61 protein-coding genes, 1 tRNA gene and 1 other RNA gene (2 of these 63 cut by a window edge) are annotated in these 52,382 nt (G+C 73.3%); 26 read left to right on the top strand and 37 right to left on the bottom strand.

Going from position 1 to position 52,382, the window contains the following annotated elements:
• Positions 1–98, bottom strand: partial view of a hypothetical protein gene (locus HGB54_RS04560; RefSeq protein ID WP_228545951.1) — the 5' portion only. 358 nt of this gene lie to the left of the window's left edge; 98 of the gene's 456 nt are visible here — the first part of the coding sequence; it begins with the start codon at positions 96–98; its stop codon lies off the left edge, out of view.
• A 132-nt stretch (positions 99–230) separates the two neighbouring features.
• Here HGB54_RS04560 and HGB54_RS04555 point away from each other — a divergent pair, with 132 nt between their 5' ends.
• A complete protein-coding gene (locus HGB54_RS04555; protein WP_168915392.1) occupies positions 231–2,348 on the top strand; it encodes a S9 family peptidase in 2,118 nt (705 codons plus the stop codon).
• 78 nt (positions 2,349–2,426) lie between these two features.
• Here the strand turns inward: HGB54_RS04555 and HGB54_RS04550 are convergent, their stop codons facing one another.
• Positions 2,427–2,801 carry a YccF domain-containing protein gene (locus HGB54_RS04550; protein ID WP_168915391.1) on the bottom strand — a complete coding sequence of 125 codons (375 nt, stop codon included), beginning with the start codon at positions 2,799–2,801 and terminating at the stop codon, positions 2,427–2,429.
• 108 nt (positions 2,802–2,909) lie between these two features.
• Positions 2,910–3,280: a transfer-messenger RNA gene (ssrA, locus tag HGB54_RS04545) on the bottom strand.
• Positions 3,281–3,475: 195 nt separating this feature from the next.
• On the opposite strand from ssrA, the gene HGB54_RS04540 reads away from it, so the two are divergent.
• Both HGB54_RS04540 and HGB54_RS04535 read left to right on the top strand, forming a co-directional pair.
• Complete coding sequence (locus HGB54_RS04540) at positions 3,476–4,147, top strand: SIMPL domain-containing protein (protein WP_168915390.1); 672 nt, start codon at positions 3,476–3,478, stop codon at positions 4,145–4,147.
• 23 nt (positions 4,148–4,170) lie between these two features.
• A complete protein-coding gene (locus HGB54_RS04535) occupies positions 4,171–4,479 on the top strand; it encodes a YjbH domain-containing protein (RefSeq protein ID WP_168915389.1) in 309 nt (102 codons plus the stop codon).
• Between the two features lie 42 nt (positions 4,480–4,521).
• Here HGB54_RS04535 and HGB54_RS04530 read toward each other — a convergent pair whose 3' ends face one another.
• The 6 genes from HGB54_RS04530 to prfB all read right to left on the bottom strand — a co-directional run bounded on the left by HGB54_RS04530 (position 4,522) and on the right by prfB (position 10,079).
• The gene (locus HGB54_RS04530; protein WP_323740683.1) at positions 4,522–6,048 is read right to left on the bottom strand and encodes an MFS transporter; all 1,527 of its coding nucleotides are present in this window, start codon (positions 6,046–6,048) and stop codon (positions 4,522–4,524) included.
• 56 nt (positions 6,049–6,104) lie between these two features.
• Positions 6,105–6,581: an SsrA-binding protein SmpB gene (gene smpB / locus HGB54_RS04525; RefSeq protein ID WP_168915388.1), complete on the bottom strand. Its 477-nt coding sequence runs from the start codon at positions 6,579–6,581 to the stop codon at positions 6,105–6,107.
• Positions 6,582–6,682: 101 nt separating this feature from the next.
• A complete protein-coding gene (ftsX, locus tag HGB54_RS04520; RefSeq protein ID WP_168915387.1) occupies positions 6,683–7,597 on the bottom strand; it encodes a permease-like cell division protein FtsX in 915 nt (304 codons plus the stop codon).
• Positions 7,594–8,421 carry a cell division ATP-binding protein FtsE gene (ftsE, locus tag HGB54_RS04515; protein ID WP_168915386.1) on the bottom strand — a complete coding sequence of 276 codons (828 nt, stop codon included), beginning with the start codon at positions 8,419–8,421 and terminating at the stop codon, positions 7,594–7,596. Before ftsE ends, ftsX begins: the two co-directional genes overlap by 4 nt.
• Before the next feature lie 115 nt (positions 8,422–8,536).
• The gene (locus HGB54_RS04510; RefSeq protein ID WP_168915385.1) at positions 8,537–8,914 is read right to left on the bottom strand and encodes a VOC family protein; all 378 of its coding nucleotides are present in this window, start codon (positions 8,912–8,914) and stop codon (positions 8,537–8,539) included.
• A 55-nt stretch (positions 8,915–8,969) separates the two neighbouring features.
• Positions 8,970–10,079, bottom strand: a complete 1,110-nt coding sequence (gene prfB / locus HGB54_RS04505; RefSeq protein WP_168915384.1) for a peptide chain release factor 2 — start codon at positions 10,077–10,079, stop codon at positions 8,970–8,972.
• Positions 10,080–10,138: 59 nt separating this feature from the next.
• On the opposite strand from prfB, the gene HGB54_RS04500 reads away from it, so the two are divergent.
• Entirely contained in the window at positions 10,139–11,359 is a 1,221-nt protein-coding gene (locus tag HGB54_RS04500; RefSeq protein WP_168915383.1) for an MFS transporter, read from the top strand.
• A gap of 54 nt (positions 11,360–11,413) precedes the next feature.
• On the opposite strand, the gene HGB54_RS12595 is transcribed toward HGB54_RS04500, so the two are convergent.
• The 8 genes from HGB54_RS12595 to HGB54_RS04460 form a co-directional block, all read right to left on the bottom strand.
• Positions 11,414–12,559: an SDR family NAD(P)-dependent oxidoreductase gene (locus HGB54_RS12595; RefSeq protein ID WP_228545950.1), complete on the bottom strand. Its 1,146-nt coding sequence runs from the start codon at positions 12,557–12,559 to the stop codon at positions 11,414–11,416.
• A gap of 119 nt (positions 12,560–12,678) precedes the next feature.
• Entirely contained in the window at positions 12,679–13,122 is a 444-nt protein-coding gene (locus tag HGB54_RS04490) for a pilus assembly protein TadG-related protein (protein WP_168916813.1), read from the bottom strand.
• Positions 13,123–13,127: 5 nt separating this feature from the next.
• Complete coding sequence (locus tag HGB54_RS04485) at positions 13,128–13,625, bottom strand: hypothetical protein (protein WP_228545949.1); 498 nt, start codon at positions 13,623–13,625, stop codon at positions 13,128–13,130.
• Positions 13,600–13,992: a TadE/TadG family type IV pilus assembly protein gene (locus HGB54_RS04480; RefSeq protein WP_168915382.1), complete on the bottom strand. Its 393-nt coding sequence runs from the start codon at positions 13,990–13,992 to the stop codon at positions 13,600–13,602. The genes HGB54_RS04485 and HGB54_RS04480 overlap by 26 nt, the downstream gene beginning before the upstream one ends.
• The gene (locus HGB54_RS04475) at positions 13,992–14,168 is read right to left on the bottom strand and encodes a hypothetical protein (RefSeq protein ID WP_168915381.1); all 177 of its coding nucleotides are present in this window, start codon (positions 14,166–14,168) and stop codon (positions 13,992–13,994) included. The genes HGB54_RS04480 and HGB54_RS04475 overlap by 1 nt, the downstream gene beginning before the upstream one ends.
• A gap of 240 nt (positions 14,169–14,408) precedes the next feature.
• Positions 14,409–15,347: a type II secretion system F family protein gene (locus HGB54_RS04470; protein ID WP_168916811.1), complete on the bottom strand. Its 939-nt coding sequence runs from the start codon at positions 15,345–15,347 to the stop codon at positions 14,409–14,411.
• On the bottom strand, positions 15,344–16,201 hold the full coding sequence (locus HGB54_RS04465; RefSeq protein ID WP_168915380.1) for a type II secretion system F family protein: 858 nt from the start codon (positions 16,199–16,201) through the stop codon (positions 15,344–15,346). The genes HGB54_RS04470 and HGB54_RS04465 overlap by 4 nt, the downstream gene beginning before the upstream one ends.
• Positions 16,198–17,424 carry a CpaF family protein gene (locus tag HGB54_RS04460; RefSeq protein ID WP_228545948.1) on the bottom strand — a complete coding sequence of 409 codons (1,227 nt, stop codon included), beginning with the start codon at positions 17,422–17,424 and terminating at the stop codon, positions 16,198–16,200. Before HGB54_RS04460 ends, HGB54_RS04465 begins: the two co-directional genes overlap by 4 nt.
• Before the next feature lie 268 nt (positions 17,425–17,692).
• On the opposite strand from HGB54_RS04460, the gene HGB54_RS04455 reads away from it, so the two are divergent.
• Both HGB54_RS04455 and HGB54_RS04450 read left to right on the top strand, forming a co-directional pair.
• The gene (locus HGB54_RS04455) at positions 17,693–17,938 is read left to right on the top strand and encodes a hypothetical protein (protein WP_168915379.1); all 246 of its coding nucleotides are present in this window, start codon (positions 17,693–17,695) and stop codon (positions 17,936–17,938) included.
• A gap of 44 nt (positions 17,939–17,982) precedes the next feature.
• Positions 17,983–18,615, top strand: coding sequence for a DUF998 domain-containing protein (locus HGB54_RS04450; protein ID WP_168915378.1), 633 nt, complete (start codon positions 17,983–17,985; stop codon positions 18,613–18,615).
• A gap of 113 nt (positions 18,616–18,728) precedes the next feature.
• On the opposite strand, the gene HGB54_RS04445 is transcribed toward HGB54_RS04450, so the two are convergent.
• A complete protein-coding gene (locus HGB54_RS04445; protein WP_168915377.1) occupies positions 18,729–20,189 on the bottom strand; it encodes an NAD-dependent succinate-semialdehyde dehydrogenase in 1,461 nt (486 codons plus the stop codon).
• 61 nt (positions 20,190–20,250) lie between these two features.
• Positions 20,251–21,639, bottom strand: a complete 1,389-nt coding sequence (gene gabT, locus HGB54_RS04440; RefSeq protein ID WP_228545947.1) for a 4-aminobutyrate--2-oxoglutarate transaminase — start codon at positions 21,637–21,639, stop codon at positions 20,251–20,253.
• Positions 21,640–21,772: 133 nt separating this feature from the next.
• Between gabT and HGB54_RS04435 the strand changes: the two genes are divergently transcribed.
• From HGB54_RS04435 to HGB54_RS04420, 4 genes are all read left to right on the top strand, one after another.
• Entirely contained in the window at positions 21,773–23,284 is a 1,512-nt protein-coding gene (locus HGB54_RS04435; protein ID WP_228545946.1) for a PucR family transcriptional regulator, read from the top strand.
• A gap of 48 nt (positions 23,285–23,332) precedes the next feature.
• Positions 23,333–23,411 (top strand) — tRNA-Leu (locus HGB54_RS04430).
• A gap of 514 nt (positions 23,412–23,925) precedes the next feature.
• On the top strand, positions 23,926–24,735 hold the full coding sequence (locus HGB54_RS04425; protein ID WP_168915375.1) for a DedA family protein: 810 nt from the start codon (positions 23,926–23,928) through the stop codon (positions 24,733–24,735).
• A gap of 26 nt (positions 24,736–24,761) precedes the next feature.
• On the top strand, positions 24,762–24,989 hold the full coding sequence (locus tag HGB54_RS04420; RefSeq protein ID WP_168915374.1) for an RNA-binding S4 domain-containing protein: 228 nt from the start codon (positions 24,762–24,764) through the stop codon (positions 24,987–24,989).
• Positions 24,990–25,049: 60 nt separating this feature from the next.
• On the opposite strand, the gene HGB54_RS04415 is transcribed toward HGB54_RS04420, so the two are convergent.
• Genes HGB54_RS04415 through HGB54_RS04405 form a run of 3 tightly spaced genes read right to left on the bottom strand, consistent with a single transcriptional unit; the run spans position 25,050 to position 27,501 of the window.
• A complete protein-coding gene (locus HGB54_RS04415; protein ID WP_228545945.1) occupies positions 25,050–26,063 on the bottom strand; it encodes an LLM class flavin-dependent oxidoreductase in 1,014 nt (337 codons plus the stop codon).
• Positions 26,064–26,101: 38 nt separating this feature from the next.
• Positions 26,102–26,731: a CDP-alcohol phosphatidyltransferase family protein gene (locus HGB54_RS04410; protein WP_168915372.1), complete on the bottom strand. Its 630-nt coding sequence runs from the start codon at positions 26,729–26,731 to the stop codon at positions 26,102–26,104.
• Positions 26,731–27,501 carry a TVP38/TMEM64 family protein gene (locus HGB54_RS04405; RefSeq protein ID WP_168915371.1) on the bottom strand — a complete coding sequence of 257 codons (771 nt, stop codon included), beginning with the start codon at positions 27,499–27,501 and terminating at the stop codon, positions 26,731–26,733. Before HGB54_RS04405 ends, HGB54_RS04410 begins: the two co-directional genes overlap by 1 nt.
• A gap of 111 nt (positions 27,502–27,612) precedes the next feature.
• Between HGB54_RS04405 and HGB54_RS04400 the strand changes: the two genes are divergently transcribed.
• The 4 genes from HGB54_RS04400 to HGB54_RS04385 all read left to right on the top strand — a co-directional run bounded on the left by HGB54_RS04400 (position 27,613) and on the right by HGB54_RS04385 (position 31,784).
• Positions 27,613–28,854 (top strand): ABC transporter substrate-binding protein, encoded by a 1,242-nt coding sequence (locus tag HGB54_RS04400; RefSeq protein WP_168915370.1) that lies wholly within the window; start codon positions 27,613–27,615, stop codon positions 28,852–28,854.
• Between the two features lie 92 nt (positions 28,855–28,946).
• Complete coding sequence (locus HGB54_RS04395) at positions 28,947–29,786, top strand: ABC transporter permease (protein WP_228545944.1); 840 nt, start codon at positions 28,947–28,949, stop codon at positions 29,784–29,786.
• Positions 29,787–29,799: 13 nt separating this feature from the next.
• Positions 29,800–30,711 carry an ABC transporter permease gene (locus tag HGB54_RS04390; RefSeq protein WP_228545943.1) on the top strand — a complete coding sequence of 304 codons (912 nt, stop codon included), beginning with the start codon at positions 29,800–29,802 and terminating at the stop codon, positions 30,709–30,711.
• Positions 30,708–31,784, top strand: coding sequence for an ABC transporter ATP-binding protein (locus HGB54_RS04385; protein ID WP_168915369.1), 1,077 nt, complete (start codon positions 30,708–30,710; stop codon positions 31,782–31,784). Before HGB54_RS04390 ends, HGB54_RS04385 begins: the two co-directional genes overlap by 4 nt.
• Here HGB54_RS04385 and HGB54_RS04380 read toward each other — a convergent pair whose 3' ends face one another.
• The 5 genes from HGB54_RS04380 to HGB54_RS04360 form a co-directional block, all read right to left on the bottom strand.
• Entirely contained in the window at positions 31,785–33,251 is a 1,467-nt protein-coding gene (locus tag HGB54_RS04380; RefSeq protein ID WP_168915368.1) for a radical SAM domain-containing protein, read from the bottom strand.
• A 153-nt stretch (positions 33,252–33,404) separates the two neighbouring features.
• Positions 33,405–34,088, bottom strand: coding sequence for a M23 family metallopeptidase (locus HGB54_RS04375; protein ID WP_168915367.1), 684 nt, complete (start codon positions 34,086–34,088; stop codon positions 33,405–33,407).
• Between the two features lie 257 nt (positions 34,089–34,345).
• The gene (locus HGB54_RS04370; RefSeq protein ID WP_168915366.1) at positions 34,346–35,443 is read right to left on the bottom strand and encodes a VIT1/CCC1 transporter family protein; all 1,098 of its coding nucleotides are present in this window, start codon (positions 35,441–35,443) and stop codon (positions 34,346–34,348) included.
• Between the two features lie 99 nt (positions 35,444–35,542).
• Positions 35,543–36,040: a DUF427 domain-containing protein gene (locus tag HGB54_RS04365; protein WP_168915365.1), complete on the bottom strand. Its 498-nt coding sequence runs from the start codon at positions 36,038–36,040 to the stop codon at positions 35,543–35,545.
• A 10-nt stretch (positions 36,041–36,050) separates the two neighbouring features.
• Positions 36,051–36,662, bottom strand: a complete 612-nt coding sequence (locus HGB54_RS04360; protein WP_168915364.1) for a hypothetical protein — start codon at positions 36,660–36,662, stop codon at positions 36,051–36,053.
• A gap of 279 nt (positions 36,663–36,941) precedes the next feature.
• Between HGB54_RS04360 and cspE the strand changes: the two genes are divergently transcribed.
• Positions 36,942–37,145, top strand: a complete 204-nt coding sequence (gene cspE, locus HGB54_RS04355; protein ID WP_055860048.1) for a transcription antiterminator/RNA stability regulator CspE — start codon at positions 36,942–36,944, stop codon at positions 37,143–37,145.
• Between the two features lie 156 nt (positions 37,146–37,301).
• On the opposite strand, the gene HGB54_RS04350 is transcribed toward cspE, so the two are convergent.
• The gene (locus HGB54_RS04350; protein WP_168915363.1) at positions 37,302–38,138 is read right to left on the bottom strand and encodes a DUF3097 family protein; all 837 of its coding nucleotides are present in this window, start codon (positions 38,136–38,138) and stop codon (positions 37,302–37,304) included.
• A gap of 17 nt (positions 38,139–38,155) precedes the next feature.
• Positions 38,156–39,175: an aldo/keto reductase gene (locus tag HGB54_RS04345; RefSeq protein ID WP_168915362.1), complete on the bottom strand. Its 1,020-nt coding sequence runs from the start codon at positions 39,173–39,175 to the stop codon at positions 38,156–38,158.
• A gap of 80 nt (positions 39,176–39,255) precedes the next feature.
• Between HGB54_RS04345 and HGB54_RS04340 the strand changes: the two genes are divergently transcribed.
• Positions 39,256–40,134: a hypothetical protein gene (locus HGB54_RS04340; RefSeq protein WP_168915361.1), complete on the top strand. Its 879-nt coding sequence runs from the start codon at positions 39,256–39,258 to the stop codon at positions 40,132–40,134.
• Positions 40,135–40,163: 29 nt separating this feature from the next.
• Here HGB54_RS04340 and HGB54_RS04335 read toward each other — a convergent pair whose 3' ends face one another.
• Entirely contained in the window at positions 40,164–41,726 is a 1,563-nt protein-coding gene (locus HGB54_RS04335; RefSeq protein ID WP_228545942.1) for a DUF7059 domain-containing protein, read from the bottom strand.
• A gap of 136 nt (positions 41,727–41,862) precedes the next feature.
• Here HGB54_RS04335 and HGB54_RS04330 point away from each other — a divergent pair, with 136 nt between their 5' ends.
• Positions 41,863–42,420: a YceI family protein gene (locus HGB54_RS04330; protein ID WP_228545941.1), complete on the top strand. Its 558-nt coding sequence runs from the start codon at positions 41,863–41,865 to the stop codon at positions 42,418–42,420.
• Positions 42,421–42,504: 84 nt separating this feature from the next.
• Here HGB54_RS04330 and HGB54_RS04325 read toward each other — a convergent pair whose 3' ends face one another.
• Positions 42,505–42,903 (bottom strand): fasciclin domain-containing protein, encoded by a 399-nt coding sequence (locus tag HGB54_RS04325; protein WP_168915360.1) that lies wholly within the window; start codon positions 42,901–42,903, stop codon positions 42,505–42,507.
• Positions 42,904–43,215: 312 nt separating this feature from the next.
• Here HGB54_RS04325 and HGB54_RS04320 point away from each other — a divergent pair, with 312 nt between their 5' ends.
• The 3 genes from HGB54_RS04320 to HGB54_RS04310 are packed head-to-tail and all read left to right on the top strand — an operon-like array spanning position 43,216 to position 44,569.
• Positions 43,216–43,683: an Asp23/Gls24 family envelope stress response protein gene (locus HGB54_RS04320; protein WP_168915359.1), complete on the top strand. Its 468-nt coding sequence runs from the start codon at positions 43,216–43,218 to the stop codon at positions 43,681–43,683.
• Positions 43,680–44,078, top strand: a complete 399-nt coding sequence (locus HGB54_RS04315) for a hypothetical protein (protein WP_168915358.1) — start codon at positions 43,680–43,682, stop codon at positions 44,076–44,078. Before HGB54_RS04320 ends, HGB54_RS04315 begins: the two co-directional genes overlap by 4 nt.
• On the top strand, positions 44,075–44,569 hold the full coding sequence (locus HGB54_RS04310) for an FBP domain-containing protein (protein ID WP_168915357.1): 495 nt from the start codon (positions 44,075–44,077) through the stop codon (positions 44,567–44,569). The genes HGB54_RS04315 and HGB54_RS04310 overlap by 4 nt, the downstream gene beginning before the upstream one ends.
• Positions 44,570–44,610: 41 nt before the next feature.
• Here HGB54_RS04310 and HGB54_RS04305 read toward each other — a convergent pair whose 3' ends face one another.
• Entirely contained in the window at positions 44,611–44,784 is a 174-nt protein-coding gene (locus HGB54_RS04305) for a hypothetical protein (protein WP_168915356.1), read from the bottom strand.
• 184 nt (positions 44,785–44,968) lie between these two features.
• On the opposite strand from HGB54_RS04305, the gene HGB54_RS04300 reads away from it, so the two are divergent.
• Positions 44,969–45,304: a DUF7882 family protein gene (locus HGB54_RS04300; protein WP_168915355.1), complete on the top strand. Its 336-nt coding sequence runs from the start codon at positions 44,969–44,971 to the stop codon at positions 45,302–45,304.
• A 24-nt stretch (positions 45,305–45,328) separates the two neighbouring features.
• Here HGB54_RS04300 and HGB54_RS04295 read toward each other — a convergent pair whose 3' ends face one another.
• Positions 45,329–45,865, bottom strand: coding sequence for a luciferase domain-containing protein (locus tag HGB54_RS04295; RefSeq protein WP_168915354.1), 537 nt, complete (start codon positions 45,863–45,865; stop codon positions 45,329–45,331).
• 213 nt (positions 45,866–46,078) lie between these two features.
• Here HGB54_RS04295 and HGB54_RS04290 point away from each other — a divergent pair, with 213 nt between their 5' ends.
• Positions 46,079–47,104: an NYN domain-containing protein gene (locus HGB54_RS04290; protein WP_168915353.1), complete on the top strand. Its 1,026-nt coding sequence runs from the start codon at positions 46,079–46,081 to the stop codon at positions 47,102–47,104.
• Positions 47,105–47,149: 45 nt separating this feature from the next.
• Here HGB54_RS04290 and HGB54_RS04285 read toward each other — a convergent pair whose 3' ends face one another.
• The 3 genes from HGB54_RS04285 to HGB54_RS04275 all read right to left on the bottom strand — a co-directional run bounded on the left by HGB54_RS04285 (position 47,150) and on the right by HGB54_RS04275 (position 49,032).
• A complete protein-coding gene (locus tag HGB54_RS04285) occupies positions 47,150–47,698 on the bottom strand; it encodes a hypothetical protein (protein WP_168915352.1) in 549 nt (182 codons plus the stop codon).
• Between the two features lie 126 nt (positions 47,699–47,824).
• A complete protein-coding gene (locus HGB54_RS04280) occupies positions 47,825–48,598 on the bottom strand; it encodes a YidC/Oxa1 family membrane protein insertase (RefSeq protein WP_168915351.1) in 774 nt (257 codons plus the stop codon).
• Positions 48,599–48,723: 125 nt separating this feature from the next.
• On the bottom strand, positions 48,724–49,032 hold the full coding sequence (locus HGB54_RS04275) for a hypothetical protein (RefSeq protein WP_168915350.1): 309 nt from the start codon (positions 49,030–49,032) through the stop codon (positions 48,724–48,726).
• Positions 49,033–49,173: 141 nt separating this feature from the next.
• Between HGB54_RS04275 and HGB54_RS04270 the strand changes: the two genes are divergently transcribed.
• From HGB54_RS04270 to HGB54_RS04260, 3 genes are all read left to right on the top strand, one after another.
• On the top strand, positions 49,174–49,725 hold the full coding sequence (locus HGB54_RS04270; RefSeq protein WP_168915349.1) for a type 1 glutamine amidotransferase domain-containing protein: 552 nt from the start codon (positions 49,174–49,176) through the stop codon (positions 49,723–49,725).
• Between the two features lie 114 nt (positions 49,726–49,839).
• Positions 49,840–50,763, top strand: coding sequence for an SDR family oxidoreductase (locus HGB54_RS04265; RefSeq protein WP_168915348.1), 924 nt, complete (start codon positions 49,840–49,842; stop codon positions 50,761–50,763).
• Between the two features lie 38 nt (positions 50,764–50,801).
• Positions 50,802–51,452 carry a hypothetical protein gene (locus tag HGB54_RS04260; protein WP_168915347.1) on the top strand — a complete coding sequence of 217 codons (651 nt, stop codon included), beginning with the start codon at positions 50,802–50,804 and terminating at the stop codon, positions 51,450–51,452.
• Here HGB54_RS04260 and HGB54_RS04255 read toward each other — a convergent pair.
• On the bottom strand, positions 51,449–52,027 hold the full coding sequence (locus HGB54_RS04255) for a cysteine hydrolase family protein (protein WP_168915346.1): 579 nt from the start codon (positions 52,025–52,027) through the stop codon (positions 51,449–51,451). The genes HGB54_RS04260 and HGB54_RS04255 overlap by 4 nt on opposite strands.
• Before the next feature lie 77 nt (positions 52,028–52,104).
• Between HGB54_RS04255 and HGB54_RS04250 the strand changes: the two genes are divergently transcribed.
• Positions 52,105–52,382, top strand: the start of a protein-coding gene (locus tag HGB54_RS04250) for an MFS transporter (protein WP_456085603.1). 1,117 nt of this gene lie beyond the right edge of the window; the window shows 278 of its 1,395 coding nt (coding positions 1–278); the start codon lies at positions 52,105–52,107; its stop codon lies beyond the right edge, outside the window.

Genomic DNA, 52,382 nt, shown 5'->3' with positions numbered 1-52,382 from the left:
GCGACGTACACGGCGTACGCGATGACTCCCACGATGAGCGCGACCCACGCGCCCTTCTCCTCGAACGCCATGAGGGGCATCCCTTCGTCGATCGGCATGTCAAGAATTCCTGACATGCTGAAGGTAAAGCAGATCGCACACCGTGTCAAGAATCATTGACATTCCGAATCGGGTGGATGCGCGGCGAGCGCTCGGCGACGCCGCCCAGCCCGCGCCGATACGGTCGAGGGATGACCGAATCGACGACCTCGACTCCGTTCCACTCCCTCGAGAACTACATCGCGCTGCCGCGCGTGGAAGGCCTCGCGCTCTCCCCCGACGGCGAGCGCGTCGTGCTCACCGTCGCGACGCTCTCCGCCGACGGCACGCGCTACGAGCGCTCGCTGTGGCAGGTGCCCGCGCGCGGTGAGGGCGCGCCCCGCCGCCTCACCCGCTCGGCGAAGGGCGAGGCCGGCGTCGCCTTCACCCGCGACGGCGACGCGCTCTTCGTCTCCGGCCGCCCCGACGCCGAAGCCGAGAAGGAGCACGACGCGAGCCAGCTCTGGCTGCTGCCCGCCGGCGGCGGCGAGGCCCGCGCGATCACCCGGCTCGGCGGCGGCGTGAGCGGCGTGGCCGCGACCGCGCTCGACGCCGACACCGTCGTGATCGCCGCCGACCTGCTGCCGAGCTCGACCGGCGTCGAGGACGACGCGGCGGCCCGAGCCACCCGCAGCGAGAAGAAGATCGCCGCGATCCTGCACGAGACCTACCCCGTTCGCTACTGGGACCACGACCTCGGCCCCGCCGAGCCGCACCTGCTCGCCCTCGACCTCGAGGGGCTCGCGGATGCGCTGCCCGACCGCGCGCCCGACGCCGCGGACACCGACGGCGACGACGCCGACACGAGCGACGCCGCCCCCACCCCCTACCCCGCGCACCTCCCCGCCCCGCGCGACCTCACCCCGCAGCCCGGCCGCACGGCCGACACGGCCGGCCAGGCCCTCACCCCCGACGCCCGCACCCTCATCGCCGCCTTGCGCGTGCCGAGCCGCGGCCTGCCGCGAATCGAGATCGTCGCGATCGACGTCGCGACGGGCGAGCGCCGCACCCTCTTCGGCGAGGAGGGCGTGCACTTCGAGTACCCGACGATCAGCCGCGACGGCACGGCGCTCGCCTACCTGCGCGCCCCGTTCAGCACCCCCGAGGGCCCCGGCGACCAGGAGCTCTGGATCGCCGACGTCGACGGCTCGAGCCCCCGCCGCCTCGCCGAGGGCTGGGACCGCTGGCCGGCCGAGTTCCGCTTCGCCCCCGACGGCGCCTCGCTCGTCGTCGCGGCCGACCACGACGGCCGCGGCCCGGTGTTCCGCGTGCCGACCGACGGCGGCGCGGTCGAGCAGCTGACCCACGACCACTTCTCGTACACGGGCATTCAGGTGGATGCCCGCACCGGCGACATCGTCGCCCTGCGCTCCTCGTGGCAGGCCCCGGCGCACCCCGTGCGCATCGACGCCGGAACCGGCGAGGTGAGCGTGCTCGCGAGCCCCGCCGCTCCGACGCCCGAGGTCGGCACGATGACCGAGGTCGAGACTCTGGCTGCGGACGGGTCGCGCGTGCGCGCCTGGCTGCTCACCCCCGAGGGGGCCAGTGCCGAGCATCCCGCGCCCCTTCTGCTCTGGATCCACGGCGGCCCGCTCAACAGCTGGAACGCGTGGAGCTGGCGCTGGGCGCCGCAGCTCGCCGTGGCCCGCGGCTACGCCGTGCTGCTGCCCGACCCGGCGCTCTCGACCGGCTACGGCCTGGACTTCATCGCCCGCGGCTGGAACTCCTGGGGCGAGAAGCCCTTCACCGACCTCATGTCGATCACCGACGCCGTCGAGCAGCGGCCCGAGATCGACGAGACCCGCACGGCCGCGATGGGCGGCTCGTTCGGCGGCTACATGGCCAACTGGGTCGCCGGGCACACCGACCGGTTCCGCGCGATCGTCAGCCACGCGAGTCTGTGGGCGCTCGACCAGTTCGGGGGCACGACCGACAACTCCTCGTACTGGACGAGCATCTTCAGCCCCGAGGGCCTCGACGCCAACTCGCCGCACCACGCGGTGGCCGACATCGTGACGCCCATGCTCGTCATCCACGGCGACCGCGACTACCGCGTGCCGATCGGCGAGAGCCTGCGCCTGTGGTCGGAGCTCACCGCGCACCACGGCGAGGAGGACGGCTCGACCGTCCACAAGTTCCTGTACTTCCCGGACGAGAACCACTGGATCCTCAAGCCGCAGCACGCGATCGTCTGGTACGAGACGGTCTTCGCCTACCTCGACCAGCACGTGCTCGGCGCCGAGTGGAAGCGCCCGGCGAACATCGGCTGACCGGGCGAGCGCGCGCCGGGCATCCCTCCCTCTGATCGGGGGTGGATGCTCGGCGCGCGCCGCCGTGCGCGGTCGCGCCTAGCGGCGCTCGACGATCTGCTTGCCGAGCGGCAGCAGCGCGACCGGCACCATCTTGATGTTGGCGATGGCGAAGGGGATGCCGATGATCGTGATGGCGAGCGCGACGGCGGAGACGATGTGGCCGATCGCCAGCCACCAGCCGGCGAGCACCACCCAGACGATGTTGCCGATGAGCGAGAAGCCGCCCGCGGTGGGCTTGTCGACGACGTCGCGGCCGAAGGGCCAGAGCGAGTAGACGGCGATGCGCCACGCCGCGATGCCCCAGGGGATCGTCACGATGAGGATGCACATGATGAGGGCGGCGAGGGCGTAGCCGAGGAACAGCCAGAAGCCCGACAGCACGAGCCAGATGATGTTGAGGAGGGTGCGCATGATCGCGCCAGTCTGACAGGCGCGGTCTGGCAGGCACGACGATGAGCCCGCCGAACGGGAGAGGGCGCAGGTGAGGGCGCGGGGTTCCTCAGTGCGTGACAGCGACCGGGGTGGAGATGGGGGGAATTGAACCCCCGTCCACTGCTGAGAGCCTGTGCCTTCTACGGGCGTAGTCTGCTGAGACGTTCTGCTCGGCTCCGGTGTTTGTTGCAGACCCCTACACCGACGAGCCCAGCCTCAGTGAAAGTCCCGCGTGCTCCTGAGACGCGCACACGCAGCAATCCTCCTTGATGACGCCAGGACCCGGGGCGGAGGCGAACCCGGACTGACGGACTTTCTACTCTGCCTTAGGCGGCGAGAGCGAAGTCGGTGCGCTTGGAATCGGCACCTGTTGTTTTCAGAGATCGTTAACGAGATAACCCTGAATCCTCGACCCGCTTCTCACAGAGTCGCAAGCAATGTCGAAACCGATCATCCCCGCGTGCACCGTCGCCGACTCCCCGCCCGTTCCGCGGACGGAACGATCGAGAGGCACGGCGATGAGTGGGTCGCTGTCACGCACTGTGGAGTTGTGATCGCCGGCCCGGGGTGACCCCGCATCGGCGCTCATGCACTGTTTCGAGTGCAGCCCTACAGTATAGGCCACCGCTGACAACGAGCCGCAGGAGCCCCGCATGCCCGAGACGATCATCACCGTGCAGGGCGCCGCCCGCGGCGAGTACGCCCCCGAGCGCGCCGTGCTGAGCTTCACGATCGCCGGGGACGGCCCTGAGCGCGAGCCCGTCGTCGCCGACGTGGCGGCCGCCCTCGAGCGCGTGACTGCCGCGCTCCGCGAGCACCACGACGCCCAGCGCGGCCCGGTCGCCGCCTGGTCGACCGATCGCCTCGCCGTCACTGCGCAGCGCCCGTGGAGCAGCACGGGCGAGCAGCTGCCCCTCGTGCACCGTGCGAGCGCCGGCGGCACCGCGACCGTCACGGGTCTCGACGCCCTGCCCGCGCTCGTCGACGCCCTCGCGGCCGAGCCGCTCGCCGCGATCGACGGCATCGAGTGGATGCTCGGCGAGGGCCGCCGCACCGCCGTGCTCACCGAGGTGCGCTCGCGCGCCGTGAAGGACGCCGTGACGAAGGCCACCGTCTACGCGCAGAGCATCGGGCTCGGGAGCGTCACCGCACTCGCCCTCGCCGACCCCGGCATGCTCGGCGACCAGGGTCAGGGCGAGGGTGCGAGCCCCCGCATGTCGCGCATCGCCATGATGGGCGGCGACTCCCGCTCCCCCGGCATCTCGCTGAGACCCGAGCTGATCGTCATCGAGGCGGCCGTCGACGCGCGCTTCGCGGCGCGATGACGGGCGGGCAGGCGGGCCGAACGATGGGACCGACGTCGGGCGGCCACGACGCGGTGGAGCGGGTGGCGCGGCTGCTCGCCCGTGCCGACCTCAGCGGGCTCCGGCCCGGGGTCGGGGGCATGCCGACGGACGAGTACCGACCCGAGGCGGAGGATCTCGTGCAGCGCGCGCGGCGGGCGCCGCTGACGGCCGACGACGTGCGGCAGGTCTGGGCGCACTGGTTCGACGACGCCCTGGAGGGGCATCCCGAATCGGAGCTGGCGCAGCTCGCCGCGCGCATCACCGTCACCGCCGCCCTCGACGGCCCGATGAAACGGCCGCAGCAGCCGTAGCGACGCCCTGCAAGGGACGGCGACGACCGCCGTACCGGGCGTTCAGTCCTCGGGCAGGCCCTCGGTGGCGCTCGGCGTGTTCGCGAGGGTTCCGGCCTTGCGGCCGCGCAGGTCGATGACGGCGAGCAGCAGCGCGAGGCCGACGAAGGTCAGGATGACGAAGGCCGCGTTGCGGAAGGCGTCCTGGTAGAGCATGAGCTCGCCGACGCTGCCCTCCTCGGCGTAGATCGTCACGTAGAACGCCGCCGTGGCCGCCGCGATGCCGACGGCGGTGCCGACGCGCTGACCGACCTGGCCGATCGAGCCGGCGACGCCGCCCGAGGTGACCGGCACGTCGGCGAGGGTGAGCGTCTGGTTCGGGGCGATGACGGCGCCGCCGCCCGCTCCGGCGATCGTCATGAAGGCGGCGACGACCCAGGGCGAGATCGCCGCGGGCAGCAGGAAGGCCGAGGCGAGCACCCCGCCGAACCCGATGACGACGCCGACGAGGCCGAGCACGACGATCGAGCGGCCGTAGGTGTTCACGACCTTGCCGCTGTACCAGCTGGTGACCGCCGAGGCGAGGGCGAAGGGGATGGTGACCATGCCCGCGTAGACCGGCTCGAGCCCGAGGCCGAACTGCAGGAACAGCGAGAGCGTCAGGAACGTCGCCGGCATCGCCGCGAAGTAGAACGTCGAGATGAGGATGCCGTTGCGGTAGCCGCCGATGCGGAACAGGGCGAAGTCGACGATCGCGGTGCGACCGCCCGCGGTGTAACGGCGCTCCCAGAGCACGAAGACGGTGGCGAGCCCGGCGAAGGCGGCGAGCCACCACCAGCGCGCCGGGTCGTCGCTCGGGGCGCCGGTCGTGAGCACGAAGGGCAGCATGAGGCTCAGCACCGTCGCGCCGAGGAGGGCGGTGCCGATGAGGTCGAGATCCTTCGCGGCCCCCGTCGTCGGCTGCGTGCGCGGCAGCAGCTTGTAGGCGAAGGGGAACAGCAGCAGCACGAGCGGCACGTTCATCCAGAAGATGAGCCGCCAGCCGTCCTCGGGGCCGCCGATGCCGATGAGAAGGCCGCCGAGGGTCGGTCCGAACGCCGTCGCGAGGCCGATGACGGCGCCGAAGACGCCGAAGGCCCGGCCGCGCGCGGCGCCGGTGAAGAGCTGCTGGATGAGCCCGAGCACCTGCGGCATGAGCAGACCCGCCGACACGCCCTGCAGGATGCGCGAGGCCGCGAGCAGCTCGACGGTCGGGGCTATGGCGCAGAACAGGCTCGCGAGCAGGAACACGACGAGCCCGATGAGGAACAGTCGACGGCGCGAGCTGAGGTCGCCCAGGCGCCCGGCCGGCACGAGCACGATGCCGAAGGCGAGCACGTAGCCGGCGACGATGAGCTGGATCTCGGTCGGCCCAGCCCCGAAGGCGAGCTCGATGGCCGGGATGCCGACGTTGACCTTCGAGAGGTCGAGGATCGTGAGCGAGGCGACGGCGACCGCCACCGCGAAGGCCTGCCAGCGGGTGCGGTCGGTGTAGCCGTCCTCCCCGATCGCGTCGTTCTCCGTGGCGGCGGTGTCGGCTCGTTGGGTCACGAACGGTGAGCCTACGCTCGACCCGCTGACCGGCCGCTCAGCGTCGCAGCCGGCGCTCAGTCGCCGAGGCGGTTGCGCCCGCGCATGGCCCGCTCGGCCTCGCGCTTGTCCTGCTTCTCGCGCAGCGTCTGCCGCTTGTCGTACTCGCGCTTGCCCTTGGCGACGGCGAGCTCGACCTTGGCGCGCCCGTCGACGAAGTAGATGCGAAGGGGCACGAGCGTGTAGCCGCCCTCCTTCGTCTTCTGGCTGATCTTGATGATCTGGGCCTTGTGCAGCAGCATCTTCCGCTTGCGCCGGGGCGGGTGGTTCGTCCACGTCGCCTGCGTGTACTCGGGGATGTGCACGGCGTCGAGCCAGGCCTCCCCGCCGTCGATGTAGCCGTAGCCGTCGACGAGGCTCGCGCGGCCCATGCGCAGCGACTTCACCTCGGAGCCGCTCAGCACGAGCCCGGCCTCGTAGGTGTCCTCGATGGCGTAGTCGTGCCGCGCCTTGCGGTTGGTCGCGACGACCTTCTCGCCGGTCTCCTTGGGCACGGTTCACCTCCGCCGAAATCGAATGGATGCTCGCCGCGGGCCGCGGCAGCCCTCCAGCATATCCGACCGGCGCCGAGCTGGCTGGGCGCGATCGGGTCGGATCAGACGCGCAGGTAGCGCGTGATCGCGACGTTCGCCGAGACGGCCGCGAGCACCGCGCCCGCACCCAGCAGCACGGGCACCACGAGCAGGGCATCCTGCAGCGTCACGAAGCTCGTCGTCGGCAACGTCTGCGACAGGTAGCCCTGCACGAAGAAGTGCACGATCGCGACGACGGCGCCGCCCGCCATGATCGATCCCAGGAGCGCGGCGACCACCCCCTCGATGATGAAGGGGGTCTGGATGAAGCGGTTCGAGGCGCCGACGAGGCGCATGATGCCGAGCTCTCGCCGCCTCGAGAAGGCGCTGAGCCGGATGGTCGTCGAGATGAGCAGCGCGGCCGCGACGAGCATGAGCGAGGCGATGCCGATGGCGGTGAAGCTCGAGGCGTTGAGGATGTCGAAGATGCCCTCGAGGTAGCTGCGCTGGTCGACGACGCTCTCGAGGCCCGCGATGCCGGTGAGGGCGTCCTGCAGGATCTCGGTCTGGGTCGGGTCGGAGAGGTTCACCCAGAACGCCTCGGGCAGCAGCTCGGGCGTGACGAGGTCGGCGATCGCGTTGCCCTCGAACTGCTCCTGGAAGTTCGCGAAGGCGAGCTCGCGATCCTCGAAGTAGAAGTCGTCGATGAAGGGCGCGAGGGTCTCGGATTCGAGCTGCGCCTCGACCTGCGCGATCTGGTCGGGCGTCGCGGCCTGGGTGTCGCAGCCGCCGGCCGTCGAGAACTCGGTGCACATGTAGACGGCGACCTGCGCGCGGTCGTACCAGTACGACTTCATCTGGTTGATCTGCGCCTGCAGCAGGATGGCCGTGCCGACGAAGGTCAGCGAGATGAAGGTCACGAGCACGACGGAGATGACCATCGAGAGGTTGCGGCGCAGGCCCTGACCAACCTCCGACATGACGAAGCCGAGCCTCATCGGGTGCCCTCCGGGGTCCAGTACGAGGGGGCCGGCTGCTCGGCCGGGCGCTCGTAGGGCGAGGCCGGGGCGGCCTGCGGGTCGAGGTGGATGGAGGGCGAGGAGCCGGAGGGGGCATCCTGCCGGATCGTCGGCACCGCCTGCGTGACGTAGGTGCCGCCGCGCTCGTCGCGGATGACGCGCCCGCCGACGAGCTCGATGACGCGGCGCTGCAGCCGGTCGACGATGCCGGCGTCGTGCGTGGCCATGACGACGGTGGTGCCGTTCTGGTTGATGCGCTCGAGCAGGGTCATGATGCCGAGGCTCGTCGTGGGGTCGAGGTTGCCGGTGGGCTCGTCCGCGAGCAGGATGGCCGGCTTGTTGACGACCGCGCGGGCGATGGCGACGCGCTGCTGCTCGCCGCCCGAGAGCTCGTGCGGGTAGCGCCCGCCCTTGCCCTCGAGGCCGACCATGGCGAGCACGTCGGGCACGACCTCGCTGATGAAGCCCTTGCTCTTGCCGAGGACCTGCAGCGTGAAGGCGACGTTGTCGGTGACGGTCTTGTTCGGCAGCAGGCGGAAGTCCTGGAAGACGACGCCGATGTTGCGGCGGAAGTACGGCACCTTGCGGGTCGAGATGCGCCCGAGATCCTGCCCGAGCACGTGGATCTGCCCGTTGTTGGGCCGATCCTCCTTGAGCACGAGCCGCAGGAACGAGCTCTTGCCCGAGCCCGAGGCGCCCACGAGGAACACGAACTCGCCGCTGAGCACCTCGATGCTCACGCCGTTGAGCGCGGGCTTGGAGTTGCCGCGGTAGACCTTGGTGACCTCATCGAATCGAATCATCGCCGGTCAGCCTAGGTGCGGGTTCGGGATGCCCGCGCAGCGACACCCGGAACGCCGAGTCCTCACATCTCGCGCCGCGCGGGCCCGCCGCCGCTGCGCGGGGCGCGCCGGCGGCTCAGGCCGCGGGCGTCTCGAGCTGCACGATGCCGACGACCGTGCCCTCGGGATCGCTGAACTCGGCGAAGCGCCCCCACGTCGGCATGTCGGCCGGCTCGGCCACGAGCTGGGCACCGGACTCGAGCGCGCGCGCGAGCACGGCATCCACGTCGTCGACCCGCAGGAAGACCCGCACGCCGAGGCCGCTCGGCCGGTAGCCGTCGCCCTGGCAGAGCGCGACCGCTCCCCCGGATTCGCCCGGCTCGTCGGGGAAGAAGGCCATCGTCAGCCCGCCGATGGTCTCGATGACGAGGTCGACGTCGAACACGGCGGAGTAGAAGGCGGCGGCCTGCACGAGGTCGGCCACGGGGATCTCGACGATCTCGGAGCGCGTCATGGCGCCACCCTAGGGGCGGGCGGCACGGCCGTAAAGGGCGGGGCGGGGCTCGGGGCTAGTCGTCCTGCGGGCGCTTGCGCCACTTGATGCCGGCGGCGATGAAGCCGTCGAGGTCGCCGTCGAAGACCGCGGTGGGGTTGTTGACCTCGTGCTCGGTGCGCAGATCCTTCACCATCTGGTACGGCGCGAGCACGTAGGAGCGCATCTGGTCGCCCCAGCTCGCGGTGATGGTGCCGGCGAGCTCCTTCTTCGTCGCGGCCTCCTGCTCCTTCTGGATGAGCAGCAGGCGCGACTGCAGCACGCGCATGGCGGCGGCGCGGTTCTGGATCTGGCTCTTCTCGTTCTGCATCGACACCACGGTGCCGGTCGGCAGGTGGGTGATGCGCACGGCGGAGTCGGTGGTGTTGACGCTCTGGCCGCCGGGGCCGGAGGAGCGGAAGACGTCGACGCGGATGTCGTTCTCGGGGATGTCGACCTCGAGCGTCTCGGGCATGAGCGGGATGACCTCGACGGCGGCGAAGCTCGTCTGGCGCTTGCCGGCGGCGCCGAAGGGGCTCATCCGCACGAGGCGGTGGGTGCCGGCCTCGACGCTGAGCGTGCCGAAGGCGTAGGGCGCGTCGATCTGGAAGGTCGCGCTCTTGATGCCGGCCTCCTCCGCGTAGGAGGTGTCCATGACGGTCGAGCCGTAGCCGTGCTTCTCGGCCCAGCGCAGGTACATGCGGAACAGCATGTCGGCGAAGTCGGCCGCGTCGACGCCGCCGGCGCCCGCGCGGATGGTGACGACGGCGGGGCGGTCGTCGTACTCGCCGTCGAGGAGGGTCTGCACCTCCATGTCGCCGAGGGTCTTCTCGATGGCCTCGAGCTCGGAGAGCACCTCGGCCGCGGCGTCCTCGTCGTCGGCCTCGCGGGCCATCTCGATGAGCACGTCGAGGTCGTCGAGGCGCTGGTCGAGCTCGACGATGCGGCGCAGCTCGGTCTGCCGGTGGCTCAGCGCGCTCGTCACCTTCTGCGCCTTGTCGGTGTCGTCCCAGAGGTCGGGCGCGCTGGCCTGCTCGCTCAGATCCTCGACGTCGGCGCGGAGGGCGTCGACGTCGACGACGGACTGGATGTCGCGGAAGGTGGAGCGGGCGGCGGCGATGCGCTCGGAGAAGTCCAGATCGATCATGTCGCGCCCAGCCTACCCGCGGGTTCGCGGGCTCACCCGGGCGTAGCATCGCCAGCGCCATGCCGATCGATGACCGTCCGTTCCGGTGGCGGTCGATCGCCGCCCCCGCGTTCGGCCCCACCCTGCTGTTCACGATCGGTGAGGGCGCGATCATGCCGCTCATCCCGGCGCTCGCGCTGCGGGTCGGCAGCGACCTCGCGGGTGCGGGCGTCGTCGCCGCGATGCTGCTCGTCGGCGTGCTGCTGGGCGACATCCCCGCCGGCTTCATCGTGGGCCGCATCGGCGAGCGCACCGCGATGCTCGGCGCCTCGGCGGTGGCGGGGCTCGGCATCGGCATCGCCCTGCTCGCGCCGAACGCCGTCGTGCTCGGCCTCGGCATGACCGTGCTCGGCATCGCGGCGGCGGTCTTCGGACTCGCCCGGCACGCGCTGCTGACGAGCGTCGTGCCGGTCGCCTACCGGGCCCGGGCGCTGTCGACGCTCGGCGGCGTGTTCCGGCTCGGCCTCTTCCTCGGGCCGTTCGCGGCCGCCGCGCTCGTCGCCGCGACGGGCGAGGTGGTGAGCATCCTGTGGTTCGCCCTGCTCATGTGCGGGCTCGTCGCCCTCAGCCTCGTCGCGCTGCCCGACCCGGAGCGGATCCTGCACCACCGCTCCACCCCCACCGGCGGCGGCGTGAGCCCCGCCGGAGTGTTCCGCACGATCGCCGACCGCCGCAGCGTGCTCGCCCGCCTCGGCGCCGCCGCGCTCGTCGTCTCGGCGCTGCGGGCGGTGCGCCAGGTGATCCTGCCGCTGTGGGCGGTGAGCATCGGGCTCGGCGAGGCCGAGACGGCGCTCATCATCGGCATCGCGGGCGGTGTCGACGTGGCGCTGTTCTACCTGGGCGGCTGGCTCATGGATCGCTTCGGCCGCCTCTACACCGCCGTGCCCTCGATGATCGGGCTGGGCCTCGGCCTCATCGGCCTGGCGCTCTCGGCCCTCGCCGCCGACCCGGTGCCGTGGTTCGTCGCCGTGGCGATCTGGCTGTCGCTCGCGAACGGCATCGGCGCGGGGATCCTCATGACCATGGGCAGCGACCTCGCGGGCCGCACGAACCCGGCGCCGTTCCTCGGCGCGTGGCGCTTCGTCATGGACTCCGGCTCGGCCGGCGCCCCGCTCGCCCTCGCCGGGCTCACCGCGCTCGGCGGCATCGCCGTCGGGGCGGGCGTCTTCGGCGTGGTCGGCCTCATCGGGGCCGGGATGCTCGCCTACTACATCCCCCGCCAGCTGCCCCGCGGGGAGTAGGCGCGGGCGTCGCGCTCAGCGCGCTCGCGCCGAGGGGTTGCTCGCCCGCGCGGGTCAGTCGCGGTGCTGATCGGCGCTCGGCGGGGCGATGTACTGCTGGTCGCCGTCGTGCCGGGGCTGCTCGGGCTGCTCGCCTTCTGGCCGGGGCTGCTCGCCGTCGCGCTGCTCCGGCTGCTCCTGCTGCTCCTGCTCGGCCTCGATGTGCTCGGCGCGCTCTGCCGGGGCGGGCTCGCCGTCCGCGGTCGGCGCGCTGGAGGCGCTCGCGCCGCTCGGCACCGACGGGCTGCTCGCGTCGGAGTCGGCGCTGCCCGCCGAGGCGGGGCTGTCGGCCGAGGCGGGGCTGCCCGCGCTGCCCGCCGAGGCGGGGCTCGACGCCGCGGCGTCCGTGGGGGCGCTGGCGGAGACCTCGAGCGGCATCTCGGCGGCCATGCGCACGGCCGGGTGAGCGTCGGGGTCGGCGGCGACGGGCTCGGCGGCGACCATGGGGGCCTCCGGGTGCGGGATCTCGGTGAAGGCCGAGGAGGGCAGATCCTTCTCGTCGTTCACGATGCCGGCGACGATGCGGGCGGCGACGCCGGCGGGGTCGTAGCCGGTGGGGAACTTCGGCGTCTCGCCCGCGATCGGGTGGCGGGAGAGCTCGGTCTCGGTGTGCCCGGGGCGAGCATCCATGACGCGGATGCCCTGCCGACGCAGCTCGCGGGCGGCGACCGAGTGGAACGCGGCGACGGCGGTCTTGACGGCGGAGTACGCGCCGAGTCCGGCGGTCGGGTTCTCGCTGACGACGCCGCTGAGGGTGACGATGAAGGGGGTGCCGCCGTCCTGCTTCGCGTGCTCGAGCGCGGGCACGGCCGCGCGGAGGACGCGCATGGGGGCGAGGGCGTTGACCGTCCAGAGCTGGTCGAGGGTGGCGTCGCTCGTGTCGGCGACGGGCCCGAAGGCGACGACGCCGGCGGCGTTGATGACGCCGTCGAGGCGGCCGTGCGCCATGACGGCGAGGGCGACGAGGGTCTCGGGCAGCTCGGGGTCGCTGAGGTCGCCGGCGATGTGGGTGCCGGCGATGCCGAGCTCGTCGAGGGCCTGCTGCGAGCGGGCGGTGAGCGTGAGGTTCGCGCCGGCGTCGGCGAGCTGCCGGGCGATGTGCCGACCGAGCCCTCCGGTCGCGCCGATGATGAGGATCGAGGACCCAGCCAGTTCAGCCATGGCGTCACACTATCCACATCCTGCTGGAACTCTTGGCGCGCGGTCAGGCTTCCTCCCAGCCGCCGTCTGCGGCCGAGCCGGCTCGCGATCGACCGCGGCGTGCCGTCGCCGCGCGCGGCTCAGCCGATGACGCTGCGGCCGACCGTCGTCACGTCGAGGCGGATGCCCTCGGGCACGAAGAGCGTCACGACCGGCGGGCGCCAGAAGCTCGATAGCTGCACCGTCGCGCTCGTGCCGTCGTCGCTCGCGGCGCGCTCGAGCTGCAGCCCCTCGAAGCCCTGGATCGGCGCCTCGGTGAGGTACCGCTCGACGGCGTCGCGCACCGCGGCGTCGTCGAGCGGCGGGCGCGCGACCTCGCCGTTCGGCGCGAGGGTCAGGTCGCTGAGCTCGTACGCCTCCGCTCCGGCGAGCGCCGCGCCGTCGGCGAGGGTGAGCAGGCGCTTGCGCTCGAGGTACAGGCTCGTGGCGGCGGTGACGAGCAGCACGACGAGGAGCGCGAGCGCGCCGTACCCGGCGACGAGCGGCAGGATCGAGCCCTCGTCGTCGCGGCCGCGGCGCAGCATCCCGATCACGGGCTCGCCCCCCAGAAGCGCGAGACCTGCTGCGTCGCCGTCGCCTCGATCGGCACGGAGAGCGGCACGCGCAGCTCGAGCACCGGCGGCACGAGCGGCAGCGGCACGTCGACCGCGACGTCGACGGTCACCCAGCCGCTGCGGGTGTGGCAGACATCGGGGCGGGGCGCGCACCGGATGCTCAGCGCGGGCCGCCCGTCGACGCCGTGGTCGTCGAGCGCCAGGTCGAGGGCCCGCGCGGCCGCGGCCCGGCCCGCCTCATCGCTCGGCGCCTGCACGTAGACGCGCGCCGCCTGACGAGCCGCCCCCTCCGTCGCGAGCGAGGCGGACTGGATGGCGGAGAGGGTGAGCACGAGGTAGACGAGCGGCACGAGCAGCAGCAGCCCCGTGGTGATGAACTCGAGCGAGGCCGAGCCCTCGTCGGCGCGGGCGGCACCGGCCAGGCGCGCGGCACGGGCTCGCGCGGCCTCAGCGCAGCGGCTCGAGTGCGGCACGGCCCGAGACCTCCAGGGTTCCGTCGAGGCCGGCGAGCCCGACGAGCGGCAGCGGCGAGCGCACGGAGACGGTGACGATCGGGATCTCGCCGCTCTCGTCGAGCGCCACGGAGACGTCCCGCGCGTAGCCGGGGCCGAGCGCGGTCTGGATGAGCTCGCGGCTGCGCTCGACCCCCTCGGCGAGCGAGCTGTCGGCGAGCGCCGCGTACCGTGCGCCCTCGGCCGCCGCGTCGATGAGGGTGGAGCGCACGTGCAGGGCGAGCGCGACCTGCAGCACCGAGAGCGTCACCACCGTCAGCAGCACCCCGACGAGCGTGAACTCGACCGGAGCCGAGCCGCGATCATCGGCGAGCGACCACCGGCGCATCAGAACCCGGTGACCCGCTCGATCGCCTGCTCGAAGACCCCGCTGAGCGCCGGGCCGGCGAGCGCCCAGATCACGATGACGAGGCCGGCCGTCATGAGGGTGATGAGCACCCAGCCGGGCACATCCCCGCGATCCTCGGTCGACAAGCGGTCCATGATCCTGCTCGAGCGCGACATGACGCATCCTTCCGTTCCGGGTGACAGAGGGATGATGGAGGCGGGGCAGGAGCGGAGGCGGTCGCTCTCCACAGCGCCGGACGCACAGGATGTCCGTCCTGCACGGTCGACGGACCGACGCGCCGGCGCGCTCCGTCCGCGGTCGGCGTGTCGCCGCGGCGACCGCGCCACGCGGACACCGGCTCAGCGCACCCGGCTCCCTGCAGGCAGGTCCCGCGCCCTGGGACGGTCTCGACCGCGTCAGAAGCCGAGCTGCAGCACCATGAGCCCGGGGAAGACCGCGAAGAGCACCGTGACCGGCAGGATGAGGAACACGAGCGGCACGAGCATGGCGACCTCGCGCGTTCCCGCGGCTTCGAGCAGCAGGCGCTTCGACTCGTCGCGGGCGTCGAGCGCGTGAGCGCGCAGCACTTCGGCGAGCGGCGTGCCGCGATCGAGCGCGGCGAGCACCTGGTCGATGAGCCGCGACACCGCGGGGATCTGCAGGTCGTCGCGCATCTCGGCGAGGCTCGCCGTCAGCGCCTGCCCGGCGGCCGTGCGCTGCTCCACCCGCGACAGCTCCCCCGCGAGCTCGCCCGATCCGGTCGAGGCCGCGCGACGGATCGCATCGTGGATGCTCTCCCCCGCCGCGACGCTGAGGGCGAGGAACTCGACCACCGTCGGGAACTCCTGGGCGATGCGCGCCACTCGTCGGCGGGCGGTGCGCGCGAGCAGGGCATCCGTCAGCGCCACGCCGGCGATGAGCCCGCCCACCGCCCCCGCGATGCCCGCCGGGATCATGGCGAGCCCCTGGCGGCCCGCGACGAGCCCGACGGCGAGACCCGCCGCCGCGCCGAGCACCGCGCCCACGAGCTGCCGGGTGCGATGGCTGCCGACGGCCGCGAGCGAGCCGCTCTGGCGCAGCCGGGTGCGGATGACCGCCTCGCCGCCGAAGACCGTCTCGATGGTGCGGAGCGCCCCGTCGACGAGCGGGGAGGTCATCGCGCCGAGCACGGGCAGCGGGTCGACGCGGCGATCGCGCAGCAGCTCCCGCGCCTCGGCGGACATGTCGACGAGGTAGGGCGCGAGCCGGGCGGTGAGCCGGGGTCGGCCGAATCGAGGGACCAGCGAGACGAGCATCCACAGGCCGAGCCCCAGGGACGCGCCCGCTGCGAGGGCGAGGGCCATCGACGTCGTCATCGGAACCACCGCCCCTCCTCGGGCAGTCGCCCGAGCGCGAGCATGAGCCGGTAGGCGATGAGCGTCGCGCCGAGGCCGCCGACGATGAGCGCGGCGCCCGTGGGCGAGTTGTAGGCCGCGGCCGCCTCGGGGCGGGTGCCGAGCAGCAGCAGCACGATCCAGGGTGCGGCGACGCCGAGCCGGGCCGCGTTGCGCACCCACGACTGGCGCGCGTCGACCTCGGCCCGCACGGCGGCATCCGACCGCAGGTACTGGGCGAGCGAGCGCAGCACGCCGGGCAGCTCGGTGCCGCCGACCTCGCGCGCCATGCGCAGCGTCTCGATGATGCGATCGGCGACCGGATCGGCCAGCGCCGTCTTGAGCGCGTCGAGCGAGTCGCCGAAGCGCGCGGTCGACGTCCACTCGCGACGGAACTGCCGGAACGGCCCGCGGACCGCATCAGGGGCCGTCTCGCCGAGCGCTCCGATCGCCTCGGGCAGTCCGAGCCCCGCCCGGATGCCCGACACGAGGTGATCGACGACGTCGGGCCACACCCCGCGGAGCGCCCGGCGCCGCGCGGCCGCCCGAGCCCGCAGGCCCACGATGGGCAGCACCCCCGCCACGATCGCCGCGACCGGCACGAGCGGCAGCACCGGCACGATGACGAGCACTGCCCCGGCGGCGACGAGGGCGAGCACGAGCATCACGACGACGAGGACGACGGGCGAGACCGTCGACAGCCCCGCCCGGGCCAGGAGGTCGGCGAGCGCGCCGGCCCCGCGCCGTTCGCGCGGCGGATCGGCCCGCGGCCAGAGCCACGGCGAGGCGATGAGCAGCGTGCCGGCGGCCATGAGGAGCGCGGCGATCACGGTCATGCCGCCGCCCCCGCACCGCGGTCGGCGAGCCCGACGGCGGCGAACTTCTCGGCGCGGGGCGGTGCCGCGCCCGTCGCCGTGAGGACGCCGTCGACGAGCCGGAACAGCGTCTCGGCCTCGACGATGCCGTCGGCGTGACGCCCGGTCGGGGCCACGATCTCGGCGACGCGCCGGCGCCCTCCGGCCACGAGCTCGCAGTGCACGACGACGTCGATCGCGCTCGCGACCGTCGGCACGACGAAGGAGGCGTCGATGTTGCGGCCGGCCAGCAGGGGCAGCGTCGAGAGCTTCGTGAGGGCATCCCGCGCGCTGTTGGCGTGGAGCGAGCACATGCCCGGCAGTCCGCTGTTCAGTGCGATGAGCAGGTCGAGGGATTCCGCCTCGCGCACCTCGCCGACGATGAGGCGGTCGGGGCGCATGCGCAGGGCCTCCTTGATGAGGCGCCGCAGGCTGATCTCGCCGGTGCCCTCGAGGTTGGGGCTGCGGCACTGCATGGCGACGCAGTCCGCCGCCGTGAGGTCGAGCTCGAAGGTCTCCTCGACCGTGACGACGCGCTCCTCGGGCCGGGCGCTCGACAGGAGCGATCCGAGCATCGTCGTCTTGCCCGACTGGGTCGCGCCCGAGACGAGGATGTTGCAGCCGGCGAGCACGGCGGAGCGCAGGAAGGCCGCGGCGGGCGGCGTGAGCGAGCCAAGCTCGACGAGGCGCTCGAGCGAGCGGATGCGCTGCGAGAACTTGCGCACGTTGACGGCCCAGTGGCTGCGCGTGACGTCGGGGATGACGACGTGCAGGCGCGAGCCGTCGGGGAGCGAGGCGTCGACGAACGGGGAGGAGAGGTCGACGCGGCGCCCGGTGGCCTGCAGCATGCGCTCGACGAGCGTGCGCACCTCGTCGTCGGTGAGCCGCAGCGGCAGCTGCTCGCTCACCCCCGCTCGGGCGATGAAGATCGCGTCGGGCCGGTTGATCCAGATCTCCTCGACGGTCGGATCGTCGAAGTAGGGCTGCAAGGGGCCGTAGCCGGTGAGGCCGGCGAGCACCTGGCCGAAGGCGGCCGCCTCGTCGGGGATGCGCGGCAGGCTGCCCGAGAGGGAGCGCTCGGCGTAGCGCAGCAGCTCCTCGCGGATGAGGCGCTCAGCGCCCTCCGGGTCGCGCCGCAGATCGAGCCGTTCGGCTCGCACCCGCTCGCGGACCCGGTCGGTGATGGCGGAGACGGCGGTCGACATGCGCGACATCATGCGCAATCGGCGGGCGGGCATCCACCGCTCTGTCCACAGCGCACGGCGGCCGCGCTCGGGCAACCCCCGAACCTGGTGGATCGATTCCTGGACGACGGGTTTCGGATATGTGACACTCTGAAACGAGTTCGCACGAAACCCGTGCGTTCCACCCCGGAATGTGGTTTCCTCATTCCAGTCCACCCGAGGACCACCCCCGCGACGCGACGATGCGCGCACCCGTCCGCCCCCTCGCTCGCACCCCGAACGGCCGCCCGTGAACCCGATGATCCTGCGCCTGCAGCTCGACGCTCAGCCCGCGCTGAACCTCGACTGGCTCGTCACGCCGCTCATCATCATCATCGGCATCGGCACCATCGTCGTCGTCGCCTGGCTCTGGCGGCTCGGGCACGGACTGCACGACGTCACCGAGCACCACGCTGAGGAGCCCGTGCGCCTGCGGCTGCGGCCCCGCCGCGACCACCGGCCCGCGCGCCGCCCGCGCACGCGTAGCCGCCGGTAGCGCCGCGCGGCGCGGGCACAGCACGACCCTGCCAGGCTGAGCCCGTGACCCGAACCCCCGCACTCGCGCCCTCCCGTGCCCGCGCCGTGCATCCTGCCGCCGTCGTCTCGGCCTCGCTCGCCCCCGTGTTCTTCATCGGCGGCACGATCGTCGCCGAGCTCGCCTGGCCGGGCTTCGATCCGGTGAACCAGACCATCAGCGAGCTGGCGGCCGGGGATGCCCCCACGCGGGTCTTCATGACCGCGATGTTCGTGCTCACCGGCCTCTGCCACCTCGTCACCGCCGTGCTCGTGCCCGCCATCGGGCTGATCGGGCGCCTCTCGCTGGGCCTCGCCGGCGTCGCACTGTGGGCCGTCGCCGCGTTCCCGCTGCCGACCGTCGAGACCACCTCGGCCGCGCACTACTACTCGGCGATGGTCGGGTTCATCGCGCTCGCCGCCTGGCCGTTCCTCGGCATGCGGCGCGCTCCCGACGCTCCGTGGCTGCTGCGCCCGCTCGGCGCCACCCTCGGCACGCTGCTGCTCGGCGGGCTCTGCATCGGCTTCGCGCAGCTCGAGGCGATGGACGGGCCGTTCATCGGGCTCTCGGAGCGGGTGGCCGCGAACACCGAGTCGGTGTGGCCGCTGCTCGTCGTGCTCGCGCTGCTCGCGCGCGGGCGGCGCGCGTCCCGCAGCTGAGCGCGCTCAGCGCGTCCCGCCCGAGTGCACCGCACGCGACCGCGCGCCGAGGAGTATCCGCCGCCGGGCGGCCACCACAGCGCCCGGCGGCGGACGTGCGTCCGCTGGAATCCCTAGGCGTGCGGGATCAGCGTGTACTTGGTGACGAGGTACTCGTCGATGCCCTCGAGGCCGCCCTCGCGGCCGATGCCCGACTGCTTGACGCCGCCGAACGGCGCCGCGGCGTTCGAGACGACGCCCGCGTTGAGGCCCATCATGCCGGTGTCGAGGCGGTCGATCATGCGCATGCCGCGGCGCAGATCCTCAGTGAAGACGTAGCTCACGAGGCCGTACTCGGTGGCGTTGGCGAGCTCGACCGCCTCGTCCTCCGTGTCGAAGGGCACGATCGCGAGCACGGGGCCGAAGATCTCCTCCGTCAGCAGGCGGCTGCCGCGCGGCACGTCGGTGAGCACGGTGGGCGGGTAGAACGAGCCCGCGCCCTCGGGCAGCGCGCCGCCCGTCGCCAGCGAGGCGCCCCGGTCCACAGCATCCCGAACCAGCTCGTGCGAGCCGTCGACGGCCGCGTCGTTGACGAGCGGGCCGATCGTGACGCCCTCCTCGGTGCCGCGGCCCATGCGCATGGCCTGCACGCGCTCGGTGACGCGGCGGCCGAACTCCTCGACGACGCCGCGCTGCACGAGGAACCGGTTCGCCGCCGTGCAGGCCTGGCCGATGTTGCGGAACTTCGCGAGCATCGCGCCGTCGACCGCCTTGTCGAGGTCGGCGTCGTCGAAGACGACGAAGGGCGCGTTGCCGCCGAGCTCCATCGAGGTGCGCAGGATGCCGTCGGCGGCCTGCTTCATCAGCTGGCGGCCGACGCCGGTCGAGCCGGTGAACGAGAGCTTGCGCAGGCGCGGGTCGGCGATGATCTCGGCCGAGAGCTTCGAGCTGCTGGACGTCGTGACGACGTTGACGACGCCCTTCGGCAGGCCGGCCTCCTCCAGCAGCTTCACGAAGTAGAGGGTCGTGAGCGGCGTGAGCGCGGCGGGCTTGACCACCGAGGTGCAGCCGGCGGCGATCGCGGGCGCGATCTTGCGCGTCGCCATCGCGAGCGGGAAGTTCCACGGCGTGATGAGGAACGCCGGGCCCACGGGCTTGCGCGAGACGACCATCGTGCCGGTGCCCTCGGGGTTCTGGCCGTAGCGGCCCGAGATGCGCACGGCCTCCTCGCTGAACCAGCGCAGGAACTCGCCGCCGTAGCCGACCTCGCCGCGCGCCTCGGCGAGCGGCTTGCCCATCTCGAGGGTCATGAGCAGGGCGAACTCGTCGGCGCGCTCCTGCATGAGGTCGAACGCGCGGCGGAGGATCTCGCCGCGCACGCGGGGGGCCGTGGCAGCCCACTCCGCCTGCACCTCGGCAGCGGCATCCATCGCGCGCGTGCCGTCGGCGACGGAGGCGTCGGCGATCTCGACGAGCGTCGCGCCCGTCGAGGGGTCGCTCACGGCGAGCGTCTTGCCGCCCTCGGCGTCGACCCACTCGCCGCCGATGAAGAGGCCGGTGGGGACCTTCGCGAGGAGGTCGGATTCGCTGATCATGGGATGCCTAACGTCGGTCGATGCGGATCGGTCGGATCGGGGCGCGGGATGCTCGGCCGCGCTAGTTCGCGGCGAGCGCCTCGGCGAGCACGCCGAGACCCTCGCGCAGCAGCTCGTCGCTGATCGACAACGGCGGCAGCAGGCGGAACACGTTGCCGTCGGTGCCGCAGGTGAGCACGATGACGCCGTTCATGTGGCAGTGCTTCGCCACGGCGGCGGTGAGCGCCGCATCCGGGGCGCCGTCGGCGGTGACGAGCTCGATCGCCATCATCGCGCCGCGACCGCGGATGTCGCCGATGCGGGCGTCGCCGGCCTGCAGCTCGCCGAGCACCTCGGTCATGATCGCTCCGAGCTCGGCGGCGCGGCTCAGCGAGTCGTTCGCCTCGTAGCTGTCGAGGGTCGCGAGCGCCGCGGCCGTCGCGATGGGGTTGCCGCCGTAGGTGCCGCCGAGACCGCCGGTGTGCGGAGCATCCATGATCTCGGCCCTGCCCACCACGGCGGCGAGCGGCAGGCCGCCCGCGATGCCCTTCGCGAGGGTCATCATGTCGGGCACGATGCCCTCGTGCTCGCTCGCGAACATCTGCCCCGTGCGGGCGAAGCCGGTCTGCACCTCGTCGGCGATGAAGACGACGCCGTTCTCGTTCGCCCACTTCTGCAGGGCCGGCAGGAAGCCGGGGGCGGGCACGACGAAGCCGCCCTCGCCCTGGATGGGCTCGATGATGATCGCGGCGAGGCGGTCGGCGCCGATCTGCTTCTCCATGGTGTGGATGGCCCGCTTCGCGGCCTCCTCGCCCGAGAGCCCGTCGCGGAACGGGTACGACATCGGCGCGCGGTAGACGTCGGGAGCGAAGGGGCCGAAGCCCGACTTGTAGGGCATCGCCTTCGCGGTGAGCGCCATCGTGAGGTTCGTGCGGCCGTGGTAGCCGTGATCGAAGGCGACGACCGCGCTCTTGCCGGTGTAGTAGCGGGCGATCTTGATGGCGTTCTCGACGGCCTCGGCGCCCGAGTTGAACAGCGCCGACTTCTTGGCGTGGTCGCCGGGGGTGAGCGCGTTGAGCTTCTCGGCGAGCGTCACGTAGTTGTCGTACGGCGTCACCATGAAGCAGGTGTGGGTGAAGCTCTGCACCTGCGCCATGACGGCCGCGGCGACGTGCGGGTCGGCGTTGCCGACGGTCGTCACCGCGATGCCCGAGCCGAGGTCGATGAGGCTGTTGCCGTCGACGTCGACGAGCACGCCGCCACCCGCGGCCGCGGTGTAGACGGGCATCATCGTGCCGACCGAGCTCGAGACGGCCGCGTGCTTGCGCTGCATGAGCTCGACGCTCTTCGGGCCGGGGATGGCGGTGACCAGGCGGCGCTCCTGCGGCAGGCCGGGGCCGCCGGGCCGGGCGGCGGGCGCGGCGTGCGCGGCGGCGTCGGCGGGCGCGGGAGTGGGCGCGGTGAGGGTCATGGCGGGCATCCTCTCGATGCGGCGGTGGTGGTGCCGCCAGCGTAGGTGCTCCGCGGGGTTCGACGCCGTGGACGGAGCGTACAGTTGCTCTCATTCATCTGTACGTTCTGTACATGCTCGAGGAGGACCCGTCGTGACCGTGACGCTCGCCGAGATGCTGGCCGTGCCCGAGCTCGGGCTGCGGGCCGTCGCCGCCGAGGCCGAGGCTCTCGCGCGACCGTGGCAGTGGGTGCACTCGAGCGACCTCGTCGACCCCGCCCCCTTCCTCTCCCCCGGCGACGCCCTGCTCACCACGGGCACGCAGTGGACCGACGACGACGCGATCGCGCCCTGGGTCGAGCGGCTCGCCGCCGCGGGCGTTCCGGCGGTCGGCTTCGGCACTGAAGTCGTGCGCGCGGGCACGCCCGACGAGCTCGCGCGCGCCTGCGCCGCCCACGGCATCGCCCTGTTCGAGGTGCCGTACCGCACGCCCTTCATCGCCGTCGCGCGCGCCGTCGCCGACGCCGAGGAGCGCCAGCGCTACGCCCGCGTGCGCTGGAGCCTCGAGACCCAGCGCGCCATCGCCGTCGCCGCCCTCAAGGCCGACGGGCTCGCGGCCACCATCGACGAGCTCGCGCGCCGCATCGACGCACCCGTCGTGCTGCTCGGGCCCGACGGCGAGGTCGCGCTCACCGGACGCTCCCCTGCCGCCGAGCCCTCGCCCGGCGTCCTCGCCGCCGCGCGCCGCCTGCTCGCCGACGGGCGCCGCGCCGCCACGACCGTCGAGGGCACGGCCCTGCAGACGGTGGGGCGATCGGATGCCCTCCGCGGCATCCTCGCCGTCGGCGGAGCCGCGCAGCACGACGACGCCGTGCGCGCGGTCGTGACCAGCGTCGTCGCCATGGCGGGCCTCGCCCTCGAGCGGGATCGCGCCCTCGCCCGCGCGATCGACCACCTGCGCACGGGGCTGCTCGCCGCGCTGCTGCGCGGCGAGCGCGAGCTCGTCGCCTCCACGTCGCGCGCGCTCTGGGGGCCACTGCCCGAGGAGCCGCTCGCCGTCGCCGTGCTCGACGTGCTCGCCGCGCAGCGCGCCGGCGTGCTGGAGCTGCTCGAGTCGCGCGCGGAGCGCGGCGGGCGGGCGGAGCGCGGCCGCGGCGGCGTCTTCCACGCCCGCGACGGCGGCCGCATCGTCGTCGTCGTGCCCGAGGCGCGTGCCGCCCTCGTCGCCGACCTCGTCGAGCGCGCCCGCGTCACCGGCGGGCTCGTGCGCGGCGCCCGGTACGACGAGCTCGCGGCCGCCGTCGACGACGCCGGCCGCGCCGCCGACCGCGCGAGCAGCGCCCAGCCCCTCATCGACTACGCGAGCGTGCGCGATGACGGCGTGCTCGCCTCGCTCTCCGGCGACGACACCCGGCGCATCGCCGTCGCCGTGCTCGCCCCGCTCGACGAGCACGACGCGCGCACGGGCGATCAGCTGGTGCGCACGCTGGCCGAATGGCTCGGCGCCGACGCGGTCGCGGAAGCGGCCGCCGCGCGCCTCGGGGTGCATCGGCACACGCTCCGGGCCCGCGTGTTGCGCGCGGAGGGGCTGCTCGGGCGCGACCTCAAGGCGTTCCCCGCGCGGGCGGAGCTGTGGGCGGCGCTCGTCGCCGCGGGGCGGGCGTGAGCGGAGCATCCCAAGGCCGTCAGCCCGCTGGTTAGACTGGCGCCGCTCGCGGGAGTGGTGGAATGGTAGACACGCAGGATTTAGGTTCCTGTGCTTCGGCGTGAGGGTTCGAGTCCCTCCTTCCGCACGAGGAACACCGGGTACTGATCCGCCCCCGGATCGGGCCCGTGGCCGCGCACCCAGGCGCGGTGCGCGAGCTCGCAGGCCGAGCGCAGCGTGCGGCGGTACCCGAGCAGGCGCCGCGGCTCGTCGAAGGTGGTCGCGCGGTACCCCGTCTCGTCGCCGATGCGGATGAGGCGCACGACCGCGTAGACGCCGGTCTGCGAGGTCATGTGCCACAGCCCCGGCTGCTGCTCGACGGCGGCGAGCAGGGGATGCCAGACGGGGGCGTGCCGCCGGTCGTCCATCGCGCGCTCCTCGAGTCAGGGATGCGCAGTCCGGCCACCGCGATCAGCAGAGTACGCGCCGTCGCCGACAGTCGTCGACCGCGCAGAGCGGAAGGCGCGGAGCAGAGGGCGTGGAGCAGAGCGCGCGGAGCGTCGCGCACTCCCGGCCGATGCTGGCCGTTCCGTTATCCGGGCGTTCACCCCGCGGCAGTACGCTGAAGCCACTTCATCCGCGCCCAGCCCCGGGAGCCCTGCATGCTCGCGACCGACATCGGTCTCTTCGACGTCGAAGGGATCATCACCGGCGCGGGCCCGTGGGCCCTCGTCGTGGTGTGCGCGATCGTGTTCGTCGAGACGGGCCTGCTCGTCGGGTTCCTGCTTCCGGGCGACACGCTCCTCATCATCACGGGCGTGCTCACGTACACCGGGGTCGTCGAGCAGCCCATCTGGCTCGTCTGCCTGGCGATCACCCTCGCGACGATGGGCGGCGACAACCTCGGCTACTGGATCGGCCGCAAGGTCGGCCCGTCGATCTTCGAGCGAAAGTCGGCCGGGTTCTTCTCGAAGAAGTCGGTGGCGCGCACCGAGGCCTTCTTCCTCAAGTACGGCGGCTTCGCCATCACGATCGCCCGCTTCATCGCGGTGGTGCGCACGATCGCCCCCGTGGCGGCCGGCGTCGGGCGCATGAACTACCGCACGTTCCTCTTCTTCGACACGATCGGCGCCGTGCTGTGGGGCACCGGGCTGACGCTGCTCGGCTGGGGCGTCGCGCACATCCCCGGCGTGGCCGAGCTCGTCACCGAGTACTTCGAAGTGGTGCTGCTCATCATCATCGGCTTCGTGCTGCTCGGCATCGCCTTCCACGTGCTGAAGGAGCGTCGCGAGCAGAAGCAGGAGGAGGCGCTCGAGAAGGCCGGCATCCCCGTGCCCGAGCCGACCATCTGGGTCGAGGGCGAGGAGCACGACGGCCGCCACGAGGCCGCGGCCACCACGGGCGCCCATGACGCCCGCAAGATCGCCGGCAAGCCCGACGGCCGCCACGAGAAGCAGGACGGCCTGCTCTGACCGGCGCGCGTCGTTAGCATTCAGGCATGACGACCCCCGACCCGACCGATGCCGTCTCCATCGACGGCGACATGATCCGCCTCGGTCAGTTCCTGAAGTTCTCCGGCCTGCTCGACTCCGGCGGCAACGCCAAGGAGGTCGTCATCGACGGCTACGTCACGGTCAACGGCGAGGTCGAGCGCCGGCGCGGCCGCCAGCTGCACGACGGCGACGTCGTCGGCTTCGAGGGCCGCACGGTGCGCGTGCGCTCCTGATCGCCGCCGCCCGACGGCATCCCGCGCCCGATCGAGGGGCGAGGGGATGCCGCTGCCGGCCTACGCGGCCAGCACGGGCCGCATCGCCTCGGCCGTGAGCCGCACCGACCGCAGCCGCGCGTCGAGGTCGAGCGCGGCGTGCGCGGTGATGAGCTCGTCGGCCTGGGCGTGCCGCGCGAACTCGTGCAGGTACTCGCGCACCTCCGCCGGAGCGCCGACCGCGGTGTACCGCATCATGTCGGCGATCTGGGCGCCCTGCGGCGTGGTGAGGAACGCGTCGATCTGCTCGTCGCTGTAGGTCACCGGCTCGGGGCCGCGCGCGATCATGAGGCGCACGCGGTGCCGCACGGCGGCACGGTGCTGGGCGCGCGCCTCCTCCTCGGTCTCGGCGGTGATGACGTTGACGGCCGCGATCAGGTGCGGCTCGGCGAGCTGCTGCGAGGGCGTGAAGCCGGCGCGGTAGCGGGCCGCCGCCTCGAGCAGCAGGTCGGGCGCGAAGTGGGAGGCGAAGGCGAAGGGCAGGCCGAAGGCGGCGGCGAGCTGCGCCCCGAAGAGCGACGAGCCGAGGATGTAAAGGGGCACGTTCGTTCCGGCACCGGGAACGGCGCGCACGCCCTCGATCAGGGACGAGTCGGCGAGGTAGCCCTGCAGCTCGCGCACGTCCTGCGGGAAGGCCTCGCTCGAGGCGGCGTCGCGCCGCAGCGCGCGCATCGTGGTGCGGTCGCTGCCGGGCGCCCGGCCGAGCCCGAGGTCGATGCGGCCGGGGTGCAGCTCGGCGAGCGTGCCGTACTGCTCGGCGATCGTGAGCGGCGCGTGGTTGGGCAGCATGACGCCGCCCGCCCCGAGGCGGATCGTCGACGTGTGCGCGGCGATGTGCGCGATGAGCACGGCGGGCGCCGAGGAGGCGATCGTGGCCATGCTGTGGTGCTCGGCGTACCAGACGCGGCGGTAGCCGGACTCCTCGCCCGTCTGGGCGAGGCGCACGCTCGCGGCGAAGCTCTCGCCCGCCGACTGCCCGGGGGCGATGGGGGCCAGATCGAGAAGGGAGAGGGGGATGCTGCGCTCGTCACTCACCCCTGCTGCAACCGCGCGCATCCCGAGGGCATTCCCCCTCAGCGCAGCGCGCGGTACCCGGCGACCATGCGCTGCGTCGCGCTGATGCCGACGACGACGACCCACACGAGCGCGATCTGCCACGCCCAGAACGGCAGGATCAGCCACAGCGCGTGCACGATGATCGTCTCGGTGCCCTCGGCGAGGCCGCCGAGGAACGACAGCGAGCGGCCGTCGTCGATGCGGCGCCCGGTGCGCTCGGCGATCGACGAGAACGCGAGGAACGCCGTGCCGTTGACGTAGTAGACGAAGAGCACGAGCAGGAACGGCCACCACGGCGCGCCGAACGCGGCGGTCGCTCCGACCGCGACGCCGACGACGGTGGCGCCGTAGACGACGAAGTCGGAGGTGATGTCGAGGAACCCGCCCGCTTCGCTGTCGCCGCGCAGCCGGCCGTCGGCCTTGCGGCGGCGGGCGAGCGCCCCGTCGACGCCGTCGACGACGCGCGAGACGAGCCAGAGCACGAGCGCGACCGCCCAGAGCTGCAGACCCGCGGCGAGCGCCGAGGCCAGTCCGAGGCCGAGCCCCGCGAGCGTCAGCCCGTCGGGGGTGATACCGGGGCGGTCGACGGCGCGGGTGATGGCGTCGACGGGGCGGGCGAGCAGCGCCCGGGCGCGGGAGTCGAGCATCAGGCTCCCGACGACGGTGCGGCCGGGCGGGTCGCGGCGGCGGGGTCGGGATGCTCGCTCGCGGTCGCGGCGGCGGCACGGGCATCCCGACCGCGTCGCCGACGCACGAGCGCGACGGCCCCGCCCGCGAGGGTCAGCGCGACGAGGCCGCCGATGGCCGCCCAGGCCCGCCATCCCGCGTCGAGACCGAAGGCGCCGACGGCGATGTACGCGACGGTGCCCGGCACGATGCCGATGGCCGAGCCGAGCGCGTAGTCACGGCGGCGCACGGCCGAGAGCCCCGCGAGGTAGTTGATCGCGGTGAAGGGGAGGATCGGCACGAGGCGCACCCCCACGATCGCGACGAATCCGCGGCGGCGCACCAGGTCGTCGAAGCGCTCGACGCGGGCGCCGGTGTAGCGCTCGACGGCGTCGCGGCCGAGCCGGCGCGAGAGCCAGAAGGCAGCGGCGGCACCCAGCAGGGCGCCGAGGTAGACCCACAGCAGCGCCTGCCAGAAGCCGAAGGCGAGGCCCGCGGCGATGGTGAGCACGTTCTTCGGCGCGGGGGTGAGCGTGATGGCCGCGTAAGCGAGGGCGAGGGCGATGCCGCCGAGCGGTCCGAGGCCGTCGACGAAGGCCCGCACCTCCTCCACCGAGGGCAGCGGCACGAGGATCCAGACCAGAACCGCGACGACTCCGAACACCGCGAGAGCGACCGCGCGAGCGATCGTCGCGGTGCCGCCCGCAGACCGGGTCGGGGTCGCGGCGTGGTCTTCCTGCGAATCGGTCATCCTGCGTCATTGTAGGAGCCGTCGTGGGTCGTCCTTGTGCCGACGCAGCATCCCTCACCCGCCCGCAGCATCCCCGCCGTCGGGCCCTTCCTCACCAGGAGCATCGTGATCATGAAGAGCCCCCGCCGCGCGGTCACCGCCGGCGCGCTCGCGCTCGGCCTGGCGGCCTCCCTCGCCGCCTGCTCGGCCCCCGCCGGCGACGCCGCCGACGACCAGGAGTACGGCAGCTGGGAGGAGGTGCTCGAGGCCGCCGACGGCCAGACCGTGCGCCTGTGGATGTACGGCGGCGACGAGCAGGGCAACGCCTACATCGACTCCGAGCTCATCCCGGCCGCGGCCGAGGCGGGCGTCACGCTCGAGCGCGTGCCGATCGCCGACACCCCCGATGCGCTCAACCGCATCCTCAGCGAGGTGCAGGCCGGCGAGACCGACGGCGAGGTCGACCTCGTGTGGGTCAACGGCAACAACTTCGGCACCGGCAAGAAGGCGGGCGCCTGGGAGTGCGGCTGGACGGAGATGCTGCCGAACATGGAGCTCACCGACCCCGCCGACCCGCTGCTGCAGGACGACTTCGGCACCCCCGTCGACGGCTGCGAGGCCCCCTGGCACAAGGCGCAGTTCACCTTCGCCTACAACAGCGAGACCGTCACCGACGTGCCGAGCTCGATGGAGGAGCTGCTGGAGTGGGCGCGCGCCAACCCGGGCCGCTTCACCTACCCCGCCCCGCCGGACTTCACCGGCTCGGTCTTCGTGCGCCAGGTGCTCTACAGCGTCAACGGCGGCTACGAGAACGTTCCGCTCGCCTTCGACCAGGCCGACTTCGACGAGGTGACCCCGGCGCTCTACGAGGAGCTCACCGACCTCGCCCCGTCGCTGTGGCGCGAGGGCGCGACCTACCCTCAGGACTCGAACGAGCTCAACGAGCTCTTCGCCAACGGCGAGGTCGACTTCACCATGACCTACGGCCCGGCGACGCTCACCGAGCTCGTGGCGAACGGCACCTACCCCGCCGGCACGAAGGTCGTCACCTTCGACGAGGGCACCGTCGGCAACGCCAGCTTCCTCGGCCTCGCCTCCACCTCGGGCAGCAAGGCCGGCGCCATGGTCGTCGCGAACATCGCCCTCTCCGTCGAGCAGCAGGTCGCCAAGGCCCTGCCCGACGTGTGGGGCCAGTTCACGGTGCTCGACCTCGACCAGCTGAGCGACGAGCAGCGCGCCGAGTTCGACGCCGTGCCCTCCTCGCCCGTGGTGCCCGCCTACGACGTGCTGAGCGAGAACGCCAACCCCGAGCTCGCCTCGGGCTGGGTCTCGCCGATCGACGAGGCCTGGCGCCAGCAGGTACTCGCCCGCTAGGCAGCGCCCTGACCTCGACCCCGACCACCACGTCGGGAGTCCGCACCGCGGGCTCCCGGCGTCCGTCGTGGTCTCCGGTCGAGCGCGACCGCGTGCGCCGCCGGTGGCTCTCGGCCGCGCTCGTGATGCCGGCGCTGCTCGTCGCCGGCTTCGTCGTCGTCGGCGGCATCGTCATGTCGGTGGTGCAGAGCGTCGGCCTCGACCCGCTGGTGGGGGATGCGCGGCTCTCGCTCGACGCCTACGGCGCCAACGCCGGCGAGCTGCTCACCGGAACCCTGCTCTCCCTCGCCATCGCGACCGTCTCCACCGTTCTCTCCTGCGTGATCGGGCTCGCGGCCGCCGTCGTCATCAGCCAGGGCCGGGTCACCGGCCGCCTCGTCGCGGGGCTGTCGGCCATCACCATACCCATCCCCCACCTCGTCGGCGCCGCCTCGGTGGGGCTCCTGCTCTCCGACGCCGGCATCCTGCCCCGGATGCTCGGCATCTCCTCCGGCGCCTGGCCCGACCTCGTCGGCGGCGCGTGGTGGATCGCCGTCGTGTTCGAGTACACCTGGAAGGAGTCGGCCTTCGTGGCCCTCGTCGTCGCCGGGGTGCTCGCGAGCCGCGTGGCCCGCTACGACGAGACCGCGGCGCTCCTCGGCGCCTCCCGCGCGCGCCGGCTGCGGCACGTCGTCATCCCGCTCGCTCGGCCCGCCGTCATCGTCTGCGCGATGATCATCTTCGTCTACACCCTCGGCTCGTACGAGGTCGCCTGGCTGCTCGGCCGGCCGTACCCCGAGCCCCTGCCGGTGCTCGCCTTCCGGCTCTTCGACTCGATCACCCTGACCTCGCGCCCCGAGGCGGCGGCCGTCGCCGTCCTCACCACGCTCATCAGCCTCATCGCCGTCGGCGTCGGCATGGCCCTGCTGCGGCGCACGCCGCTGTGGAACTGAGCGGCGGCCGCCGATGGCGATGATGGTGCCCTACGGGCAGCGGGTCACCCCCGACGACCGCACGACCGGCGCGCGCGGGCTCATGCGCCCGCGGCCGGTCGACCGCACCGTGCGCATCGTCGTCGCCGCGCTGCTCGCCGTCTGGTTCGCGCTGCCCGTCGTGCCCCTGCTGCTGTGGATGGTCGCCGATCGGTGGTCGTTCCCCGCCCCGCTGCCCACCGAGTGGGGGTTCTCGGGGGCGGCGTCGGCCGTGGCGCAGGGGGCGGTGCCGGCCTTCGGCCGCTCCCTGGTGCTCGGGCTCGTGGTGGCGGCCATCGCCACACCGCTCGGAGCCATGGCCGCGCGGGCGCTGACGAAGGGCTCGGTGCCGGCGCCGCGGCTCGTGAGCGGCATCCTGCTCGCCCCGCTCGCCCTGCCGGCCTTCGTGGCCGTCATGGGCCTCACGGTGGTGCTGCTGCGGGCGCGCGTGCCCGGCCTCGTCGCCGTCGTGCTGCTGCTCGTCGCCGCGGCCATCCCTTACACGGTGTACACGATGCGCGTCGCCTACGCGGCCCACGACATGGCGTACGAGGAGGAGGCGCGCACGCTCGGCGCCGGCCGGCGGCACGTGCTGTGGCGCGTGCACCTGCCGCTCGTCGCGCCCGGGCTCGCCCGGGCGGCGTTCCTCGCCTTCCTCGTCGGCTGGAGCGACTACGTCATCACGGTGCTCGTCGGCGGCGGCACGATCATCACCCTGCCGCTGCTCGTCGCGGGCTCCGCCGCCGGCGTCGGCAACAGCGCCGTCGTGGCGGTGCTCTCGATCAGCGCCATCCTGCCTCCGCTGCTCCTCCTGCTCGTGCTCGGCCGCTTCGGCCGGCGCTACCCCGTCTCGAACCTGCCCGGCAGCGGATCGCCCCGCAGCCGCTCCGCGAAAGGCTTCCTGTGAGCGCCTCCCTGCGCATCGATGCGCTGACCAAGACCTTCGACGACGCCGCCGCCCCCGCCGTCGACGCGATCTCGTTCGACGTCGCCCCCGGCGAGTGCCTCGCCGTGCTCGGCCCCTCGGGCTCGGGCAAGTCGACCGTGCTGCGCTCCATCGCCGGGCTCGACGTGCCCGATGCGGGGCGCATCCTCGTCGACGGCGCCGACGTCGCCGGCGTCGCGCCCGAGCGCCGCGGCATGGCCATGGTGTTCCAGCGGCCCCTGCTCTTCCCGCATCTCAGCGTGCTCGACAACGTCGCCTTCGCGGCGACCGTCGCCGGGCAGCCGCGCCGCGAGGCGCGAGCGGACGCCGAGCAGTTCCTCGCGCTCGTGCAGCTCGAGGGCTTCGGGCAGCGCCCCGTCACCGCGCTCTCGGGCGGGCAGGAGCAGCGCGTCGCCCTCGCCCGCGCCCTCGCCGCGCGGCCCCGCGTGCTGCTGCTCGACGAGCCGTTCAGCGCCCTCGATCCCGAGCTGCGGCTCGACATGCACGACCTGCTCGGCCGCATCCGCGCGCAGCTCAACCCGACCGTCGTCATGGTCACGCACGACCGCGACGAGGCGGCGACCGTCGCCGACAAGGTCGCCCTGCTGCGGGGCGGGCACCTGCTGCAGCACGACGCCGTCGAGCGGCTCTACACGCGCCCGCGCTCGCTCGCCGTCGCCCGCCTCATGGGCGGCCGCATCGAGCTGCCCGGCTCGGTCGTCGACGGCGTGCACACCTCGGCGATCGGCACGGTCGCGGCACCCTCCGGCGAGCTGTGGCCGGACGGCGAGGGCGTGCTGGTGATGCGCCACGAGGCGGTGCAGATCATCAGCGGGGATGCTCCGCCCCGCGACGACGCCACGCTCGCGCTCGACGCGGTGGTCGCCGCCCGCCGGGCGCGCGGCGCCCGGGCGGCGCTCGAGCTCCTCATCGGCGAGGGCCCCGCGGCCACGACGCTCGAGGCGGAGGTCGCCGCGAGCCGCCCGCTCACCGCGGGTCAGCGCGTGACGGCGCTCATCCCGCGCTCGGCGTGCGCGGTGGTGCCGGCCGGCTGACTACCAGCGCGAGCCGCCCTCGGCCACGAGCTCATCGGCCTTGCCGTTCGAGATGCCGGTGCGTCGCTCGCCCCGGGGCTCGAGCGGCAGCAGCTTGCGCAGGCCGATGTTCTCGATCGGGTCGAGCACCGAGTGCTGGGCGCAGGCGGGCACGAGCTCGCCCGTCTCGGGGTGGCTCATGGCGTACATGCACGCGCCGAGGCGCTCCTGCGTCTCCTTGAGCTTCGGGTCGTCGGCGACGATGCCCTTCTTCATCATGTCCCAGGCGGGCTTGACCTGCTCGGCGTCCATGAAGTTGTGCACGACGAAGGTCTTGAAGCTGACCTTGCCCTTGCGGGCGGCGCGAATAACGGCGCGGGTGCCGCCGGCGCGCTTGAGGATGCGGCTCATGAGGCCGATGAGCGGCGGGATGTCGCCGGGGTGGCTGGCGACGGCGCGGATGACCTTTACGGTGAGGGCCCAGGTGGGGATGTCGCCGAAGATCATGCCGCCGAAGTGGCTGAGGAACCGGTCGCGCGCCGCGATGTCCTTCGGCTCGTCGCCGTCGAGCACGGTCGCGAAGCGGCCGTCGACCATAACGCCCACGGTGTGGCGGTTGCAGCGCGGGTCGCCGAACTGCACGGCCTTGTGCGGCAGCTTCTGGCCGGCGCCGGCTTCGATGCGCTCCCAGACGGCGTCGATCGTGACCTCTTCGAAGTTCTCCTTCCAGCGGCGGTCGTCGCCGATGAAGGCCGCGGGCTGGAACGACATCATGTCGTAGTTCATGGCGAGCACGTCGCGCGTGACCTCCTCCACCTCGTCGAGGTTGGTGGGGGTCACCGTCATGTTGTGCGCGAGGTAGGAGTCGACGCCGTGATCCTTCTTGAGGTCGGCGAACATCTTCGTGAACTGCTCGCGGAAGGGAGTGAGCTCGGCCTCGCTCTTCGGGCGCACGGCGCCGCGGCGGCCGCGCATGAGCGAGTCGAAGTGCGCCGCGAACGACACCTTCTTGAAGGCGGGCTTGCCGTCCTCGTCGAGCACGGTCGCGAGCAGGTACTCGTAGTCGAAGTCGCCGTGCGTCATCGACATCGGCTCGCGGCCGACCGCGCGCATGGTCTTGAGGGTGTCGCGGTGGTCCTTCGGGTCGAGCAGGCTGACCTCGCCGCCGATGAGCTGGGCGTGGGCGCGCGGGCCGCGGATCTGACGCAGCAGCGCCATCTGCTTGGTGACCTCGGTGACGGTGTGGTTGCCGTCGATGCGCACCTTGTTGGCGTCGGCCGAGTGGTAGCAGGGCGAGCAGGTGAGGTTGCACTTCGGGAACACCCCGTGGGTGCCCTCGCAGCCGACCGCGCACTTGCCGAGCAGCTGCTCGGGCGTCTTCGCGTGCTCGGGCAGCTCCGCCCAGCGCTTGTCGAGGGCGACGCGCGTGTCGGGGTGGATGGGGCGGGTCTCGAGCTCGATCCGGCGGGCGAAGGCGGCGATCGACATAGGGGGCTCCTCGGGGTTGCGGCGACGCTGCGGTCACCGTCCCGGTGCGCGGTGCAGCGTCAGTTCTCAGCACCACCCATTCGGAGCGAGGGGATGCTCCGCTTGGTGCTCCCCGCGCGTCGAGCCGCCCCGCCCCGCGTCACCGCGCGAGCGTCACGGAGCCTCGCAGTAGTTCGCCCGCAGCCAGGCCGCCGGATCCACCGCGGCACCCCCGATGCGCACCTCGAAGTGCAGGTGCGCGCCGGTGCTCGCCCCCGTGCTCCCGACCGCGCCGATGACGTCGCCGACCTCCACGACATCGCCGACGCCGTGCCGCAGCGAGCCGTACTGCAGGTGGGCCGAGAGGGTCGTCACCCGCTGCCCGTTCACGACGTGCTCGATCTCGATCCACACGCCGTACGCCCCGTCGGGGTTGCCGATCCCCACGACGACGCCGTCGGCCATCGCCGAGATCGGGGCCCCCGCGCCGGGGTTCCAGTCGACGCCCTGGTGGTTCGAGGAGCAGCCGGAGCAGGGCGCTGCGCGGTATCCGAACCCGCTGCCCATGGGCGCGGCGGTGCCGACCGGGTAGACCACGGGCGGCGACCAGGAGACGGTGACCTCGTCGCGCAGGATCGACTGCGGGAGGGCATCCCCCGCGACAGTGAGGCTCTGCGGGGCGGGCGCCGGAGTGCCGCCGCCATCGCCCGCGGCCGGGGATCCCCAGGCGCTGATGCCGGTGCCGGCGGCGAGCGTGCCGGCGAGCAGGATCGCGGCGGCGGCGAGCAGGCGCTGGTGGAATCGTCGGGGATCGAGCGCGCGCACGGGCAGGGCGGCGCCGGAGGGGGCAGGCAGCATGGAGGTGGGATGTTTCCGGGTTCGGGCGGGCGCATCGGGCGCCGTCTCGTCAGGGCAGTGCACACCGTTGCGCGATCGCGCCCGACCAGGGGTAGGTGCCGGGCGACCGGAGGTCATCGCACCGCGCCCGCCGGACCATTCACAGCGGGGATGCTCGCTCCCACGGCTCCGTAGCCGCCCTTCCAGGGTGACCGACCGAACCTGGCAAGAAGCTGGGCGGCGCGCGTCGCACTTGCGCTCGAGCGTGCGGAAGGGGCTCAGGCGAGCGTCGTGCCGAAGGCGAGGCCGAGCGCGTAGGTGGCCCCCGCGGCACCGAAGCCGATGGCGAGCTGGCGCAGCGCCCGCCGCAGCGGCGAGGCGCCGGAGAGCACGCCGACGATCGCCCCCGTGACGAGCAGCGCGGCCCCGACCAGCACGGCGGCGACGAGCACCGCAGCGCCGCCCGAGAGCCCCAACAAATAGGGCAGTACCGGGATGATCGCTCCCGAGGCGAAGAAGGCGAAGCTCGAGCCCGCGGCGCCCCACGCCGAGCCGATCTCCTCGTGCTCGTCGACCGGGGCGGCCGTGGCCTGCGCGGCCGCCGCCACCGGGTCGTAGCCGGTGAGCACCTCGTGGGCGTGCGCGGCGGCCTGCTGCTCGGTCATGCCGCGGGCGCGGTAGACGAGGGCGAGCTCGTTCTCGTCGACGTCGAGGTGCGGCACGGCCGTGTGCGCCTGCGGGTCGGGCACCGAGGCGGCGAGCAGCTCGCGCTGCGAGCGCACCGAGACGTACTCCCCCGCGCCCATCGAGAGGGCGCCGGCGAGCAGCCCCGCGAGCCCGGTGAACAGCACGGTGGTGGCGGGCACCCCCGTCGCGCCGATGCCGAGCACGAGCGCGAGGTTGGAGACGAGCCCGTCGTTGGCGCCGAAGACCGCCGCGCGGAAGCTGCCCGAGAGCCGCTGGCGCCCGCGCGCGGCGAGTCCGCGCACGACCTCCTGGTGGATGCGCTCGTCCGCGGCCATGGCGGCCGTCGCGTGCGCATCCGCCTCGTAGGGCGAGCGGCCCTCCGCGCGCTGCGCGAGGGCGAGAACGAAGACCGAGCCGAAGCGCCGGGCGAAGAATCCGAGCAGCCGCGTGCGCAGCGACACCGCGGGCACGCGGTCGGCCTCGGCCCCGAGCAGGCGCATCCAGTGCGCCTCGTGCCGGCCCTCCGCCTCGGCGAGCGCGAGCAGGATGGCGCGCTCCTCGCCCGCGCGACGGCGCGCCACGTCGCGGTAGACGGCGGCCTCGGCGCGCTCGTCGGCGAGGTAGCGCCGCCAGCGGCGCAGGTCGGCCGCGGTGGGCGCGGGTTCGGCGGCGGGCTGCGGGGCGGTCACGCCCTCAGAGTGCCAGCGGGGATGCCCGCCCGGGGTTCGGCCGCCCGAAAGCGACGGCGCCGCGGGTCGTCGCGGACTCCCCGCACGCCGTCGCCGCGGCTACCAGCCCCAGGTGCCCGCGGCCCCCTTGAACGGCCCCACGATGGCCGCCGTGATCCAGCCGCCGTAGAAGTCGCCCTCCTGCGCCTGCACCACCTCGCCGTCGACCGTGCAGCGGTCCATCCGCCCGGGGTAGACCGAGACGAGGCCGGCGAGCTCGCCGAAGCCGCGGCTCGGCTCGGGGTACGTCCACCCCGCGCGCGGCGCCGACGCGCCGCCCGAGACGATGTCGAAGTAGGCGGCGCGCCCCTTGAACTCGCAGAAGGTGCTGCCGTCCACGGGCTGCAGCGCTCCCGCGACGAAGTCGTCCTGCGGCAGGTAGTAGGCCGGCGGGTGGCTCGTCTCGAGCACGCGCACGGCGCGCGTGGTGTCGGCGATCAGCCGGCCGCCGAACTCGATCGTCACGCGGGCGTGCACGGGCTCGACGCGCGGCGGGCGCGGGTAGTCCCAGACCGATTCCTGTCCGGGGCCGGGGGCGATGCGCTTCGGGCGGGCCATCGTCGTCGCCTCAGAACCCGAAGTCGCCGAAGCCGCCGGCGTCGAAGCCGCCGCCGTCGCCGAAACCGCCGTCGAACCCGCCCGCGTCGCCGCCGGCATCCGCTCCGGCGTCGCCGCCGTCGGCACCCGCGTCGCCGCCGTCCGCCGCGCCGGCGTCGCTCATGCCGTCCATCGGCGGCAGGAAGGCGCTGACGAGCGCCGACCCGACGACGTAGCCGGCGACCGTGCCGAGCAGGGAGGCGCCGAGCATGCTGCCGAAGCCGGGGCCGCCGCGGCCGCCCTGCCCCTGTCCCTCGCCGCCCTGGAAGGCGCGCTCCATCGTGCCCGGCTGGCGCAGCTCGGCGCGGGTCGCGGCCTGCGCGAGCGTCGGGGCGCGGTCGTCCGCCGGGGCCTCGCCCGCCGGGGCCGCATCGGTCAGCTGCCGGAACACGAGCTGCCGCTGCTCGGGGGTCAGCTTCGCGAAGGCCTCGGCGTGCACCTGCTCGATCGTGGCGGGTGGCGCGGTCTCGAGCAGGTACCGGTAGCGCTCGACCGCCCGCTCGTCGTCGCTGCGGGGAGCCGCGCGCGGGACGGGCTCGGGTTCGGGGGTGCGGGCGCCGAAGATGCGGTCGAGAAAGCTCATGGGTCCTCATTCAACGTCGGTTCGAGCGGGGTGCGCGGTCGACGCTAGGGGCGCGCGCTCGCAGCCTCCTGTGTGTCCGACAGGTAACAACTCGACGCGGATGGTGACGGGAGGGGCATCGTGCACTACTGTCGGTACCGAAGTTGATACGCCTCGCTGCACCGAACGCCCTGAAACACCAAGCAGGTCGCTACTCCCCTATGGATACGGTTCACGAGTTGGTTCGACTGGTGGTTTCGACAGTCGAAACTCCGTGAAACAGGATTAAAGGAGTCAGTCATGACTACAGGTACCGTGAAGTGGTTCAACGCTGAAAAGGGCTTCGGCTTCATCACCCCCGATGACGGAAGCGCCGACGTGTTCGCGCACTTCTCCGCCATCCAGTCGAACGGCTACCGTTCGCTCGATGAGAACCAGAAGGTCGAGTTCGACGTCGCCCAGGGCCCCAAGGGCCTCCAGGCCGAGAACATCCGCCCGCTCTAGTTCGTCAGAACTGAGCAGGCCCGCGTGAGCGATCACGCGTCCTGAACATCGAAGGCCGTCCCGGTCCGCCGGGGCGGCCTTCGTCATGTCCGCAGGCCGCGCACGAGTGCCGCGATGCGATTCGGGATGCTCCGCGCGCGCTCGGCTGCCCGCGAGCTACGCGGTGACGAAGTCGATGAGCTCCTCGACCCGGCCGAGCAGCTCGGGCTCGAGATCGCCGAAGTGCCGCACGCCGGAGCGGATGCGCCGCCATCCCGCCGCGGTATCGGCCTGAGTGGCGTGGGGCCAGCCGAGGCGGCGCAGCACGCCGGTCTTCCACTCCTCACCCCGGGGTACGACCGGCCAGGCCTCGATGCCGACGGACGACGGTTTGACGGCCTGCCAGACGTCGATGAACGGATGCCCGACGACGAGCACGTGGCGGGCATCCACCCCTCTCAGCGCCTCGCGAGCGAGACGCTCCTCTTTGGACCCTGCGACCCAGTGGTCGACCAGCACGCCGACCCGGCGGCCGGGGCCCGGCGCGAAGTCGCGCAGCCGCTCGGCCAGGTGGTCGACGCCCTCGAGGTACTCGACGACGACGCCCTCGACGCGCAGGTCGTCGCCCCAGACCTGCTCGACGAGCTCGGCGTCATGGCGGCCCTCGACCCAGATGCGGCTGCCGCGCGCCACCCGGGCGCGGGCGTCGGCGACGGCGAAGGAGCCGCTCGCGGTGCGCTGCCGCCCGGCGGGCGCAGCCGCGACGGCGATGGCCGGCACGAGCACGACGGGCTCGCCCTCGACGAGGAACCCGGCGCCGAGCGGGAAGCCGCGCACGCGACCGGCGCGATCCTCGAGGTGCACGTTGCCGGCCTCGACGCCGACGACCGCGCCGACGAAGCCCGAGTCGGGCAGCTCGACGACGAGACCCCGCTCGGCGGGCACCTGCGGCACCGCGCGGCGGCCCGCCGCGCGCCAGTCGCCGCCGAGCACGTCCGAGCCGTAACGATCCACCCGGCGACCGTACTGGACTACAGGCGCCGGGCCCGCTGCTCCACGCCGAGTTCGCCGTAGGGGTAGTCGGGCGCCGCGGGGGCGCTCGCGGCGTCGAGGCGCGCGCGCTGCTCGGCGCTCAGCTCGAGGTCGCCCGCGGCCATGTTCTGCTCGAGCTGCGCGACGGTGCGCGCGCCGAGGATCACCGAGGTCATGCCCGGGCGGCCCTGCAGCCACGCGAGCGCGATCGACGCGGGCGGGGCGGCGTGCTCGTCGGCGACCGCGTGCAGAGCATCCAGCACCGCCCAGGTGCGCTCGTCGGCCGAGCGGCGCCCGTAGGCCTCCATGCCGCGGTCCGGATCCTCGCCGAGCCGGGTCGCGCCCGTCGGCGCGGTGTCGCGGCGGTACTTGCCGGTGAGCCAGCCGCCCGCGAGCGGACCCCAGGGCAGCAGCCCGAGCCCGGCATCGAGCGCGGCGGGCACGATCTCGAACTCGATCTCGCGCGACAGCAGCGAGTACTGCGGCTGGATGGTGACGGGCGCGTCCATGCCGCGCGCGGCGGCGAGGTGCACGGCCTTCGTGAGCTGCCAGCCGGTGAAATTCGACACGCCCCAGTACGCGATGCGCCCGGCGCGGATCTCGTCGTCGATGGCCGACAGCGTCTCCTCGATGGGCGTCAGCGGATCCCAGGCGTGCAGCTGGAACAGGTCGAGGCAGTCGACCCCGAGGCGCTGCCGCGACGCGTCGATCGCGCGGCGCAGGTGGCGGCGCGAGCTGCCGAGGTCGTTGGCATCCTCCCCCATCGCGAAGCGGGCCTTCGAGGCGATGACCATCACCTCGGCCTGGTCGGGGTTCGCGGCGAGCCAGCGGCCGATGATGCTCTCGCTGATGCCGCGGCTGTAGACGTCGGCGGTGTCGATGAGGGTGCCGCCGGCGGCCGCGAAGGCGTCGAGCATGGCGTGGCTCTCGGCCTCGTCCGCCTCCATGCCGAAGGTCATGGTGCCGAGGGCGACCTCGCTGACGACGGTGCCGGAACGGCCGAGCAAACGCTGCTTCATGGGTCTCTCCTCGATTCAGACGGTCTCGATATCGTGTCGCATGCCGGTCGCCGATCCGAATCGGCACGAAGGAGACTCCCATGCGCGCTCTCGCCCTCCTCCGCGCCGGCATCGCCTGCCTGCTGCTCGCGCCCGTGCTCTTCGTCGCGTGGATCGTCTCCCCCGGCGGCGAGGCGGCGATCGCGCCCGGCACGGGTAGCACGATGACCGCGGTCATGCTCGGCTGGGGCACGGCGGCGCCGATCCTCGGCCTGCTGCTGCTGCTCGCCGGCGGCCTGCTCAACGTGCTCGCCGTGCGCGCCGGCGTGCGGCGGCTCGAACGCGTCGCCGCCGCGGCCGACCGCGGAACGCTCGACCCGGCCGCGCCGGCGGCGCCGCGCATCCGCATCCTCGACGCGCAGGGGCACGAGATCGGCGGCGAGGGCGAGGAGCGGGCCGCGCGCGCTCCGGCTGACCGCCGCGTCGCGGGCGGGATGCTCGCCGCAGGCCTCGCCGCGCTCGCGGCGCTCGGGCTCGGCGTGCTGCTGGTCGGCATTCCGCAGCAGCTCGCGCCGGGCATCCCGCTCGGGGACGTCTACGCGCGCTGGGGCGGGGTCGGCAGCTCGGGCTTCATCGTCGGGGTCGTGCTGTGGGGAGCCCTCGCGGTGCTGCTCGCCCTCATCGTGGCCGTCGCCGGCCTGCGCCGCAGCACGGCGCTCGAGCGCCTGCTGCCCGCGCGGCGCCTCGCCGTGCTCGCCTGCGTGCTGGGCAGCGCCGCCGTCGTGGCGTCCGGCGCCCCGGCGTTCGTCGTCGCACAGGAGCTCGGCGACGTGCTCGGCCTCGGCGGCGCGACCGCGACCGGCGCGGGCTGGGCCTTCGGGCAGCTCGGCATCGCGCTGAGCGCGGCCGCGATCCTCATCGCGGTGCCGCGCTGGCGGATGCCTCGCCGCGCGGCGGCTCGGCCCTCCGCCACGGTCTGACGCGCCCCGTCGACGGGCACCGGTCGGCCTCAGGGCTCGAGGACGAGCATCCCGATCAGCAGCAGCTCGCGCACGGTCGGCAGCAGCTCGGCCGAGAGCGAGGCCTCGTCGACCTCGAGCAGGGCGGCGAGCGCGCCGATGATGCGCCCGACCGAGAGCTCGCCGTCGCAGGCGCCGACGAGGCCGGCCAGCGCGGCGTCCGCGTCGACGGTGCGGCCGAAGCCGCCGCCCTGGCGCAGCCGGATCACGGTCGGCCCCTCCGCGCCGGGCCACTGGTGGCGCTCCTCGGTGACGTCGCCGGCCACGTGCAGACGCAGCTCGGCGAGCGCGGCGTCGTCGAGGGGCGCCGTGGCGTCGTGCGCGGCGATGCCCGCCATGAGGTGGTCGCCGATGCCGGTGGGGGCGGCGCCGAGCGGCTCGGGCAGGCGCTCGCTGCGCAGCAGCCGGGCGGGCGCCCCGGTGCGCGGGCGGCGCAGCACGACGTAGCCGAAGCCGACGCCGGTGACGCCGCGGGCGGCGAAGTCGTCGAGCCACTCCCCCGCCAACCGCTCGAAGTCGTCGCTGCCGACGAGGGTGCCGCCGTCGCGGATCCACGTCTCGGCGTACTGCGCCGGGCTCTGGCGCTCGCGCTCGACGATCCACGCGTCGAGCCCCGCCTCCTCGGCCCAACGCCGCACGCGTACGAGCCCGTCGCCGCCGAGCGCGTCGCGGTACTCCCAGTTGCCGAGCAGGTGGGCGGTGCCGCCCTCGACGAGGTGCTCGGCGGCGCCGCGCACGACCTCCTCGACGATGCCGTCGCCGACGCGGCCGCCGTCGCGGTACTCGTAGAGCGGCACACCGTCGCGGCGCGGGGTGATGACGAAGGGCGGGTTCGAGACGATGCGGTCGAAGCGCTCGCCCGCGACCGGCGCGTAGAGGTCGCCCTGCCGCAGCGCGACCCGATCGGCGACGGCCTCGGCACCGGCGAGGCGCAGGGTGATCGCGGCGAGCCGCACCGCGCGCTCCGAGAGATCGGTGGCGACGACCGCGTCGGCATGGCGGGCGGCGTGCAGCGACTGGATGCCGCAGCCGGTGCCGAGGTCGAGCACGCGCTCGGCCGCGGAGGTCGGGATGAGCCCGGCGAGCGTCAGCGAGGCGCCGCCGACCCCCAGCACGTGGTCGGCGGGCAGCGCCCCCGCATGGTGCCGTTCGCCGAGGTCGGAGACGATCCACCAGGAGGCGGCGCCGCCCGCGTCGAGCGCCGCGTACGGCCGCAGGTCGAGCAGCGGCGCGACCCGGCCGTCGACGACGGCGACGAGCCCGAGCTCGGCCGCACCCGCGACCCCGAGCGCGGGGAGCGCCCTGGCGAGATCCCGCTCGTCGACCGGATCGCCGAGCACGTGCAGGGCGGCGAGCACCGCGGCGGCCGGTGCGGGGTCGAGGGCGGCGAGCGCCCGCCGGGCGGGAACGCGGTCCGCGCGCGCGAGTGCGGCATCCGCCTCATCGCCCCAGAGGCGGCGCAGGGCGTCGACGGTGTACTCGGCGGCGAGGAGGTCGTCGCGCAGGCGATCGACGAGGGCGCGGGCGGGGTCGTCGAGCGGCGCGGAGATCACCCCCTCAGTGAACCGCACGCCGCACGACGAGAAAAACCTGTGGATCGGGAATACGGCCGAAATCTATGCGATTGTATAGACCGGCGCGTCCGCGGGCGCTCCTCCTGACCATCGCACCACCACGAAGGAGTCACTCATGACCATCACCGCCGAGAGCATCCCCGGGTACGTCGCCGGAACCTGGAAGCTCGACCCCACCCACACCGAGGTCGGCTTCACCGTGCGCCACCTCGCCATCAGCAAGGTGCGCGGCGCCTTCGAGACCGTCGACGGCGTGGTGCACGCCGCCGAGAACCCCCTCGACTCCTCCGTCGAGGTCACGATCGACGTCAAGTCGATCAACACCAACAACAAGGACCGCGACCAGCACCTGCGCAGCAACGACTTCTTCGCGCCGGACGAGTTCCCGACGATGACGTTCCGCTCGACCGGCATCCGCGTCGAGGGCGACGCCCTGCTGCTCGACGGCGAGCTGACCCTGCGCGGCGTCACCAAGCCGGTCACCCTGAAGGGCGAGTTCGCCGGCATCGCGAAGGACCCGTGGGGCGCCACGAAGGCCGCCGCGAACGGCACCGCGGTCATCAACCGCCACGACTTCGGCGTCAGCTGGAACGCCCCGCTCGAGGCCGGCGGCTTCCTCCTCGGCGACGAGGTCACCATCACCATCGACGCCCAGTTCGCGCTCGAGGCCTGATCGGGATGGCGCGGCCGCGGCCGCGCGCATGAGAAGAGGCGGGCTCCCTTCGGGGGCCCGCCTCTTCTCCGTCCTGAAGAAGGACTACGGCAGCAGCACCGCGTCGATGACGTGGATCACGCCGTTGTCGCACACGATGTCGGCCGTGACGACCTTGGCACCGTTGACGGTCACGCCGTCGGTGGTCGAGAAGTGCAGCTCCTTGCCGTTGACGGTCGCGGCGGCGAGGCCGTCGGTCACGTCGGCGGCGTGCACCGCACCGGCCACGACGTGGAAGGTGAGGATCTCGGTGAGCTTGGGGATGTCGGCGAGGAGCGCCTCGACGGTGCCCTCGGGCAGCGCCGCGAAGGCCTCGTCGGTCGGGGCGAAGACCGTGAACGGGCCGTCGCTGTTGAGGGTGTCGACGAGGTCGGCGGCGGTGACGGCGGCGACGAGGGTGGTGAACGATCCGGCCGAGACGGCGGTTTCGACGATGGTGGCCATGAGATGAATCTTCTCTCGTGAGAGGTCGGGCGCCGGGGGCGCCCCCGCGATCGGATGACCGCGCAGAAATGAAGCTATGCAGGCCGGGCGGGCGTGTCGCTGGGCGGCGCCCGCGCATCGTCCGCCAGCGGGCCGAGCATGCGCCCGGCACCGACGCATTCACAGCGCGGGGGCCCCGTTCCGCCCCCGCCCGGACACCTGCGTGCGCTAAGCGCCCGTCGGATTTGGCTCGTCGACGGGCAGCTGGAGGCGCGCGCTGACGCTCGGACCGGTGACGGGGGTGCCGTGCGGCGCGGCAGGCGACTGCGCCGCATGCGGGCCCTCAGCCTCGACCTCGTCGACGACGAGGCCAGCAGGCTCGCGATGCCGGCCGACTGGATCGCCCGCGTGCTCGACGGCCTCGAGACCGACCTGCGCGCCGGCCGCGACCTGCCGCTCAGCGACAGCGACCCGAGCGTCGAGATCACCATCTCCGAGGGCGCCGTGCGCGAGCTCGTGCGGGCCGCGGGCGACGGCGTGCCCGGCGTCATCGTGGGGCGCGTGCAGCTCGACGGCGACGCGAGCGCCGGCGAGCCCGTGGGCGTGACCGTGCGCATCAGCGCCGCGCTCGTGCGGCCCCTCGCCGAGCTCGCCGACAGCGTGCGCGACGCGGTCACCACCGCGCTGCTCACCCACACCGAGCTCGCCGTGACCGGCATCGACATCATCGTCGACGACGTGCACCCCGTCTACACCGGCATCGAGCACAGCACCGGCAGCGGCACCGAGGAGGAATCATGAGCGGCGTCGACCCGCGCCCCGAGGAACAGGCTCGCCTGGTCGACGAGGCGGTGCTCGCCGTGACGGGCGTGCGCGCCCTGTTCCCCGCGCGCGCGGCCCTCCGCCACGCGGCCCGCGAGCTCGCGGCCGGACAGCAGCGCCCCGCGCGCAGCATCGTGCAGACCGGCGCGGACGGCACGCTCGCCGTGCTCGTCGCCATCGCGGTCGAGAGCAGCGCGCAGGCGCCGGCGACCGCGCGGGCGGTCGCCGCATCCCTTCGACGGATGCTCGGCGAGGGCGCCTCGATCACCGTGCGCATCCGCCGCGTCACGCCGCCGGCTCAGGCCGCGCTGCCCGCCGGGCCCGATCTCGCCCAGGTCGACTCGCCGGAGGGTGACGTAGCCTGGCTGGGATGAAACCGCTGACCGCCGAGCAGATCCGCTCCTCCATCGTCAACGCCTCCGCCGCGGAGATCGAGCGCATGCAGCTGCCCGGCCTGCACGAGATGGTGTGGGAGGAGCGCGAGTTCCTCGGCTGGCGCGACCCGCAGGGCTCGCAGCGCGGCTACATCGTCGCGTGGGTGGGCGACCGCCCCGTGGGCATGATGGTGCGCGCCGCATCCAACAGCCTGCGCCCCGGCATCGGGGCGATCTGCTCGCTCTGCCACACGCCGCAGCCGGCGACGCAGGTGCTGATGTTCTCCGCCGCCCGCGGCGGCGAGTCGGGTCGCGAGGGAAACTCGATCGGCACCTACATCTGCGCCGATCTGGCGTGCCCGATCATGATCCGCATCTTCCCCGGTCAGAGCGAGATGCTGCTCATGCGGGACGAGCTCATCGCGCGTCGCAGCGCGGGACTGCAGCAGCGGGTGGGCCGCTTCACCGAGCGGATCCTCGAGACGGCCTGAGGCGCGGCCGGGCCTGAGGCGCAACCGGCGGCGGAACGGGACTAGTCGCGCCGGCCGAGCAGGTTGAACGGGATCGCGAGCGACAGCGTCACCGACATGATGCCGGTGAAGAAGACCAGGGCCGCCCACTGCTCGGGCACCCAGAAGGCGTACGCGAAGAGCGGGAACGACGCGAAGAAGAGTGCGAGCGACACGACGGCGGCGAGGATCTTCATGGTGGCTCCATTGTGCCAGGTTCTCGCCGGGAATCGACGCACGCGCCGAGGAGCGGTGCCGCCCGCTGGATGTCCCCCGGACGGGGGTGGACCGATGCCGTTATATTGAGCACGACGCGCTGCGCTCACGACCCGCCTCCCCCGGCGGACCGGGGCAGGACCCTGAGCGTCGGAGAGACGTCCGATGGGATCGCTGATCTACGGCTCGCCCTCGCTCGAGATCGCCTTCGACGACCGCGTGCTCGCGCACGTGCAGATCGTGATGGCCACGAAGCTGCGGCGCGGCGAGAACTTCTTCTTCAGCTGGCGCGAGAACGGCGGCGTCGGCCGCAACTCGATCTGGATCGACTCGTCGATCCCTCTCTACTTCCGCTACAGCGGCAGCCGCCATCCCGAGATCGACCGCGATTGGCTCGAGCAGCTGGCCGTGCTCGCGTCGAGCTCGCAGGGGCTCGATCTGACCGATGAGACCCGGCTGGGGTCGATGGCGCCCCCCGGTCAGGCGAAGCTCGCGCGCTGACGGCGTGCGCCGACGCCCCCGTCGCTAGAGGGCGAAGCGGGTCTCGAGCACCGGCCGCCGGAACGTCGTGACCGCGTTCTCGCGCAGCGCCCAGAGCACGCCCTCGCGCGCCAGGCCCACGACGACCGAGAGCTCGACCTCGTCGCGCGGGGCGAAGAGGATGAGCTCGGTGCCGTACCGGCCGTAGGGGCAGGGCACTCCCCAGCCGTTCTCGACGACCTCGGCGCCGCGGGAGCGCGGCAGCACGACGTGCAGGCTCGTATCGCGCGGGCCGTGCAGGTGAGCGGGCTCGAGCGGCGCGCCGACCGGCGAGAACGAGGTGCCCTCGACGGGGTTCGTCACCTGCGGCACGAGCACCGCCCGCGCATCCGGCTCGGCCATGCTGCTCGGGCCGATGATGACGCCGGGGATGTCGCGCAGGGCGTCCCAGGTCGCGACCCAGAGCGCGGGTGCGGCGCACTGCTCGCGCTGCCAGTGCGGGCCGTCCTGGTCGAGCCGCGGGAGGGGGCCGACGCGGGGGAGCAGAGCCCCCGTCGTCGCATTCGACATGGTGTCGGTCATGGTGTCGCCCCTCGCCGTCGTGGGCGGGGATCGGATGATCCCTCAGCGCCACTGTTCACAGTACGAACATCGCCGCGCCCTCGTCAGGGGGTTGATTTCTCAGCCGCGGCGTGGTGGCGCTGCCGCCGAGGCGGGGCGGAGCGCCGCGAGGGCGACGCGGACTGAGAGACTGGAGCCGCCGGGCGCGCCGCTCGGCACCGAGAGAGGTGGCTCATGGCCGACAGCAGCGAGACGCGCAGCTACGAGAACCGCGTCGCCGTCTACATCGACTTCGACAACATCGTCATCTCGCGCTACGACCAGGTGCACGGTCGCGGCGCCTGGCGCAAGGACAACGTCTACCGCCTCGGCCCCGGGCTGACGGGGGCGACCGACGAGCAGCGCGAGAAGATCCGCGCGGCCACCGTCGACATCTCGGCGATCCTCGACTACGCCAGCTCGTTCGGCACGATCGTCGTCAGCCGCGCCTACGCCGACTGGTCGGTGGGCGTCAACGCGAGCTACCAGGGTCAGCTGACCGAGCGCGCGGTCGACCTCACCCAGCTCTTCCCCTCCACCAAGCAGATGAAGAACGGGGCCGACATCCGCCTCGCGGTCGACGTCATGGAGGACCTGTTCCGCCTCACCGACCTCACCCACGTGCTCATCGCCGCGGGCGACAGCGACTACATCCCGCTCGCGCAGCGCAGCAAGCGGCTCGGCCGGTACGTGGTGGGCGTCGGGGTCGCGGGCGGCACGAGCAAGTCGCTCGCCGCGGCGTGCAACGAGTTCGCCGACTACGACTCGATGCCGGGCATCCGCCCTGCGTCGGCCATCTCCCCCAAGCGGGATGCCCCGGCCGCCGCCGCGACCGCGAGCGAGCCCGACGCGCCGGCCGATGCCGAGCCCGACGCGAAGGCCGCCGCGCGCTCGGTCGAGGTCGCCTTCGTCGCGCCGCCGACGGTGAAGCGCCGCGCCTCCTCCAAGGCCGGCCCGACCATCCCGGGCGCGATCGGCGACCCCGTGCAGGATGCCGCCACCGCGCTGCTGCTGCGCGCCCTGCGACTCAGCCACGAGAAGGACGACGACGCCGACTGGCTGCACAACTCGGAGGTCAAGAAGCAGATGGTGCGCCTCGATCCGGCCTTCAACGAGAAGGTGCTCGGGTTCCGGTCGTTCAGCGACTTCGTGAAGTCGCGCGGCGCGATCGCCGAGCTCGACGAGGACTCGCAGAGCCGCCGCATGCGGCTCGCGATCTAGCGGACCGGGCGGACTCGCGGGCTCGCGGGCTCGCGGACTCGCGGCTCAGCGGTCCTTCTTCGGCGGGCCGGACGCCTTGTCGGGCTTGTCGGGCTTGTCGGGCTTGTCTGCCTTCTCCGACTTCCCCGGCGTGCCGGGCTCTGCCGACTCCTCATCGGGCTCCTGCTCCCCCGGCACTTCCTGCTCCGGCGGCGACGCCGCTGCGCGCTCCGCCGCCTTCTCCTCGCGCAGCTCGCGCGCCTGCGCCGACACCGCGGCGCCGAACTCGCGACCGACCTTGTCCGCATCCTTCGCGCCTTCGCGCACCCACGCGGAGAACTCGTCGGAGCCGGCGGGCAGGGCGGGTTCCTCGGCCTCGGGGGCGGCGGATTCGTCGTCCGAGTCGAGGGCACCCGACTCCGGGGACTCCGACGCCTCGGCCTCCGCCGATTCCTCGGCGACGGGCTCGACCACGGCGACGGCGTCGTCCACGACGAGCTGCGCATCGGAGGGGAGCGCCCCCGCGGCCGCCATCCCGGTGAGGCCGAGCGCGACCGCCCCCGCGCCCGCCGCAATGCGCGCGGCCCACCCGGTCCTGCTGATGCGCTGCGCCACGATCGGCTCCTCCGTCTGCGGCGATGCAGGAGCGCACGGCCGTCCTGCGGCCGAGCGTAGACCGGCCGCCGCCCCGCCGAACGCCCCCGAGCAGGGGGCCGAGGGGCCGGACGCGCCGCCCGCGCCTCACGGGCCGTCGATGCCGCGCGGGTGCCGCTCCGCCTCGCTCCACAGCAGACGGCGCAGCAGCGGGCGCTCGGCGAGCGTCCACAGGGTCGTCGTGACGAGGTACAGCGCGGCGGCGAGCGGCACGATGAGCGCGACGGGCGCCGTGATGAGCGGCAGCCAGCCGAGGGCGCGCAGCAGGCCGGGCGGCATGCCCGGCTGATCCGCGGAGGTCGGCAGCTGCATCCGCAGCATCATCGCGCGCGTGGCGAGGCCGGCGATGACGAGCAGCACGACGACCGCGCCGGCGAGCAGCAGCCCTCCCCCGTCGCCGGCGAGCGCCGCCGCTCCGAGGGGCCGGCCGAGCGGCACGCCGAGCAGCGCCTCGGCGAGCAGCGCGTTCGGCTCGCCGCCGATGCGCTGCGCGATGAAGAGCGCGTAGACGAGCGAGACGATCGGCGCCTGCAGCAGCGCCGAGCCGATGCCGGCGATGGGCGAGACCCCGGCCTCGCGGTACAGCTCCATCGTCTTCGCCTGCAGCCGCTGCGGGTCGCCCTTCCAGCGGCGACGGATCTCGGCGAGCGCCGGGGCGAGCCGGCGACGGGCCCCCTCGGCGCGCACCTGGGCGACGGCGACGGGCAGCAGCAGGGTGCGCACGATGAGCGTGAGCAGCACGACCCCGCCGGCCGCGGCGGCGGAGCCGAGGAGCGGGTCGAGCGGGAGGGAGAGCGCGTCGAGCGCGCCGGCGAGCAGGGTGAGCAGGAAGGCGATCGGGGGGAAGGAGAAGACGTCCAAGGAGAACCTCGCAGGGTCGGGAGCGGGCGGGGGGCCATCGGGCCGCTGCGCATCGCATCGACCGAGGCCGCCCGGGGCGCTCCGGTGCGCGGAGGCTCGCGAGGGCGGGCGAGGGGTCGAGCGCGCTAGGCGGCCGGGAGGGCCGGCGCCGGCGCGCGCCCGAGCGGGCGCCCCGCCGTGAGGGGATGCGCGGGCTCGATGAGGCTCGTCACGGGCTCGCGGTGCGCCCGGGCCCGGTGCCCGACGGTGAGCTGGCGGCTCGTGGCCGCGCGGGCGAGGGTGCGGGCCAGGAGGGCGCCGAGCAGCATCGCGGCGCCGATCGCGGCGGTCGCCGCGACGGGGGCTCCGAGCGACCCGGCGATGAGCTGCCCCGCGACCACGGCGACGAGCGCGAGCCCGAGGGCCGCCATCGCACGGTGCAGGGAGAGGGTCACGCGAGCACGGTACCGCACGGTGTCGCGGGATGCTCGGGTGGGGCATCCCGTCTCTGAATACGGGCTGGGCGCGCGATGGACGCGACCGGACCGGCGCTCCTACCGTGGTCGAACCGCACGAGACGAGAAAGAGGAGCACTCATGACCTACGACATCACCGGCAAGACCGTCGCCTTCCTGCTGACGGACGGCTACGAGGACAGCGAGCTCACGGCGCCCTGGGCCGCCGTCACCGAGGCGGGCGGCACCGCCGTGCTCGTCTCCCCCGCCGAGGGGGCGATCGAGGGCAAGAACGGCCACACGCAGCCGGTAGACCAGCACATCGCCCGCGCCGACGCCGCGGCCTTCGACGCGCTCATGCTGCCGGGCGGCGTCGTCAACGCCGACCACCTGCGCATGGACGCCGACTCCGTCGCCTTCGCGAAGGCCTTCTTCACGGCCGGCAAGCCCGTGGGCGTCATCTGCCACGCGGCGTGGACTCTCATCGAGGCAGACGTCGTGAAGGGCCGCGAGCTCACCAGCTACCCGAGCCTCAAGACCGATCTCATCAACGCCGGCGCCGACTGGGTCGACGAGGAGGTCGTCACCGACCAGGGGCTCGTCTCGAGCCGCACCCCCGACGACCTGCCCGCGTTCTGCGCGAAGCTCGTCGAGGAGATCTTCGAGGGCGAGCACGCGGGGCAGCACGCCTGATCCGATCCGCCTGATCCGATCACGGCGGATGCGCGGCGCGGGCGCGGCTGGCAATCAGCCCGCACTCGCCCCGCTCCCAGCGGTTCCCGCGGCGGGCCGTGGTGCACTGGCACCATGGCCCGTTCCGCACTCCCCCTGACCGTTCCCGATCTCTCCGGCCGCCGCATCATCGTCACCGGCGCCAACAGCGGCCTCGGCTTCGGCCTGACCGGCCGCCTCGCCGCCGAGGGGGCGCACGTCATCATGGCGGTGCGCAACGAGGAGAAGGGCCGGGATGCCCGCGAGCGCCTGCTCGCCGAGAACCCGGCCGCGCAGCTCGAGCTGCAGCACCTCGACCTCGCGAGCCTCGGCAGCATCCGCGCCTTCGCCGAGGCGCAGCTCGCCCACGGAGCCCCGCTCGACGTGCTCATCAACAACGCCGGCGTCATGGCACCGCCCGAGCGGCAGAGCACCGACGACGGCTTCGAGCTGCAGTTCGGCTCGAACCACCTCGGCCCCTTCGCCCTCACCGGGCACCTGCTGCCGCTGCTGAAGGCCGCCGAGGCCCCGCGCGTCGTCTCGACGAGCAGCCTCGCCGCGTGGCCGGGACGCATCCGGTTCGACGACCTGCAGTGGCAGCGCTCGTACTCGGCGTGGGGCGCCTACGCCCAGTCGAAGCTCGCGAACCTGATGTTCGCGCGCGAGCTGCAGCGCCGCTCCGACGCGAAGCGCTGGAACCTGCGCAGCATCGCCGCCCACCCGGGCGGCACCGCGACGAATCTGCAGGTGGCAGGCCCCCGCAACGGCGAGCCGCTCGACGCCAAGGGCGAGGAACGCATGAACCGCTTCATGCAGCCCGTCGCGATGGGCATCCTGCCGTCGCTGTACGCGGCGGTGGATGCGCACGCCCAGCCGGGCGCCTACTACGGGCCGAACGGCCCGCTCGAGGTCAAGGGCGAGCCGTCGATCGTGCGCGTTCCCCCGCAGGCGAAGCGCCGGCAGACTGCGGTTCGGCTCTGGGAGCAGAGCGAGCTGCTCACCGGGGTGGCGTTCTCGTAGCCTGAGAGCCCTTCGGACTCGCCGCTTAGGCTTCTGCCGTGCACCCCGCCCTCGACGACCCCGCGATCACCCGCGGCCGTCGGTCGTGGCGCCAACGCGTCAGCCTCATCGCGCTCGTGGTCGGCATCGGCTCGTTCCTGTCGCGCCGCGGCGAGGACTTCACGACGACCGAGACGGCGGTCGGCAGCATCCTCGCGCTCATCGCGACGGTGCTCGTCGTGCTGCTCATCGCGGCGCTGATCGTGGCTCGGGCCGTGCATCGGCTCAGCACCGTGCTCGATGCGCGCGAGGCCCGCGCACCCGACGCCCTGCGGTTCCCGACCTACGGCTTCGGCCCGACGGCGGTGCGCCTGGCCCGCGCGCTCGGGCTCGGCAGCCCGTCGAGCACGTTCTCGGGCTGGGCGATCGTCGAGGTCGCGGAGGACGGCGTTCGGGTCTTCAAGCACCTCGGCGAACCGGCCGTCGTCATCGCGCGCTCCGCCATCCTCGACGCCGGCACGGGCGCGATCGTCGACTCGCTCTTCCGCGTGCCGAGCCTGAACCTCGCCGTCGCGCGCCGCGGCGAGACCATCGGCGTGCCGCTCGCCGTGCTGCGCACCCCGATCAACAAGGTCGATGAGGCGGGCTTGACGGCGACGCTCATCGAGGCGCGCGGGATGCTCCGCCTCGACGCCGACGCCGCCTCCTAGTCGCGCGGCGCGCGCTCGCCCAGCACCTCGGCGGTGGTGCGCACGCGGGCGAACTCCCCGTCGAGGTTGACGCCGGTGATGCGGCTCAGCTCGGAGGCGGGCACGACCGACCCGTCCCGCGCCGCCCGGTCGAACGTGTGCGTGGCGTCGATGACGAAGTCGGTGGCGTAGCCGAGATTGCCGGCCATGCGTGCGGTGGTCTCGCAGCAGTGGTTGGTGGTGACGCCGCAGATCGTGACCTCGGCGATGCCCGCCGCCCGCAGCCAGTCGTCGAGGGCGGGCGCGCCGAGGAAGGCGGAGTTGACCGTCTTGGTGACGAGCAGGTCGTGCGGGCCGTCGACGCCGTCGATGAAGGCGTTGCCCGCCTGGCCGGGGCGCAAGGGCGAGTCGGGGTCGATCGAGTCGTGCCGCACGAGCACGATGGGGTCGCCGGCGGCGCGCCAGGCATCGATGAGGGCGACGATGTTGGCTTCGGCGGCGGGGTTGTCGCGCGGGCCCCACGACGGGTCGGCGAATCCGCGCTGGGCGTCGATGACGAGCAGCGCCGGTCGTCCGGCACGGATGGATGCCCACATGCGGCACACGCTACCGGGGCCCGGTGCACGGGGGGCGTGCGCGGGGCATCCCTCGTTCTGTGTTTCGATAGAAGGCCGTGCCCGTTGCGCACGGGCGCCGACGCCCGGAGGACCTCATCAGCTCGAGCACGCCCGACACCCCGCCCGACCTGCAGACGACTGCGCGGCGCGGGCATTTCGTCGACCTGCGTCCGCTGTCGGAGAGCCCCGCGTTCGCCCGCATGTGGATCGGTGCGACGATCACCGGCATCGGCAGCCAGATGACGATCGTCGCCGTGGGGCTCGACATCTACGCGCGCACGTCGTCGACCCTCGCGGTGTCGCTCGTGGCCGCGTTCGCGCTCGTGCCGATGGT

It is taken from the genome of Microcella flavibacter, assembly GCF_012530535.1.
Taxonomy (GTDB): Bacteria; Actinomycetota; Actinomycetes; order Actinomycetales; family Microbacteriaceae; genus Microcella; species Microcella flavibacter.
The sequence above is the reverse complement of the archived record's forward strand: the minus strand, read 5'-3'. Positions and strand labels throughout refer to the sequence as shown.

What these genes read in the sequence shown, in the direction of transcription:
- HGB54_RS04555 (WP_168915392.1), top strand. Translation starts at nt 231, where the DNA reads ATGACCGAATCGACGACCTCGACTCCGTTCCACTCCCTCGAGAACTAC.
- HGB54_RS04550 (WP_168915391.1), bottom strand. Translation starts at nt 2,801, where the DNA reads ATGCGCACCCTCCTCAACATCATCTGGCTCGTGCTGTCGGGCTTCTGG.
- HGB54_RS04540 (WP_168915390.1), top strand. Translation starts at nt 3,476, where the DNA reads ATGCCCGAGACGATCATCACCGTGCAGGGCGCCGCCCGCGGCGAGTAC.
- HGB54_RS04535 (WP_168915389.1), top strand. Translation starts at nt 4,171, where the DNA reads ATGGGACCGACGTCGGGCGGCCACGACGCGGTGGAGCGGGTGGCGCGG.
- ftsX (WP_168915387.1), bottom strand. Translation starts at nt 7,597, where the DNA reads ATGAGGCTCGGCTTCGTCATGTCGGAGGTTGGTCAGGGCCTGCGCCGC.
- ftsE (WP_168915386.1), bottom strand. Translation starts at nt 8,421, where the DNA reads ATGATTCGATTCGATGAGGTCACCAAGGTCTACCGCGGCAACTCCAAG.
- HGB54_RS04510 (WP_168915385.1), bottom strand. Translation starts at nt 8,914, where the DNA reads ATGACGCGCTCCGAGATCGTCGAGATCCCCGTGGCCGACCTCGTGCAG.
- prfB (WP_168915384.1), bottom strand. Translation starts at nt 10,079, where the DNA reads ATGATCGATCTGGACTTCTCCGAGCGCATCGCCGCCGCCCGCTCCACC.
- HGB54_RS04500 (WP_168915383.1), top strand. Translation starts at nt 10,139, where the DNA reads ATGCCGATCGATGACCGTCCGTTCCGGTGGCGGTCGATCGCCGCCCCC.
- HGB54_RS12595 (WP_228545950.1), bottom strand. Translation starts at nt 12,559, where the DNA reads ATGGCTGAACTGGCTGGGTCCTCGATCCTCATCATCGGCGCGACCGGA.
- HGB54_RS04490 (WP_168916813.1), bottom strand. Translation starts at nt 13,122, where the DNA reads ATGCTGCGCCGCGGCCGCGACGACGAGGGCTCGATCCTGCCGCTCGTC.
- HGB54_RS04480 (WP_168915382.1), bottom strand. Translation starts at nt 13,992, where the DNA reads ATGCGCCGGTGGTCGCTCGCCGATGATCGCGGCTCGGCTCCGGTCGAG.
- HGB54_RS04475 (WP_168915381.1), bottom strand. Translation starts at nt 14,168, where the DNA reads ATGTCGCGCTCGAGCAGGATCATGGACCGCTTGTCGACCGAGGATCGC.
- HGB54_RS04470 (WP_168916811.1), bottom strand. Translation starts at nt 15,347, where the DNA reads ATGACGACGTCGATGGCCCTCGCCCTCGCAGCGGGCGCGTCCCTGGGG.
- HGB54_RS04465 (WP_168915380.1), bottom strand. Translation starts at nt 16,201, where the DNA reads ATGACCGTGATCGCCGCGCTCCTCATGGCCGCCGGCACGCTGCTCATC.
- HGB54_RS04460 (WP_228545948.1), bottom strand. Translation starts at nt 17,424, where the DNA reads ATGTCGACCGCCGTCTCCGCCATCACCGACCGGGTCCGCGAGCGGGTG.
- HGB54_RS04445 (WP_168915377.1), bottom strand. Translation starts at nt 20,189, where the DNA reads ATGATCAGCGAATCCGACCTCCTCGCGAAGGTCCCCACCGGCCTCTTC.
- gabT (WP_228545947.1), bottom strand. Translation starts at nt 21,639, where the DNA reads ATGACCCTCACCGCGCCCACTCCCGCGCCCGCCGACGCCGCCGCGCAC.
- HGB54_RS04425 (WP_168915375.1), top strand. Translation starts at nt 23,926, where the DNA reads ATGCTCGCGACCGACATCGGTCTCTTCGACGTCGAAGGGATCATCACC.
- HGB54_RS04420 (WP_168915374.1), top strand. Translation starts at nt 24,762, where the DNA reads ATGACGACCCCCGACCCGACCGATGCCGTCTCCATCGACGGCGACATG.
- HGB54_RS04410 (WP_168915372.1), bottom strand. Translation starts at nt 26,731, where the DNA reads ATGCTCGACTCCCGCGCCCGGGCGCTGCTCGCCCGCCCCGTCGACGCC.
- HGB54_RS04405 (WP_168915371.1), bottom strand. Translation starts at nt 27,501, where the DNA reads ATGACCGATTCGCAGGAAGACCACGCCGCGACCCCGACCCGGTCTGCG.
- HGB54_RS04400 (WP_168915370.1), top strand. Translation starts at nt 27,613, where the DNA reads ATGAAGAGCCCCCGCCGCGCGGTCACCGCCGGCGCGCTCGCGCTCGGC.
- HGB54_RS04390 (WP_228545943.1), top strand. Translation starts at nt 29,800, where the DNA reads ATGGCGATGATGGTGCCCTACGGGCAGCGGGTCACCCCCGACGACCGC.
- HGB54_RS04380 (WP_168915368.1), bottom strand. Translation starts at nt 33,251, where the DNA reads ATGTCGATCGCCGCCTTCGCCCGCCGGATCGAGCTCGAGACCCGCCCC.
- HGB54_RS04375 (WP_168915367.1), bottom strand. Translation starts at nt 34,088, where the DNA reads ATGCTGCCTGCCCCCTCCGGCGCCGCCCTGCCCGTGCGCGCGCTCGAT.
- HGB54_RS04365 (WP_168915365.1), bottom strand. Translation starts at nt 36,040, where the DNA reads ATGGCCCGCCCGAAGCGCATCGCCCCCGGCCCCGGACAGGAATCGGTC.
- HGB54_RS04360 (WP_168915364.1), bottom strand. Translation starts at nt 36,662, where the DNA reads ATGAGCTTTCTCGACCGCATCTTCGGCGCCCGCACCCCCGAACCCGAG.
- cspE (WP_055860048.1), top strand. Translation starts at nt 36,942, where the DNA reads ATGACTACAGGTACCGTGAAGTGGTTCAACGCTGAAAAGGGCTTCGGC.
- HGB54_RS04345 (WP_168915362.1), bottom strand. Translation starts at nt 39,175, where the DNA reads ATGAAGCAGCGTTTGCTCGGCCGTTCCGGCACCGTCGTCAGCGAGGTC.
- HGB54_RS04340 (WP_168915361.1), top strand. Translation starts at nt 39,256, where the DNA reads ATGCGCGCTCTCGCCCTCCTCCGCGCCGGCATCGCCTGCCTGCTGCTC.
- HGB54_RS04330 (WP_228545941.1), top strand. Translation starts at nt 41,863, where the DNA reads ATGACCATCACCGCCGAGAGCATCCCCGGGTACGTCGCCGGAACCTGG.
- HGB54_RS04325 (WP_168915360.1), bottom strand. Translation starts at nt 42,903, where the DNA reads ATGGCCACCATCGTCGAAACCGCCGTCTCGGCCGGATCGTTCACCACC.
- HGB54_RS04320 (WP_168915359.1), top strand. Translation starts at nt 43,216, where the DNA reads ATGCGGGCCCTCAGCCTCGACCTCGTCGACGACGAGGCCAGCAGGCTC.
- HGB54_RS04315 (WP_168915358.1), top strand. Translation starts at nt 43,680, where the DNA reads ATGAGCGGCGTCGACCCGCGCCCCGAGGAACAGGCTCGCCTGGTCGAC.
- HGB54_RS04310 (WP_168915357.1), top strand. Translation starts at nt 44,075, where the DNA reads ATGAAACCGCTGACCGCCGAGCAGATCCGCTCCTCCATCGTCAACGCC.
- HGB54_RS04305 (WP_168915356.1), bottom strand. Translation starts at nt 44,784, where the DNA reads ATGAAGATCCTCGCCGCCGTCGTGTCGCTCGCACTCTTCTTCGCGTCG.
- HGB54_RS04300 (WP_168915355.1), top strand. Translation starts at nt 44,969, where the DNA reads ATGGGATCGCTGATCTACGGCTCGCCCTCGCTCGAGATCGCCTTCGAC.
- HGB54_RS04295 (WP_168915354.1), bottom strand. Translation starts at nt 45,865, where the DNA reads ATGACCGACACCATGTCGAATGCGACGACGGGGGCTCTGCTCCCCCGC.
- HGB54_RS04290 (WP_168915353.1), top strand. Translation starts at nt 46,079, where the DNA reads ATGGCCGACAGCAGCGAGACGCGCAGCTACGAGAACCGCGTCGCCGTC.
- HGB54_RS04270 (WP_168915349.1), top strand. Translation starts at nt 49,174, where the DNA reads ATGACCTACGACATCACCGGCAAGACCGTCGCCTTCCTGCTGACGGAC.
- HGB54_RS04265 (WP_168915348.1), top strand. Translation starts at nt 49,840, where the DNA reads ATGGCCCGTTCCGCACTCCCCCTGACCGTTCCCGATCTCTCCGGCCGC.
- HGB54_RS04255 (WP_168915346.1), bottom strand. Translation starts at nt 52,027, where the DNA reads ATGTGGGCATCCATCCGTGCCGGACGACCGGCGCTGCTCGTCATCGAC.